This window comes from Bacillus sp. SD088 (genome assembly GCF_017355205.1).
GTDB lineage: Bacteria > Bacillota > Bacilli > Bacillales > Bacillaceae_C > Lederbergia.
Map to the genome: position 1 here is coordinate 57,672 of NZ_JADIJK010000020.1, position 43,680 is coordinate 101,351.

The following is a 43,680-nucleotide window of genomic DNA, read 5'->3' on the forward strand; positions in this document are numbered from 1 at the left end:
TTCCAAAGTAAGTACGCTAATTGAATTGGGTAGCAAAGGGAATCAATCTCATATTTTCGCTCCCAAATCCACGGCGTCATTTCTGTTTTATCTGTTTGATGTCCTTTCCCATTCGCGGAATCATTAAAAGCATTCGCATAAGGATCATGTAAAACAAATTGGATTTGTCGATTAACGACACCAACAAGCATCTCTTTAATTGCATCATCTTCATTTGCCGCCATTAAATAAGGGCGGACTTGAGCTGCAGAATCGCGCAGCCACATTGCTGGAATATCTCCAGTAATAACGAAGGTTGTCCAATCATCTAGTTGTTTTAAAGTCGTTGAATACGTGTTAACAAAACATTGAGCAAACATCTCGTGTAGCTTTTCCTCCCCTGGAAAAGCTGTTTTGACTTGCTCGATTATCGCTTGCAATGAAGCTGGTATATTAGTCATGATTAGTTAACTCCTTCCATACCCACAGTCATAATTTTGTAAGCACCGACTGGTCGCTCTTGGCAGTTTTCCCCAATCGTTTCGATTTTCTCTTCAATTAGATTACTCTCGTAGTAGTTTACATGATCAGGATGATGAATGGTTAGTACTTTGTCTTGATAAGAAGGATTATATACCCTTAAGAAAAGATCCTCACTTGTTTCTCCTCTTTTTACACTCGTTAAGACAAGTCCATTGCTTTCCCATTGCATGAATTGGCCATTCGGTGTTAGCTCTCCGTCATGTGAGTCTGTTTGCACACATACAATCGGAATTTGGAAGTCATAAGCTGCCTCATAAGCTTTTGCGGAAATCGCATCTCCAGCATGAGGAATCACATACCATTCCGCTGTTTGCTCTCCTAAGCATTGTGCCTCAGGCGTTGGGAAGTATCCCCAGTCACCAAGTTCAGAGACAGCACGTAATACCGTAATGGCTAGTGTAGTATTGTCTTCCACCACTTCATATTCTTGCAAACCTTTTGTCGCAACAGTCAATCCATTTTTCCCATCTGATAAAGAGGCGAAAGAATGTTGATGATGATCGAAACTTGGATTACTCCATTCTAGCTCTGGCTTATTTGGTCTTTCTACGATTTCAAAAGCACTTTCCGCTAAATGGTGATTGGTCGAAAAATCAGTTGGATAGACAACCCGAAGCCGATGGTCTTTCGCTGTATTATTGAATGCTAATTTTACGGCAACCCCTTTTGCTTGTCGATCTAGTGTCAAAATGGTTTTCAATTCAAGTGTAGTCATTTCGTCTGATCGTCTAGCTTCCCGATCTTTATGCCATACAACCCGATCCTTCAAGTCCTCTAATTCTTCATGAACTGCTGCAGGTATGTTAAATTGATGAGTGATCTCAATTCTTCCTCGTGAAGCATTGTTTTCGACAATTTTTACGTTTGCCTGCAAGCCTTTTGTAGTATAAGCTTTTTCTCCAGTTGCTTTTTTAAACATATACTCATTGCCGATATCACTTGTGTCTTCATAACTTCCTACATTTTGTAATTCATGACCTGTTACTTTATCCAGAACATTATACGTTCCATCCTCGTGAACATCTACACGCAGATAGTCATTTTCAAGTACGTTACCGTCTTTAGCGATTTGTTGTAGTGAAATAGTTGATTCTTTTTCTACAAGGAAGTAAGTAGCATAACCAAGTTCTGCAAGTTCCTCTGTCGCAAACGTTACTTTTACTTTTTTCGCATAATGTGGCTGCCTAAATTTATCGTCAGGTAAATCATATCCAAATGTAGAGCCTAGGTCTTCAATGGTTGCAGGAATTTCTTCCCCTTTTTCATTCACAATGGCCAATTTTGGTAGAGCCTTATTTTTCAAATGCCCATGAATTTCTTGTAAAGGCATTTCTCCAAAATAAACTTTTTCAAAATCAATCACTTTTTCAACAGTAGTATGACGCTTATAGCCAGCTGTATTCATGACAATCAACGGAATGGCTTTATCAAATCCAGCAGGTGCGGTTGTATTGATTTTCGCCGCTAATTTTTCTGATTGTTCCTCAATAAGCTTATCAGCCATTTGACCTACTTTTTTAAATCGGGTTACCATTTCTTCATGAACTTCATCAATTGAACAACCACAAATACTATCATGTGGATGATTTTGCATCAATTGCTTCCAAGCAAAACGCAGATAATCTTCTGGATATTCTTCCCCGTTCATATAAGCGAATGTAGCTAACGGTTCTAATAATCGTTCTAGCTTCGTTTGGGCAGATTGATTCATTTGTTTTAAATAAATACGAGCAGAAGCAGTATTCACTAAAGTAGACCAACCGTCTGTACGTTGGTTACGCAATTCTCCTTTTACAGTTTGAAGCTTTTCCGGAAGATTGTTTTTGACGGCTTCCATATATTCTTCAAAACTCGAATGTTTAAATTCAATATCTTGATACATTTCATTAGCTAATTTAATCGCTTCTGGAAGATCCTTTTGTAATGGCTGGTGATCACAGCCGTTCATGTAAAGTAGATGCGGTGTTGATGCATATTTTTTCGAATCTGCTAGTTTTTGCTCCCAGAATTTCTTTGCTTCTTCCTCTGAAGCCGGAATTTCATTTCCGTTTGAATACCAATTGGCAAACAATACACCTAAAACACTTGAACCATCAGGAGATTGCCATTCTAATTCAGAATAAGGAGATTCAAAGTTTTCCGAATCACTGACCATGTTATTAAAGCCAGTTGGTTTAACTCCACGGCCAAATGCAGCTGTATCAATACCAGCTTGTTTGAGCATTTGTGGAGCTTGTCCATAGATGCCGAATGTATCTGGGAAATAACCAAGCTTTGAATAAGGACCATATTTCTTCGCTTCATTAATCCCAATCACTAAATTACGTACATTGGCTTCTGCACTTGTTAGAAAAGCATCCTGTAAAATATACCAAGGTCCAATGATGATTCTTTTTTCTTGAATATATTTTTTTACGAGTTCAAATTTTTCCGGACGGACTTCCAAATAATCGTCCAAAGCAATGGTTTGTCCATCTAAATGAAAGCTTTTATAATCAGGATCATTTTCTAATTTCTCCAATAAAGCATCCATTAATTTCACTAAATAAAAACGATGTTTCTCAAAAGGCAGATACCACTCACGATCCCAATGTGAATGAGAAATAATATGTGCTGTTGTGTTTGCCATGTTGTTCACAATCCTTTCTAGTCATCACGACATCCTAATTTATCCCGCTTTAACGGGCAGTAAGACCCCCACAAGAATTCAAGGTGAAAACAAGAATTGTAAGTGGGGGATGAAAAAACCCCACTGAATGAAGTTTCACTTTATGGGTACTTACAGAAACCGCTGTCAAACACCCCCGAAATTACCCTATCTTTCATACTTGTTAATCATACAACTATACATTAGTAATCTAGAAAAAAAAAGTCAATCCCCTCGAACTCTTCCATATCATTTTTTCAGCTTTTCTAAACATAATCAACACACTAAATTTCGACAGCAAAAGTACAAGCTATTTAGCGATGTACAACTTGTCGATAGGGATGAACGGCCAAAGACATGCCGTCCTGGCGGCAAACTCAAACCGCAACGACAATTGCACTAGTATATCCTGTCCGGCGCTACGCCGATGGAGCCTGGGACGACAAAAGTCAAAACTACAACTTAGCCATAAGCGACAATTTTATAATTTCCTTAACCACAAAGAAAAGTCAGCACTAGGCTGACTTCTAATCTTTATTAATCGTATGAATAAATGTCTGAAAGGCTGCTTTTCCTTCTTGGGTTCTTTTGAATACTCCTGCATGTTCTAATACAGTTGAGAAAACATGGCCCACTTCTTCTTGGAGGATAGACTGTACATTGTCTTGACTTAGTTCTGAATAATTTGCTTTAATCTGACAAGCCCAGTCAGCATGTTTCTCTGTCATCTCATCTGTCTTTAATTTCTCTTCATAGTTTGGTAGAAGAAGATATTCTCCCACTCGTTGAAGCTCATCCTTTAAGCGGCCTGGAAGAACAGCAAGGCCCATTACTTCAATTAAGCCAATGTTTTCCTTCTTGATATGGTGAACTTCTGCATGCGGATGAAAAATGCCTAATGGATGCCGTTCACTTGTTCGATTATTACGTAACACAAGATCAAATTCATATTTTTCCCCAGAGCGACAAACAATCGGTGTAATCGTATTATGAGGAACTCCGTCGGTTGATGCCATGATATCCACGGTGGGATCACTGTAATCTTGCCAGCGTTTCAAAATATAATGCGCTAATTCTGCTAGTTGCTGACGATCTTTGCCTCTTAAACGAATAACAGACATGGGCCAGCGTACAATCCCCGCTTCTACTTCTTCATAGCCTTCAAAAGAAAATGTGTATTCCATTTCCGCCTTCGCCATCGGGAAAATATGGTTTCCACCCTGAAAGTGATCATGACTTAAAATCGAGCCACCGACAATTGGCAAATCAGCATTGGACCCAACAAAATAGTGTGGGAACTGTTCAACAAAAGCTAATAAACGATGAAAGCCTTTTTTAGATATTTTCATAGGAACATGTTCTCCAGAGAAAACGATCGCATGCTCGTTATAATAAACATAAGGAGAAAATTGCAAATACCATTGTTCTCCTTCTAATTCTACAGGGATAATGCGATGATTTTGCCGTGCAGGATGATCCACTCGCCCCGAGTATCCGGTGTTTTCTTTACATAACAAGCATTTTGGATAACTGAATGTCTTTTTTGTTTTTTCTGCTGAAATCGCAATCGGGTCTTTTTCTGGCTTCGATAAATTAATCGTGATTTCTAAATCTCCATAAGGGGTTGGTGAAAACCAATGTTCATTTTTGGCAATTCGATCTGTTCGAATATAGTGAGAATCCTTCGCCAATTGATAAAAGTATTCAGTTGCTCTTTGCGGTCCTTCTTCTTTATAAATCGAATAGAAGTTATCAATAATGCTTGAAGGTCTGGCGATTAAAGTGCCCATTAAATTAGTATCCAACAAATCTCGAAATGTGACTGTGTTATGCTCTAAGCGGCCATTTTCAGCCGCCCAATCTAAAATAGTTGCCAATATATGGACAGGAGATGCCTCGCTCGAATCTGTCCCTGTTGTTGTGATAGACAAGTCCCAATCCTCTAAATCAAGGGCTTGCAGTAACTGATTACGCACAAAGTCGACATCCCATTTTTCAATTAGCTGTTTCTGTAAGCCATACTGGACTAGCTGTTCTAACGCAGAATAAATATTCATATGCTGCCTCCTCTTTATTACCACACTACTTATTTAACAATAAAAGGCTGGGACATAAGTATTTTCCTCCGCTAAGGGCATACAATTGTTCGTCCTTGAGGTTAACGTTTTTAATTATGTCCAGCCTTGTTCCATTCGTACGAACGCCTATTTCTCGTAGCCATTAGGATGTTCAACAAACCAATCCCATGCACTTTGGATCATCGATTCTAATGAAGCATGCTGTGGCTTCCATCCAAGCTCCTTTTGGGCTTTTGCAGAAGTGGCAACGAGTTTTGCCGGGTCACCAGCACGTCTTGGAGCAACAACAGCCGGAATTTCTTTTTCCGTCACTTTTCGAGCCGCTTCAATCACTTCTTTTACACTGAAGCCATTGCCATTTCCTAAATTATAAGTACCGCTTTCCCCTGTTTTACGTAATTTCTCAATGGCTAAGAGATGGGCATCAACAAGGTCCATAACATGGATATAGTCACGAATACAGGTGCCATCCGCGGTATCATAGTCCTCACCGAAAATAGAAATTTCCTTTCGTTTGCCAAGTGCTACTTGTAAAATAATCGGGATGAGGTGAGTCTCAGGATCATGATCTTCTCCAATAATGCCATTTGGATGAGCGCCCGCAACGTTAAAGTAGCGTAAAACAACATAGTGAATACCATGAGCCGCTTCTGTCCATTTCAACATTTTCTCTATCGACAATTTTGTTTCTCCATAAGGATTTGTTGGATCCGTGACTGCCGTTTCAGGAATCGGAATTTCCGTAGGTTCCCCAAAGACCGCTGCTGTTGAAGAGAAAACAATTTTGTCAACTTGATGCTTTTTCATGGTTTGTAATAAGGCCATTGCTCCGCCAACATTATTATCATAATAGTCAAGCGGGATTTGCACACTTTCCCCTACAAGTGAATTGGCTGCAAAATGCATCACAGCATCAATTTTATTTTCCGAAAAAACTTTATCTAAAAAGGGCAAATCTCTTATATCCCCTTCATAAAACTTTGCCCCTTCTAGCAAAGCTTCCTTATGCCCCTTCTGCAAATTATCGACTACAACTACATCTTCACCCTGTGCCAGTACCTGTGCCACCGCATGGCTTCCAATATAGCCTGCTCCACCACACACTAAAATCGCCATCTATTTTCCCCTCCCATTAATATCATTCGACATTATTCGAGTCGATTCGGTTCGTGCCTGTCACCGTAGTTCTTTCGCACCATCACCAATTGCGACGGTGTAGAAGTCTGCCTTGATTCCTGTTGCTTCTTCATAGCTTGCACCGACGTTTTGGATGAAGGAATCAAGATGCGTTTTTTTGACGAGATTGATGGTGCAGCCACCGAACCCCGCTCCAGTCATCCTTGCTCCTAAAGCATCTTCATTCCAAGCTGCTTCTACAAGCGTATCTAATTCTTTTCCCGTTACTTCATAGTCATCGCGTAGTGATAGATGCGAGGCACTCATTAATTTTCCAAAAGCCGCAAGATCTCCATCTTTTAATTTATCGACGGCCACTAGGGTACGAGCATTTTCGGAAACAGCATGTTTCGCGCGTTTACGGTCTGTTTCATTATCGATTAAGTATTTATTAGCTTCAAATTCATCTACGGTTAAATCTCCTAGAGATTGAATATCCAATTCCTTTTGCAATTGCTTCAAAGCCCGTTCACATTCCGCGCGACGTTCATTATATTTGGAGTCTGCTAAACCACGGCTTTTATTTGTATTGGCAATAACCAAAGCATAATCCTCCAAGTGGATTGGCGTATAGTGATATTCGAGTGTCTGACAATCTAAGAGAACCGCATGATCCTTCTTCCCCATCCCACTTGCAAATTGATCCATAATCCCACAATTCACACCAACAAATTCATTTTCTGCTTTTTGCGAGTACTTCACCATATCAAGCATCTCTACTTGAAAATCGAATAACTCATTGATCATAACCGACGTAACAAGTTCAAGCGATGCAGAAGAAGAAAGACCGGCACTATTCGGAATATCGCCATAATACAAGATATCCAAGCCATGAGGAAGCTTATGACCTGCCTTCTGGAATATATCGATCACACCTTTTGGATAATTAACCCAATCATCGCTTTTCTTATAGACGAGATCATCTACATTCACTTCTACGACGCCCTTTTCCGCAAAATTCATCGAGTAAAATCTTAGCGTCTGATCCTCTCTTTTTTTCACTAAAATAGTTGTACCCACATCTAACGCACAAGGAAAAACATGGCCGCCGTTATAGTCAGTATGCTCACCAATTAAATTGACACGCCCTGGCGCAAAGAAAAAGCGTGCATTTTTGCTGTCACCGTATACCTTTTCAAATTTCTTTGTTAACTTCTCTAGATTTTCCAATTTGGTCACCTCTTTGTTTTGTAAGATTTAATCTCCGAAAACTTAATTAATTAATTTAACTTACTTTATATGTTATTATAAAAATAACATTTTTGCAATGACTAATTATCATAAGAAAAGCGCAAGCGCCCGTTTAGCGACGTACAAACTTTTTAGGGGCCTGACGAGATAAAGGAAACACAGTGAGCCTGATAAGGCGAGCTGATGTTGACTTATCGTAGGAAGGCACCGAAAGTTTGCTAGTCGCTGGGCGCTGGAGCTGGATCAAGCATTAGCCAAAATTTATACTTTCTTACCTCATAAGAAAAGCGCAAGCGCCCGTTTAGCGACGTACAAACTTTTCATAATAAGGATGAACAGCTAAATTCGCGCCGTCTTGGCGGCAGACTCAAACCGCGCCGTCCTAGCGCTTTGTCTGCACTAGTACATCCTTGTACGTCGCAACGCTGTTCTGACCAACATCTTACGTGATTAAAAAGAGTTTTCCTTCTTGTGGATAACAACTATTATCTCCTAAATAGAAGAAAGGATTTGTCATAATGAAAAAAGGCAGTTTTAAATGGATGAAATCATTAAATCGAACGATTATTTTAAATAAAATTCGTACTGATGGCCCTATTTCCCGCGCCACCATTGCCAAACAAACAAATTTAACGCCACCAACCGTAAGTAGTCTTGTGAATGAACTTATTACCTCAGGCCTTGTCATCGAAAGTGAACAGGGACAATCTGTTGGCGGCAGAAAGCCAACCCTATTGATAATTGATCAGGCTCATTACCATATTATTGGCCTTGATGTTGGGACAACGGTGATTCGAGCTGTGCTTATAGATTTATCGGGAGTGATGATCGAACAGATAGAAGTCCCTATCCCTTTATCAAATTCCAAGGATGCCTTGCTAAAATTGATTGAGAATACGATCATGAAACTCATTCTTCAACATAAGGAAAAAGAGCTAATCGGAATCGGAATTGGTATGCACGGGGTTGTGGATGTGAAAACTGGTGTCAGTATCTATGCACCTGGATTAAATTTGCATGAGATCCCTTTGAAGGATGAATTGGAAAAGAGATTCGGTCTACATGTCAAAGTAGATAATGATGTACGCGCAATGGCTTTTGGTGAATATTGGTTCGCTAACGAAAAGAATCATGATAATATGGCAGTCCTCAATATAGGACATGGAGTCGGTGCCGGGGTTATTCTGAATGGGAAGTTGTTTCATGGCGAGCATGATCTTGCTGGGGAAATTGGTCATATGACGATTGATATTCATGGAAAACTATGCTCCTGTGGAAATCATGGATGTTGGGAAACCCTTATTTCCGGTCCAGCAATTGGAAGAGAAGCCCAACACCAGATTCAACAAGGACGGGATACAATTATAAAAAATTTAGCAAAAAATAATGGCGAGAAAATAGATGGAAAGTTAGTGTATGAAGCAGCTTTGGCAGAAGATCTATTAGCTTTGGAGATTTTAGAAAAAACAGGGGTCTATATTGGAGTTGGCTTGACTAATCTTATCCACATTTTGAACCCGACTAAAATAATTATTGGAGGTGGTGTTGCTCAGGCTGAATCGTTTATCATGCCAAAAATTAAAGAAACGATTGCAAATAAAGCACTAACTAAACAAGCTAGAGATACGGAAATTTTCTGTTCAAAACAAGGGGTTTTTGCAACAGCTAACGGAGCGGCTGCTTTAGTTTTAGAAGATATATTTGCAGGGGACTTTCCGTTAGTGCGTGAGTAAGAGGAAAACAGAAGCCAAGCGGCTATTTCAATTATCAGCATGTTTTAAGGGAGATGCCGCTTTGCTTGGAACGATATTCATTTAAATTGGGCGGCAATAGGTTCCATATCTTTCTGTCATGTTTTATAATTTGTTTCATACACCTAATATGATGAATGTATGTGGAGGGAAGACTTATGAAAATACAAGTTCGTTCAGGAGATACACTCGAATATTATGGACAATTGTTCTCGATTCCCCTTGTCCTTATCGCCGATTCCAATGCAAATAGAAGTACCGAACAGCTCCAAATTGGGGAAACCGTACATATTCCCGGCTATACAACAAGCACATATATCATTCGCCACGGTGATACGATATCAAAACTTGCAAATGTACATCAACTTAAAGAGGATGCTTTACTCCTTGTCAACCAGCCAATAGATCTCCATCATCTTTCACCAGGTGAAAAAGTACATATTCCTTTGCGTACCAGCCAAAATATAGTTGATCCAAAAGCTCATTATGATTTTACCCAACTCCAGATGGATATTAAGTCTCTATTGGATCATTATCCATTTATACGAAACCTTCAGGTAGGGAACAGTGTTCTAAAAAAATCTTTATATGGACTACAGATCGGAAAAGGAGAAAGAAAAGTACAGATTAATGCCTCTTTCCATGCAAATGAATGGATCACAACCTGTATATTCATGCAATTTTTAAACGATTATTTACGGGCTCTCGTAGATGGCCAAAAGATCAATGGGGTTAAAGCCCTTACTCTTTATGAACAATCACAGCTTTTCGCTATTCCGATGGTCAATCCAGATGGAGTAGATTTGGTTTTGAATGGCCCCCCTATAGATTTGCAAGATAATTTAGTTGACCTGAATAATGGTAATATCGACTTCTCTGGTTGGAAAGCAAATATTCGAGGGGTAGATTTGAATAAACAATTCCCAGCAAACTGGGATGTTGAGAAGAAAAGAAAGCCAACAAAGCCTGGTCCCCGTGATTTTCAAGGGGATACACCGATCAGTGAACCAGAAACGAAAGCCATGGCTCAGCTAGCTCTACAAGAAGGATTTGATCGCCTTCTCTCCTTACACACACAAGGCAAAGAAATTTATTGGGGATATGAGGCATTAGAACCTACTGAATCCGCTATACTTGCACAAGATTTTGCCGTAGCAAGTGGCTATGAGGCAGTTCAATATGTTGATAGTTTCGTGGGCTACAAAGATTGGTTTATCCAAGAATTCCGCAAACCAGGCTTTACGATCGAGTTGGGGATTGGGCAAAATCCTCTCCCTATTTCCCAGTTTGATGAAATTTATACGGATACGAAACCTCTTTTAGTGAGAGCGCTAAGCTAGACTTACGGGACTACTATTTTCCACTCAATTTAATTTTTTGTGATATTCAGAAGGGGCTATCCCCAAAATAGAAAATCGCCAAAAAGCCTCCCTTGCCTCAGGGGTAGCTTCAGCTGATGCTATTCCCACAGGCGTGTCGCCGTTTTTGGCGATTTTATTAAAATGTATTCATCAACAAAAACGAAGAGAGAGTCATTCGTTTCCCCTTCGTTTCGTTGCTGAAAACTTATTGGTCAGCCTCTTCCGCAATATTTTCTATTAAACATGCGAAACAATTAGTTTTGCTTCTCCATCCATTTCAATATCACCTACTTCATCAGGTAAAATAAAGTGGTCACCTTTTTGAATCGGATAGAATTGGCCATCCACCAGCATGTCTGCTTCGCCGTCAATGACACTAACAAGCATGAATGGCTTGTCTTGTTCAAAGGTAGCTTTTCCATCAACTTCCCATTTATAAACTGTAAAATACTCTGCTTCAACAAAAGTCGTAATTTCTGCTCCAGGTACTTTGCTAATCGCTTCTTGAACATCTGCATTTTTATGTGGAATCGTAGCTACAGCGATCGACTGATCAATATGTAGTTCACGTGTCTTCCCATCTTGGCCAATTCTGCCATAATCGTATAAGCGATATGTCGTATCAGAACTTTGCTGTGTTTCAAGTACGAGCGTTCCTTCTCCTAAGGCATGGATCGTTCCACTTGGAACGTAGAAGAAATCTCCTGGCTTAATTTTCACGCGTCGAAGCAACTGATCCCATTCATCCTTCTCAATCATACTTGCGAAATCCTCTTTTGTTTTTGCAGTATGCCCGTATATTAGTTCTGCTCCCTCTTTACAATCAATAATATACCAGCATTCTGTCTTTCCAAGTTCACCATTTTCATGCTCATTTGCATATTCATCATCTGGATGGACTTGAACAGATAAATCCGTATTCGCATCTAAAATCTTAGTTAGGAGCGGAAATACCTTTGTTGGATGGTTTCCAAATAGTTCAGGTTGCTCTTCCCAAAGTTCTATCAATGTCTTACCGGCAAATGGACCATTTTTAATAATAGAAGGACCATTTGGATGGGCAGAAATAGCCCAGCATTCTCCTGTATGGTCAGATGGGATCTCATAGCCAAATTGGGTTTTAAGGGCAGTACCTCCCCAGATTCTTTCTTGAAAAACAGGTTGTAAAAATAAAGGTTCCATCATGCTGTCATCCTTTCTTCCGTCTCACTACATATTTTTTCAGAACTTTCAGGGTCAATAAAGCGAGTAATGCACCTAGTGAATCCAAGCCTACATCCCATACTGAACCTGTTCTCTCAGGAATGAAGGCTTGGTGAATTTCATCTGTTGCCGCATAACCAGTGGTGATTATCCATGCCCATAAAAATCTATTTTTCTCAAAACTATTGTAGAATAAAATAGCTAGAAAGCCAAATGCCGTCAAATGGACTAATTTTCGGAATAAAAAATTTACATTAGCTGCTACTTCCTCTGATATCGGCAAAAACTGCAAAATTAGAAGCTTCGTCTGCCCACCTGTTGACACGGGTAATGCCGTTGTCACGAAAATGGCGATACAAACTAGAATTGCAAATCCAAGCCATACATACTTTTTTTTCATATACCGATTCCTTCAGTTAATTTTCTAAAAAAACGGATAAAAATAAGTTCAACCACTTTGTAGTATAATGTGCTCTAGCAAATGTGTCAAAAAACCTCAAGGAACCAACCCTATTTGAGTTGGCTCCTTGCTTTTCACACTGCCCTATTCCCATAGAGATTTACAAGCTTTCATCCAAGATTTTGCCATTAACATATCGCCTGCTGACTTCATATGAACTCCGTCAGTCGTTAACTTATGGCTATTTCCTGAAAGGAGATAGTTTTGAAAAGCTTGATGGGTTGGCACAAGAATGGCATTGTATTTCTTTGCAAGTCTCCTCACAATTTGAACATAGTCTACTAGCTTTTGATTCCCTTCAGATTCCAAATTCTCTTCAATAATCGTTGGCTCCATTAAAATGAGCCGAGCATTCGTCTGCTTACATAATTCATGATAAATTTTTTCATATTGCTCAGGATATACCTGCTCCATTTGCTGTTGATCTAACTGGCGCCAAACATCATTAATACCGATGGAGATTGATACATAGTCAGGTTGTTCACGCAAGACATCTTCTTGCCATCTTGCCTGCAAATTAGTAATACGGTCGCCACCAATTCCTTTATTTAATATTTCTATTTGCTTGTCAGGATTCGTGACCAAAAGCTCGTCATGGATAAGACGTACATAACCAAAACCGAGCTTGTCTGGGTCTTCCCTTCTCCCTGAATCCGTAATACTATCCCCAATGAATAGAATCCGAGCTGGATATTCCATGTTTCATTCCTCCGTTTTTTGCCACAGTAAATGGCCAATATTGATCTCTAGTAACCTAACTCACTTTATATACTTATAAATCGTTTGCAAGGTTTGTACCTTTACATCTTGCTCTCCATATCTTACTTGTTCATAAGCTTCTCTTACTAAATCCAAGTTCTGCTCATGACTGAGTCTACTAAGCACTTCACGCGGCGTCATCGAAGCCACGAGATCCTTATCCTTTGCCTGTTGTTCGACAAGCTTTCGATAAATGAATCTTGCTTTTTCTTTGTTGGTAAGCGACTCATAGCGTACCTCCCGGTTGAATAAACGCGATACTATATTCTTCGCTTTTGCCTGCTGTTCCCTTCGCCATTCTTGCCAATCAAATAGACTCTCTTTTTCATCAATATATTGCTCCGTCTCCCAATCCTCTGACGAACGACTTAGAAGATTTTTGATCATGCTAAGGAATTTGCGAAAAAGCATGAGCAAACGTTGACGTACTTTTTTGAACAGTAATAATAAGGCGAGAAGCAGGATAACAGCCACCACAACATACGCGATATAGGTCATTACCATGTCTAGGAATTCGAGAAAGGCGGATTTTTCTTCAGCTGGAAAATCGGGCAACAACGGTGAGGAGGGAGCGCTCCCTTCTGGCATCGGTTCAATTTCTTTTTCCGTCGATTCTCTAAAGATCAATCCCATGATTGCCCTAAAACCATCCCATAGCCATTCACGAATCTTGCCGAGATTAGAAATCGCCACAATCACAAGCAGAGTCCCGATCAAGAAAAAGCGATTTTGACTCTGGATCGTACGACTAATAAAAGGTTTTTGCTCCTGAGATAAGGTTGAAGCTTTTAACGTTTCATCATTGGAAACGAATAAGATAATACCAACTAAGACAACACCACAAATGGAGAACACGGTTAAGTATGGTTGGAAAAGAGATTGATAGCGAAACAGAAAATAACTAACAAAATAAATAAGCAAACCGCCGTACCACATAAAAAGAAGTGGGATCACGGATGAATTCCCTAAATAAGTCAATCCTCTAAAGACCAACACAACCTGAATAATCCCTAACAATACTTGGATATACCATAGATCTGAAAAAAGCCATGTAGGCAGAAGCCCAAGGGCAATAGCGATAAATATATAGAACCACCATTGCTTCTGCGGCCATACAGCACGCAGGACAATCCCGAGAAAAAATAAGCCCCATAAACTAAAGAGCCATCCCCATAGTTTCTCTGTTCCAACGAGGAGCACACCTGCCATTAAGACTAGTGGAAAGGTAAGTAATAGTTCAATGATACCATAGTAAAAGGAGGTCCTTAGCTGCTTCATCATGCTCAACTCCTCTCCCTGTTAGTTTGCTTGCTTCAGTGGCTCTGCTGGTTCTAATTCAAGGATTTCTACAGAATTCCCACGAGCTTCTAATTGCTTGATATATTCTCTCATTTTGTCTGTCACGAGGGCGGTAATGATTAAAATATCTGTCCCCTCAACCTCACGCTCTACTTCATCTTTTAGAAAAAAATCAAAATAAGTACTAGAACCAATCTTTAACTTCGCCATCGTTTCTAGTAAATACATTAAGTGTTGCTCACCATTTGCTGGATCAATATGGATCGACTGCTTATCCATTTCATTAAAATAACTATTACAGCCAAAACCTGTATCAATCCCATTATCCAATGCATATTGAGCAATTGAGGCCGCATAGGATATTGCCTTTTCCATCAAAAGCTCATCCACAATCGGTCTCCATATATCCTCCGTCTGAGTGAAATTCACATAAATCATTAAATGATGATCTGCTGAAAAATCCTTTTGACTAACCTGCAATACCTGCGACTTGGCCGTTGCCTTCCAATTAATTGTATTCAATGGATCTCCCGGACTATATTCTCGAACCCCCGCAATCAAAAATGGATCCTCCATGATCCAGCGACGTACCACTACATCTCCTAACCAACTATGGGTTGGCAAAGGAATATCGTCCATAGAAATCAAACTGGGATATACGATAATTTCCGCTTTGGAGGGAACGCTTTTAAAAACTTGGCCAAATCCAAAAATATCACCGGTTGTCAAAGAGACTGTTTCAAAACGATAATACCCTCTCTTCTGACACGTTAACATTTGTCTTCTTCTTACTTTTTGATAAGGCATTAGACTAAAAAGTGTTCGATGAAAATCGCCACCTGCATGAACTTCATTATCTAAATTAGAACGTTTCTGAAATTGAAGATTGGCATCAATTTTTGACTCTAATCGAAGCCATGGTACAGGTAATAATTTTTTATTGGATATTTCATCTACCATTTCAATGCTCTCACCCGTGAAAACCGCCTGCTTACTAAAGGAACGGCGATAACGGATCTTTGCAAGGCCCCAGCGGTGAAATACAAATACTTGTCCAATAATAATGATAATCGTCATGACAATAAACCAAGCAATATTCATTTTGACACAAAGCCTTTTCCTATATTTTCCTCTGCCGGAACGGGGATTTCTCGTAAAATATCATCCAAAATTTGGTAGGCTTGATTTTCTCCTACTCGTTTCATTTGAGTTAAAATAATACGATGCCCTAAAACAGGCTTAACTACCGCCTTTATATCATCCGGTATCACGTATTCTCTTCCCTTAATCGCTGCATAGGCCTGTACTGCTTTAAGTAAGGCCTGACTTCCACGGGGGCTCACCCCTAAAGCAATATGTTCATGTGATCTTGTTTTCTCAATAATATCAACTATATATTGAAAGAGATCTTCACTCACATGGACTTGATGATAAAGGCGCTGAGCCTCCAAAATAATATCTCGGTCTGCTACAGCTTCAATCTCTTCGGCCGGATTCTTCTCTTTAAATCGTTTTAGAATGGCAAGTCCCTCTTCTTTCGTTGGATAACCTAAATGGATTTTCAATAGAAAACGATCCAATTGTGCTTCAGGTAAGGGGAACGTGCCTTGGCTTTCAAGTGGATTTTGTGTAGCAATTACCATAAAAGGTCGATCTAACTGATGGGTTTCTCCATCAATCGTTGTTTGCCTTTCCTCCATACACTCTAGTAAACTAGATTGCGTCCTTGGAGTAGCTCGATTGATTTCATCCGCCAACACAATATTTGTAAAAATAGGACCAGATCGAAACTCAAACTCTCCTATTTTCTGATTGTAAAAATGAATCCCTGTTACGTCAGAAGGTAATAAATCGGGGGTAAATTGGATCCTTTTAAAAGAACAGGCCAAGGACTTAGCCAATGTTTTAGCCGTTAATGTCTTCCCGGTTCCCGGTACATCCTCAAGTAAAACATGACCTGATGAAATAAGTGCTACAAGCAGTAATTCAATTGTTTCATCTTTCCCAACAATGACTTTTTGGACATTTTCCTTTAATTGATTCGCTAATTCTTTTATAGTGAGCAGTTCCATCTGTTCTCCTCCTCAGTAATCGCATTTATGTCACGAACAGTCTTCGGATTTTGCCATGATAGCTGATTCAGGTTAGCTCTTGTAAAAAATATGTATGGTTAAACGTTTTCCCTTGTAAGCGGAACCATTCGTTTATGAAAGGGAAACCACTCATTGGCGGTTTCAATCAAAATCTATTAGAGGATATTTAAAAAGTCCGGTAAAAATGACACTTCGAATTTCTTCGTTGGCTTGTTTCTGGACTACTCATGTATTTAAAAGCATACATTTCGCTGCTCGAACTGCGCCGCCTCGAACTTTCGACGTACAGGATGTACTAGTGTCGGCGTTGCTGACAGGAAGTCAGTGCCTTTAGCCGACTTGGTCCTTTTTATCCTCCTTTTTGAACACACACTCTTATTTATTTTCCAAGTTGACCAAAATAATATTTAGTCACAGATGAAAATGGTTTATTTTTCTCTAAAACCCAGGATGGGAATTCAGGTTGATTCACTGCATCTGGCAGGCCTTGAGTTTCCAAGCAAATCCCCAAATGTTTGCGGGCTGGAACCCCCAAAATTTCTCCTTCTGCTTTCAATTGATTGGCTGTATAAACGACAACCCCTACTTCATCTGTCTCTACCGTAAGCGTGCGTCCACTTTCAGGATCTGCAAGGACAATTTCATCGCAATGATGATTTTTCAATATAAATGGATGATCATACCCACCACCTACAAGTTGATTCTGTGGATGAGTCGACACTACGCCATTTTTAATAGGTTGTCCTTCACGAAAATCAAAAGCAGTCCCTTCAACGTCCATAATTGTACCAGTTGGGATTAATCCTTCATCTAATTCCAAAAATTGGTCACTTTCCATCTTTAGAGTATGATCAAGAATATCTCTCTTTAGATCTCCACTTAAATTAAAATATGAGTGGTTTGTCACATTGAGAACTGTTTTCTCATCAGACTTACCAGAATAATGGATCATAAATTCATTGTCATTGGTCAGAGTATAGGTTACCTTCATTGCCAGATTTCCTGGATAGCCTTCATCTCCATCATGGCTAAAATAAGCAAAATGCACTTTAGCTTGATTAATATCTTCTTCATAGGATGAATTCCAGAGGACTTCCCCGAAACCCTTTTCACCGCCATGGAGGTGATTGCCATTGTTATTTTTGGCAAGATGGTACGTCTTCTCGTCTAGAGAAAAAGTAGCATCTTTTATCCTTCCTGCTACCCGTCCTACTACACAACCAAAGTTACCAGTCCCATGGACATATTCATCAAGCTGATTATACCCGAGAACAATATTCTCTAAGCGCCCTTCACGATCCGGCGTTACCATTTTGGTAATGATACAACCATAATCAATGCAAGTGATTTCCACGCCATGCGCATTTTTCATGGTGTAGGAATATACGGGTGTATCTCCTAAATAACCGTATATACTTCTTGTTACCTCCATATCCATCCGCCTTTCCTGAGTTATACATACTAAATGATAGACCTCCTTAAGCAAACAGTCAATTTGAAATGCAAGAATCGTCACATCTTTTTGAAAGTATTTGCCAAAAAAAGGGAAAAAGGGAAATATTTCGTCTCTTTTTGCGACAAAGAAGGTCATTGAGACATTATAGCACTATTAAATAAAAATAGCTCCCAGCCGTACACAAGAGGTTAGACTATGTCAGTGTAAATTTGCACTGGAAAGGAGCTATAAAGTGGGCTACCATTAGTTTGCTTCATCCCCCACTGATGGTTAGCATCGTGCCTATAAATCCATCATTTATATTGATCGGCTAAATCGCCAATAACTGGAAGTTTAAAGGTTTGTTTCTGGTAAGCTTTCACCATACAAACGATCCATATCGCCAAAGTAATACCATTCACTAAAAGAACGAGTAGCCAACCAATAAATGGAATAATGTCCAACACATTTTTAATAATCAACCATGCTACCGTTAAAATCGTAGATTGCAAGGCATGAAAACGGATAAATTTATTGTCCTTTTCCAAAAAGAAAAAGATAATGCCTGTCACAAATCCACCAATGTACGAAATCAATGCTGCAATATTTTCATCCAAACCGGTTGATGTTTTTGCATTGCTTTCAGATTGTTGAGAGGACTCTTTCGCGGAAAGATTCGCCTCTGGAAAACTTTGACTGTCTTCTGCTTTGTTTGTTTCTTCAGCATTTTCAATGTTTTCTTGTGATTCATTACTTCCATCTTCATTCTGGTTTACTTCATTCCCATCGATTGACCCCTGACTTTCTGGATTCTCGTCTCCCTCATTCAGGTTTTCCGGATCCTGACTCATACTAATCCCTCCTTCTCCTAAAATAAAGAAAATTCACCTTTTTATTAAAGTGCAATACTCTTATTTTAGTAAAAAAACACACAACTTTCCCGTACTGAAAGTCCTATGTATCTTTCTCCCTCTATTTTACTAGTCATTTGATTTTTACTGTTTCATTTATCAAACTTTTGTATTTATAAAATTCATCTTTTTTTAACTCATGTATCATGTATCCAACGCCATCCTTAAATTTCACATAAAATCTGGGTCCCTTACGGTTGCCATTTCCGCAAAAGTTTTACTTTCAATAGTTTCTTTAGTATCCCGGTTTATCAGTTAAGTAGATCTCGTCTTTATAAATCCCTTCTGTTTCAAATAAAATGATTTCGTTCGTTCCTTTTTTTAATAACGGCCCCGGAATGTAAAGCTTTTTCTGCGGGCCAATCTTCCAAAAGCGGCCAATGTTAAAACCATTCACAAATGCAACACCCTTACCCCAGCCTTGAAAATCTAAAAATGTATCGCAGGTCTCTTCAACCTCAAACTGAAATTGATGAAAGGCCGCGCTCCCTTCTTTAAATTCTTTGTTAAAATCAATAAGATCAAGATTGTCTAAAGATAGTGGATAGTGTTGCCATTCACTTTGGTATGCTCCGTTGATAACGACACCGTTTTTAATCCCTTTTCGCTGTTCTTCCATTTTAATTGAGTAATTGACTCTTCCCATATTTTCAACAAGAATATCTAATGTATTTTCCTCAGCAGTTAGTTTAAAAGACTCCTTTTCAGGTAGCTCCAGATCATATTTTGTACATTTCAATTCTTGATTAATGTAGATATGGGCACGGTCGTTGGCATTGACTAGGCGGAAATCCTCAATTTCCCTCCGCTTCCCAATAATCGTTCTATATAAAATATAACCGTCATTTTGATCCAGTTTTTCCATCGGCAATGTGTAATCTGAGTAGATTGATTCAGAGATGGAATCAAGTGTCTCAAACAGCGACACCCGGTTCTTACATAAGATCGCTCCATACTCTTTTTTTACAATTCTCGTAGAATATTCAACCTCTGGAATCTTAGTTGTTTTCGAAATCACCTGTTTAAATGCCTCATATTTTGGAGTTGTATCACCCCATTCAGTTAAAGGCGCATCATAATCATAAGATGTTGTGTCAGGTAATAATTTTTCATAATAATTCGCACCGCTTGTAAAGCCAAAATTGGTGCCACCGTGGAACATGTAAAAATTCACATGTCCTACCTCTAAAACATCCGCTAACTCTTGTGCAGCACTCTTTTCATCTCTTACGTGGTGTTCAGCATCTCCCCATGCATCAAACCAACCGATCCAGAATTCCATCACCATTAAGGGGCCTGTCCCCTTATTAAATTCTTTTAGTCTTTTAAAATGAGCTTTTAAATTAGATCCGCAATTCACGGTAGGAAAAGCGAGTTCTGGAATCGAACCATTTTCTAACATATCATGCCAAGGGCCATCTGAAGTCACTAAAGGAACAACACAGCCCTTTTCTAGCATTATATTCGCAAGGGCGCGCATATACTTCTTATCACTGCCATATCCACCGTACTCATTTTCAACCTGCATCATAATAACTGGGCCGCCATAATTAACTTGTAATGGCACTAACTCTTTAAATAATACTTCGAAATATTCGTCTACATGCTGTAAAAACGGCTCATAATAACAGCGTATGCGCATATTTTCATCTTTTAATAGCCAAGCAGGCAATCCACCAAATTCCCATTCCGCACAAATATATGGCGAAGGACGAACAATCACCCATAGGTCCAATTCTTGAGCAATGGAGATAAATTCAGCAATATTATACATTCCGTTAAAATTAAACTTTCCTTTTATAGGCTCATGAACATTCCATGGTACATACGTCTCAACTGTATTGCACCCCATTGCTTTTAGCTTCTCAAGCCGATCCCGCCAGTATTCAGGAACAACTCTAAAATAGTGAAGAGCTCCTGAGATGATTTTAACTTGCTCACCATTTAACAAAAATTCATCCTTAATTACAAATTCATTGGTCTTTTTCATAGTAGTCAGTCATCCTTTGATAAATCTAGTAGTTTGTTTATTGAAAAAATCACTATCTACTTTCCTTGGTTATTCCCAAAACTTGATTCTCTAATAATTAGCTTTGTATCGATTAAAATATCCTTTTGAGGATCCTTTTTTTCAATGATCTTTTTTATTACCTCAATAATTTCCGAAGTTAAAAGGTCATAATTGTGATTGACCGTTGTTAAGCTGGGATAAACGATGTCCGATGGAAAAATATCATCAAAACCAACGAATGAAAATTCATTAATAGGTACTTTTTGTGCTCGGCATTCCTTTAAAGCCCCATAGATCACCATATCATTAATGCCAATAATAGCAGTGGGCATTAGTGGATTTTCCAGTAATTGCTTCATTGCCGTCCGACCGTCCTCAATCCCAAACCCTGAATAAATTTGCCATTCGTTGTGGAATGGCAAACCATGCTTAGTTAGCTCCTGTCGAAATATTGAAACCTTAATATCTCCTGTTGAAACACCTTCTGCTCCCCCAATTAAACCAATATCTTGATGACCATGGGAAATAAGATGATCAACAATCGACCGCATCCCTTCTTCCTCGTCCGTCCGGATGGTGTGACAATCGACTCCTTCCATCCGGCCATTCACCATGATAAGGGGAACCCGTTTCATCACCTCGTTCATTTCCTTTGTTTCTCTTTCTGGTGGATTAGATTTATTGATACGGCCTCCCATGAAAACAATACATTCTACTCGCCTTTCTACAAACTCTCGTAAATGGGCAGATTCCATTTCACTACTATTCATAGAATTCCTAAGCAAAATCGTATAACCTTTTTCAAACGCCTTCCTTTCAATCTCAATATAGGTTTGGGAGAAAAATGGATTCGTAATATCTGGAAGAATAAACCCAATCATATTTGTTTGCTTTTTCGTTAAGCTTCTTGCCGCTTCATTAGGAGTAAACTCCAGCTCTTCCATTTTTTCAAGCACTCGTCTTCTGGTGGTTTCTTTTACTAACGGATTACCTGTGAGTACCCGAGAAACCGTTGTTGGTGAAACATTTGCTACCTTGGCAATATCGTATATCGTAATATTTTTCTTTTTCATGTTTGTATTCGACCTCGTCTTTATTGGAAACGCATTCCATATTTATATATAGAATAGCATAAGTGACCCTTTTATTTTCATAATTTTAGCTTTTATATTGGTACCGATTTCATACACATAAAAATAGTTACTGTATTTCTACATTAGATAGAACAATCGTTGTCACTGACTTGCTTTCTACTAAAATTTTAAAACCATTACGATATACCGGAATTTGAGAATGTGCTAGATCTTTTAGTAAGCTGGTTTCATATACATCTGCTGATTCAGTATCAAATTGAAACGCGCTTAAGTCATACTCAAGCTCTTCTTTCAAACGTTCATTTCTTACTACAATTGTAAGATGTTTTTTCCTCTGATCATAAGCCGCAATAGAACGCCCATGATCTGTCCTGATAATCTCACTTCCTGGTCGAATAAAGCGGCTGAAATTAGCCATTGCATAGTATTGCTTTGTCAGCTCATAATTTTCTTTGCCTCGAAAATCAGAGTGGATAAAGCCCCAGTTATTTTTTGCACTTTCATCTTCAACAGTCTGCCAATAGATCCAAGCAGAAGGTTGTAATAATCTTAGATCAAGGATAATTCGTTCTGCCAGTTCCATTACACTGCTCATATCTTCATGATTATGTGATTCTGTCCCACCCGTACCATATTCAGACATCCATAGCCTTTTCTTCTTCTCGGCCGCTAATTCACGTAGTTCTTCTAATTGGCTGCCGTTATAGGAATGTGTATTTATTTGTGCTAGTTTATGGAGAGTTTCATTATCATAGCCTTGTAACATATCCATTGTCTCATCAATACTATTTTCATCTGGTGCACTGATGACAGTGTCCCTTAGGCCTTTTACCTCTAAGGAGTCAGCGACGCTTTTGATGATCTCCATTTGTTTATCGAGACTAAAGTGAGCCCCTTCTTGAATATTTCCCTTTATCCACCAATTAGAAGCTGGTTCATTTAAAGGGTTTAATGTACGGAAGGTAACACCACATTTTTCTTTGTAGAACTTTACAACCTCGGTTAAATAATCTGCAAAGGCAGCATAATATTCTTCTTTTAAATTATTTCCACCATCTTCTGCTCCTGTCACTGAACCGCTTATCGTCATCCAGTATGGAGGAGAGTTAGAAAATGCTTCAGCAATCGTTGCGCCGCGTTCAAAAGCGGCCAATAACACTGTCCTTTGACCTTTGTCAGCCTCCCAATTCCATACTCCTTCATCAGGTTGAAAACCAGGAACATCCCCACCAGGCCGCAAAGTGTTTGGGACAATACTGGGATCCTCTCCGCCCCCGATATTGTATCGTACAATATTAAGACCAAGACCTTTCTTCTCATCAAATACTAAATCCAGCAATTCGCTCATTTTCTCTTTGTCTTTCCACTGCCCTATAATATGGGCCCACCACGCAAGTGAAGTTCCCCAACCTTCGAAATTGCTATACCCATCATCTGGTTGAATTTGAATCGGTAATTTCTCAAACACCAATTGATCTTTTTGCTGCTCAAATGGTCTCATTACCTTCCCTCCCGTTAATAAGGATTATGATTACTAGTATGAAAACAAAAACTTCCCCCCTCGTATGTACTTAATCATTCATAGCTCCATTCTTTCTTTGTATATTCCGTTTCGTCAAATTTTCCTCACTAATATGCAACCGGTGTCAAACATCAGTATTTTAAGTATAATATATACTTCTATTTTTCTCATCTCCAATATTTTGTAAAGCATAAGGGGACCGGAAACTATATTATCGGAATATCATGTGAGAATGAGCATTCCCTACAAACACGATGTTTAATATTTTTCCAACTAACTTTTTATTTATCATTCTCCAGCCAACGCATGGTTACTGTCTAGCTTTTTGAAAATACTCCATGCAAAATGTGTAATGACTAAACTAATCACACTTCCAGAAAAGAATAGAAGTAGTCCAGGGAAAATAAGAAATATAAATACAATCGGCACAATAATTATTGTTAACAATAGAAGTTGGAGTGGATGACTAATAACAATTAAAAAGGAGTATCTTAAATACTGTGCATTTTTAATATTGTAATGAGCAAACATCGGATACGTAAATAACGCGGTGAATAGATAGATAATCATGATACTTGCTAATCCAGCAGTTAATACTGTATATATCCATCCCTCAAAATGTATCAAAAATCTAAAATCAAAAAATAGTACATAGCCAATAACAAATAATATTGAAAATAACATATTTGATTTTATAAAATCGGTTCGATATGAGCTCCAAAAAGTAGAGAAAATCGGAATCTCTTTCCCTTCTATCACCCATTTTCTGGTAACAGCGAACATAGCCTGGGTTGAAGGGCCAATACCAAGAATGATTAAACCGATAAGGGTAAAGAGAATCCATAACAAATTTACATAAGCTAAACGCATGCACCAGTCACATATATAATGAATTTTTTCCATTATTGGGTTCATTTATTTACTCCTCTTAAAACATATCGTTGACATAAAAGGGACAATTGTCTTGACCTTATACTTATTTTGCAATTATTTAATCAAAGGTTACGATATCTAACGAGTGTCGAATTTCATTTTCGATCAATCTATTTTCTTCCCTTAAAAGGTAGTATAAGGTCAAGATCGATAGACGTTCCCTTAAATTTTATTAATTATCATAACAATCGGCCAAGAGTCACGAATAGCTTCTTGATGCCATCAACCTTTCATTGAACCGCCTAGTCTTATTCCACTTAAAATATGTTTCTGTAATGATAGAAATAGGAGTAATGGCGGAACTAAAGCTGTCAGGGAAGCAGCGAATAATAGACTAAAATCAGTCTGTCCTTCGCGTTCACTTTCTAATGAATACAGTCCAAGCTGTAATGGGAACTTTTCTGGGTCTCTTAAGTAAATTAACGGGCCTAAGAAATCATTCCAATGAAAATTAAAGGTCATAATCGCTATTGTAATCAAAATTGGGATACAAAGCGGTGCAATAATTTTAGTTAATACTTTAAATGAATTGGCTCCATCCATGTATGCTGACTCATCCAGCTCCCTAGGAAGACCCTTAATAAATTGCCTCATAAGAAAAATGTTATAAGGCGAACCGAATGCACCTACAATAATTAAAGGTAAATAAGTGTTGACCCAACCTAATTCAGTGAATAGTAAAAACTGCGGAACCAATGTCACATGTTCTGGGATCATCATTGTTGCAAGAACAATTAAAAACAAAGGCCCATTAAAACGACTCTTGAACCTTGCAAAACCGTAAGCTACAAAAAATGATGAAGCTGTTGTTAAGATGATGTTAAAACCAGTGATAATAGAACTATTTAAAGCATAGCGAAGCATTGGTACCGCATCAAACATTCGAACGTAATTTTCCCATCTAAACTCACTCGGTATCCATGTAATAGGAACACTGAAGATCTCTCCGTTCGGTTTTAATGAACCTGAAATCGTCCATGCCAACGGTAGCATAAATAAAATGGTTGCTCCAATTAACAATAAATATTTTAAAAAAGTCAAAAATGCTTTATTCATTTTTTTTCTAGTATTTTTCCGTACAACTTTACTATAATAATTAGTCGAATTCTCTACTTTATTCTGAGTCATAGTACACCCACTTTTTCGACAACTGAAGATTTATTAATGTTACGATTAATATAACGACAAACATAATCCATGCAAGTGCTGATGCATAGCCCATTTTAAAATTCTCAAATGCATTTTGATACAAATACACCATTACAGAGTCTGTCCATCTTTGATTCGTTCCTGGAAGAATCATCGGTTCTATAAACATCTTTAATGTACCGATAAGCTCCATCGTTGCAACAAAAAGAACTGCTGGACTAATTGTAGGGAGTACAATAGAGAAGAATTTTCTCCAAACAGAACCACCATCCATATCACACGCCTCTAACAGTTCTTTTGGTACACTTGCTAAGGCCGGCAAAAATATCAAGATTGTCCCACCAACACCCCAAATTTTCGTAAGAATAACAGCAGGTTTTGCCCAAGTTTCTGAACTCGACCATCCAGGTCCATCTATTCCAATCATATTGAGCATTGCATTTACTAAACCAACATTTTGTCCTTGATATCCGGGAGCTAACATATAATTCCATAATAATAGAATAGCTACACCGCCAAATATTGATGGTAGATAAAAGGCCGTCCTAAACAACTTAATTCCGGGAATATTTTTTAATAAAAGTAGGGAAACAAGCAAGCCTAGTATGACATGTAATGGTACTCCGACAATGGTGTAATAAAAGGTATTCCCTAGTGCATTCCAAAATCTATCATTTGTAAATATTTTTATATAATTATCAAACCCTATCCATTTGGAAGGTGTTAGAATATCATATTTTGTAAAGCTTAAATATAAAGAAGCCAACATGGGGCCGAGAGTAAAAGCAAGAAACCCAAATATCCATGGGGATATATACATCCAAAATCTTCTGCTGTCTTTCTTCATCAAGTACACTCCCTTCAAATGGGGAGCATCAAAAGTTATAAAATACCCCCCGAAACAATTATCTTGTACCTCTCAGAATGATCAAAAATCCATCATTCTTGTGATTCTTTCAATTCCTCTGCTTCTTCTAAGAGTTCCTCAATTTCCGCTTTCATACTAGGCATGACATCTTCAATCGATTCATTTAAGTCAACTATTCTCGCCATTCCTTCATCCACTACTCGATTGACCTCTGTCCATACTAATGAAACCTCTGGGGCAAAAGCGGTCTCTAAACCATCTAGCATTATGGCAAAATTCTCAGGCGCTTTGCCGTCTAGATCTAAAAATAAATCTGATTCCGCTACTTCTTTCATAGTGGGAATGTCTCCATGGTCTTTGGCCAATATTTCCTGCGCTGTTTTTCCTGTCCAAAAACTAATAACCTCCCATGCAGCATCTTTATTTTTAGAGTCTTTTGCCATATGGAATGCATTCGAGAAAATAGGCGCCGACTCTTGGGTTCCAGCAGGAGCGGTAGTAATATCCCAATCAAAATCCGCATTTTTTTGACTACTAATAATCCACCATGGGCCATCAATTTGCATGCCTATCTTACCGCTAATCCACAAGTCTACCCCTTCCGGTACCTGGGTGGAGGTAGGAGCAACATCTAGATCCCATGATAATTCTTGCATCTTCTCAATAGCGGTTAGAGACTCTGGTGAATCTAGATTAAATTCAGTTTTATCTTCACTTAATACACTTCCACCATAGGAATGAAGAGATTGAGCAGTTCCTGCCCACCAACCGCCTTGCCCACTAACCCCAAACACGCCTTCTTCAGGATCTGTAATGATTTTTGCTGCCTCTGTCACATCATCCCAAGTCCAGTCTTCGTTTGGATATTCTAAGTCATGCTTATCAAATAAATCTTTGTTATATAACATAATCGTTGAGCTAACACGCAACGGCATGCCATAAACTTTATCATTATGCGTATATGCATCAATGGCAACATCATAGTACTGACTTAAATCTACATCATCATCCTTTTCAATATAAGGTGTTAGATCTTCTAGCACCCCGCGGGAAGCATAAGCTAATGATTGCTCTGCAAATTGTATGACATCATATGGAGTGCCAGCTGAAAACATTACTGTTTGTTTCTGGTCGTACTCCTCACCCTCAGGTAAAAGAACAAGTTTCACCTCAATGTCAGAATGTTCCTTTTCGAATTCCGCTTTAATAGCTTCCATTCTTTCCGTATCTTCGTCCCCACCCCAATAACTGAAACTAACAGTGGTTTTTCCATTTTTCTTACCATCACTACCATTTGCTTTTTCATCATTACTAGAACAAGCAGCCATTCCAAATACAAGCAAACAAACCGTTAACAAAAATAAAAGTTTTTTCACTTCATAAACCCCCTTGTATATAATTTGCCTCTCATATATCTAAGTAAATTTTTCATCTGAAATATGACAACTAGAAAGGTAAACTTATATTCTTAAATTTCATTCTTTTCACACTCATTAATTTCTCACCCCCAAATAATGGTACCGGTTGCAATTAATTTAAATAAATAACTCACTTATCCAACTAAGTGAATTATTTATTGGCAGTAAGACCTTCACTTCAGGAATTCGGTGAGAAACAAGAAGTGTAGTATAGGATAAAGAAAACTCAACTGAAGGAAGTCCTTGTTTATGTAGTATCAATATATTGAAATGGGTTTCAATATATTTAAAATCAATAGTCTTTTGGATTTGTTTCAAAAGACTATTGATGTTTGTCCCTTATCCCAATAAAAGGCTTACCTTTTCACAAAAATGAAACCGGTGTCAATCCGGAGAAAAAATAAAGGTTATTCCTTTTCAATGCATTTATGAATGTTCTAAAAAGAATTGAAACCGGTTTCCTTATTTTTAAATATACATCTCAATATTTGACTTGTCAATCACCTTATGTAAAAAAACTACATTTTTTTACATTTTTCAACAATACCAAACGTAAACGTGCTCCTAGAACATTTATGTTCTCCCCCTGTATGAAACAGGGGAGATCGCTTATTGCCAGTGAGCAATCACTATCTTGGCATCTCGTTTAAGCATTTTAAACATATCATCAGAAACAAGCCCTTTTTCTTTCTGATGTTCCAATAGTTCTATAAAACTATTCATATGTTTCACGGTTTTTTCAGCCTCTTCTTGACGTTCATAATGTTGAAGTGCAGTAAGGTGCACTTGTAGAGAATGGTAAACAGAATCTTGTAAATCCGATTTATATTCCATCAATGTTTCTAACATCTTTGAGACATTCACATCTTGTTTCTGTTCATCTCCAACAATCATAATCCAACTAATTTGTGGATCAGGGGTATTTGTTTTACGAATGGTCACATCCAAGAGGTTATCCGTAATTTCCACATCTCCTCCAACCACATCATAAGCTTCAGTGAACACATAATCCTTCGTATGGACTTCTCCGTTGAATAAAATATCCGCTTTTCGACTCCCACGAGTTGAACTATACCAAGGATCATACAATCCGAGATAAACAGTATACTCGCCATTATCCAGATTAAATTTATATGTCAGATCTGTGCCGGAATTAGGAGTCAGATATCGCAGTGCCGAGAATAGGTCACCGCCTTCACTTCCCGAGGGACTTGTACGATCGCCAACATATCCCCAATTTTGGCCATTTTCCGGATCATATTGTTGATCAATCCTATTTTTATTCAAGAGCGTTTCTTGCATATAAGAGGCCCAAAGCTTGTAATCTTGGGTTTCGGCACCACCAGCATGAATAAAATATTCCACATTATTAGGGAGCACTAGGATCTCGATTCTAACTACCTTACCTGCCAGCTCTGGTAGTTTTCCTTCAACTATCATCATTCCAGGCTGGGAAAAGTCTTCAACGTTCATTTCCCATATAACCGTTGTGTCCATTTGCTTCCCTTCAGTATTTGTCACATTGATAACATCAGGTAAATCTGGTGTTTTATCTAATGTTACTTTTTCAGGTAACTTGCTGTTAATTGTCACCCGACCCATTTTATCTAGAATAGACAAATCCCATTCATCATACCACCTTAAGGTCATCTCATCTTCTTGCCCAAATTCAATGGGGAGCCATACATAAGATGAATTTGCTAAGTCTTCTTTTTTCCACCGATCCCCCATATAAATAAATTTACCATTTTCAGGATCAACAGGGATGACATGGGTACTCTGCGAATCAAAAGTTGTTGAAGACTTTTCACCAACTGCTGGATTCCGCATTGGCTTCCACTCACCAAAGATATCATCTGCTACTGTGTATCTGGCCGGATTTGGATCCCATCCGGTTGCACCTGATGTTATCATATAATATTTTCCTTGATACTTAAAAAGAGCTGGAGCTTCTCTTTGAGCACCTGGGAATACCCTTATATAGTCTTCTCCATGCACTGCTTTATAGGTCGAATCCCGTTCTTCCTTGCCTTCTTTATGCCATCCAACCACATCTGAGTATCTATCATTTAATTTTGAAATATAGATGGTCATATTTTCTTCGCTTGAATAGATTAAATAAGCGGTTCCATCATCATCCTTAAACAATGTCATATCCCGCGCCATTCCTGGCTGATCTGGCTGTCCATTATAATCAGCATCTTCTGGTGCCCTATCCATTCGATTACTTTCTTGGTACACAAAAGGACCTATAGGAGAATCACTAAGTGCATAGCCAGCATGTGCCTTCGCGTACATTGCATCAGAAGTTTCAGATGGACCATCAATATGCATCCACATCACATATTTCTTCGTTTTTTCATTGTAAATTACTTTCGGCCTTTCAATGACCCGATCTGTCCCAATATCATTCAAAATAGCTGCCTTGTCGTCTCTTCCCTTATAAAGTTTGGAAATAAGTGGATCATCTGCAAATTGATCCATCGACTCAATCGCTGTTAAGGCTAAACCCTCGTCTTTCCAATTATATAGATCTTTAGAGGAATAGACTCTAACTCCCCTTGCAGGTAAATAACCATGCGTCTTATCTTCTCCATACCAATAATAGGTTTCCGTTTGTTCGTCATACATAATCCCGCTGCCATGAGCTTGGATAGGTTTTCCATCCGTATCCTTCCATGTTTGCCCCGGTTTAAAAGATTCATTTTCTTTATACAACTCTAGCCCCCCTATAGCAGTGTCTACATCATGAATAGTCGTATAAATATCTTTTTGGACAGCTCTTGATTCTACATCCAGCCCTTCATTCGTGATACTATCCAGCAATTTAGCTCCCTGATCAATGGCAGCCTGAAGTTGTTGAACACTATAATTCGTGTATGGATTGGGCTCCTCCACTTTTTCCCTAGCTTCTGCTATTTTGGCTTCTAGGTCAGAAAGGGGAATGAGTACGCTCTCCTTAATAAAAATATAGTTTACTAATGGATCATTATAATTGGTTAATTCAGCGCTTTCAGGGCCTTGAATTTTCAGAGTCAATTCTCCTTCTTTCACTAATAGCTGGCGATAATTGAATTCTTTCTCTGCACCATATTCGCCAATATCATAATCTCCATTGGACAAATTTTCCCCTTCAGCGATAATATTAACATTTCGTCCACTCCATTTATTTTTAAATCCAAGTGTAAGATCATAATTCCCTTCCGGAAGTTCAAATTTGTATTCAATCGCTTTATCGCGCGATTGTGGACCGTTATAATATCTTAAGGAAGAATACTTGTCTGACTTCCCCTCGTCAAAGTTACTTGTAGCGGTCGTTTCAGTGACTAATCCCCACTTTTTCCCTGTTCCTTCATCGGTCCCATACATCTGTTCCGTTTGGCTTTGATATATACCTAATTGATCATCCTCCCCCACCCTTTCTGGTGTTGGATCACCTGCATTGACAAAATATAGAACATCCTCGACCTTTCTTAAATCATTATCTGCTGCCTTTGTTGTTAAAGGCGTATTCATGATCAAACCGGAAAACAACACCATGACCGTTACTAATAAACACATTTTTTTATTCGTCACCAAAATATACACCTCCAAGTAATAATCATCGAAACAATCGAATTTTCCATACTTATCTTCATAAAGTTCCAACATTTAATTTGCTGAATTCATTAGCCATGCAATTCAGTTCTCGGTCTAACTACTTTAAAGCTATCTTCTGTTTCTTCCATCTCGTAAATCATTGCACGTGATTCAGGTGTACTAAATGGATGATGAAGAATCAGCATCCATTTACCCGCAAAGGTTTTAAATAGCATTCCATGTCCACTGTCAGCGCCTACTAATGGTTCAAGCTGTTCCCAAGGTCCCTTTAACTGACCTGATTTCGACCTGGCAATCGTTTGTACATATCCTTCTTTGTTATAAGTTGACCAAAGTATAATAAGGTGACCACTCTTGGTACGATACAATTGGCATCCATCCGATACATAAATCGAAGGCTGCACTCCGGGCTGTTGTTCCGTATTGATCCACGGGGCATCAGAAGCTTTGAAAAGATGCTGTGGTGGGCCAGTTGCTGCGGACAAATCATCCTTTAAAGGAATTGCCTCAAATGTACCATCCATCACCTGAATCCATTCATGGCAATAGACCATCCACGGCTTTTGCTCCTCATCCACATACAAAGTTCCATCTAATGTCATAAAGTTTTTTGGAGGAACCGGTCCATCTGTTTTAAGTAATATAAAGGGACCTTCTGGTGAATCAGCTACAGCAATACTTGTCCCCCGTAGATGATTGGTTTTCCAGACCTTTGGTGGTTCTGCTAATATACGCTCTCTATTATGTAAGGTTACAAATAGATAATATTTATGATTATAGTAGTGAACCTCTGGTGCCCATGTACCATGCTGTGGATGGGCCCACGCTCCATCAGGAATTTTAAAAACGACAAAGGGCCCCTCCCAATTAAGTAAATCTTTACTTTTATAAACTAGTACTCCATATCTTTCTAAATCTGTTAATTCTGGAATTGCCGTTGTATATAGATAGTAAGTATTTGTTTCTTTATGCGCCAATACATACGGATCATGCGCAGGAATATCCCGAAGTCGGAGCCCCTTTGTTGGATGAAAAGGGTCAGACGCATTGTTATAAGGCATGTAAGCACCTCCTAGCAATTATTTTTGCCCATGCAAACTTCTTATTTTCAATTTTTTAAAAATTGAAATATCATATCTCACAGTGTCATTTTTATCAGACCTTTTGCATTTTTATAAGAATTCATCAGAATGCTCATTATTCCTTTGCTTTCTCTTCTTCAATCCGAACCAATTCCTCTTCGTACTTTTCTCTCATAAGAGTATTTAAATCCATTTGATCATCGTCAATATATTCATATAAGGCATCATAAACTATATCATCATTTTGATATTTAGATTTTTCCTCAAGCGGTTCCGCTACTGGAAGAGAGAAAAGTGCTTCCATATTCCGTCCCTCCCATAGATCTGGAAATAATTCTAAGGCTCTTTCTACTGCTGAACCATCGTCATAAAGATGGGCATACGGTACAGAGAGGGGACCACCTGTAAAAGTATTATTCATTAGCTGCTCATCTGAATACCAAAAATCAAAGACCTTCATTACTTCTTCTTTATATTCACTTGTAGAACTAATCCCCATTGCCCATCCACCTGCAGGAACACCATTTTCTGGCTCAGGATAGGTTGCGACATCCCAGCTTACATTTGATTCTTCCCCTGGGTGCATAAACCAATGTGCCGCCATGGCTAATTTCCCTTGTGCAAATAATTCTGGCCAGCCCTCTTCTTCCCAATGCTCAGGAATATACGGGTTTCCTGGGATGGAGTAAACTTCCTTATACAATTCGAAGAAATTTCTAACTGTATCATTATTTGTCCATAACGGTTCATCCGTTTCTGGATCAACTAGATTACCTGCTGTCCAGGCAATAGGGGCTCCAGACTTCGGCATATATAAACCTTGATATTCCATTCCATTTCGTTCACCAGTTAGCTTTCTTGCTAAGTCCACAACCTCTTCCCAGGTCATCCCATCTGCTGGATACTCAACACCAAACAAGTCAAAAATATCCTTATTATACATTAATGCAAAGCGATCGGAACTCATGGGCAGAACCCATAATTCTTCCCCAGAAAACTCCTGCCATTCAGCTAACTGATTAGGATTGAAACGCGAAATGTCAAAGCCTGTCTCTTCAATTAGCTCCCGCATATCATAGGTCATTTCAAGCTCACTCGCATGTTCAAGCCATCCTTGATCCCAGAACCACAAAATATCTGGTGCCTTCCTTGCGGCAATCAATTCTTCTAAATCTCCCTCTACATGTTCAAATGTAATATAAGGAAACTTTTCTTCCGCTGGCTTGATAAATGCATCGATAAACGCTTCATCTTCAGCAAAATGGATCTTTAATGTGATTGGGTCAGGCTCACCATTGTTTGCTGATTCTGTCTTTGTTTTTGATGTGCATCCTGACAACACAGCGATGCCGAAAAGTAATATTCCAATAATTAGTAAAACGCGAAGCCTTAAGGTTAATTTCATTAAGGGTCAACCTCCATAAATAGTGAATGATATTGTTTTATATCGTCCCTCCCCTTAAATGACACCGGTTTCAATAAAAGTGAAAGAAAAAGGACCTTTTGATTAAACTATCAGCTAACAGTCAGAAACAAGCGGTTCACCTTCATCTATGCCTTCTTCATGTAACTCCCACAAAATTTTGTTTTATCATCCCCTCCTAGAAATTGGTTTCAAAAATCCAAAAATTATGTTTCTATTGAAACCGGTATCAATTTAAAGTATGCTAAATATTGGTACTTATAAAAATCTTACAACCCATTGCTATCATTTGTCAACGATAATTATTTGAAAATTTAAATATACTAAGATTATAAAAAACAGTTATAGATCATTATGTAATGATTATGACGATGAGTAAATAGATTCAGAGGGGGGATTTCACATGACCCGTTATACAATAGCCACCAAATTAACGAATGAAATAGTAGAAGAGGCAACCGAATATCGTGTTAAAAACAGAGTTGAACCAATTGATTTATTAGGGTACAAAGAATATCTCGAAACAGGTGAGCGTTTGACTTTTGAACAGCAATATTTCGATCGAAGAAAACAATTAAATGTATTAGCTTTAGATGTTTTCCTTAGAAAAAGCGAGGAAAGTCTTCCACTATTAGAAGAGGTTATTTTTCAAATTTGTAATGAATATTCATGGGCACTCCCTGCACATATTCCGATTGTGGATGATAGTTTTAGTTGTGAAGGTAAAATTGTAATAGATCTATTTGCTGCAGAAACAGCGCAAACTCTTGCGGAAATTATTGAAATTATCGGTGAACAACTCTCCAATTTTATGAAACAATTAGTTTCTGAAGAAATTGAGCGTCGAGTCTTTACTCCATTTGAAGAGCGAGACTGGCATTGGGAGCGTTTAGAAAATAACTGGAGTTCCGTCATTGCCGGTTGTATCGGCCTAACAGCTTTGTCTGCTTTGCTCCTGCACTCTACAAGACAAAAACAGATTCTGCAGCGTCTTGAAACATCCTTTGCTTATTATTTAAAAAGTTTTGCTGAAGATGGAGTATGTACAGAAGGTGTAGGGTATTGGGCCTATGGATTTGGCTATTACTGTTATTTTGCAGAAAAATACACCCACTTATATCAGGATGATCGATATATAAATGATCCAAAAGTAAAGAGTATTGCTACGTTCCCCTTTTATGCCATAGTTTCCAAAGATCAATATATTCCTTATTCAGATTCCAATCATCATTTGGTTTTGCCAAGTGGCTTGCTTTGTTTCTGCGAAAAAACATTTGATGTGGCCATCCCTCCTGTCACAGAAGCCAGCTCACTGTATGATGATCATTGTTATCGCTGGGCACCGATGTACCGGAATCTGATCTGGACAAAAGAAGCAAACCATACCAATATCATATCCTGTAAACACTATCTTAAAGATGCTCAATGGGCGATCATTCGGAATTCAGAGAAACAATTTATTTTTTCTGCTAAAGGGGGAAGCAATCAGGAAAGCCATAATCATAATGATATTGGACACTTTATCATTGGGAATGATTGTGATTTATTTTTAACAGATTTAGGCGCTGGAGAATATACAAGAGATTACTTTGGAGAAAAACGCTATACATTTTTACCAAATCGAGCTCTCGGACATTCTTTACCAATTATCCAGGGGAAAGAACAAAAAGAGGGGAACTTTCAGGCGAGAGATAGTCATTTTCAGATGATTGATGGACACACCAGTACGTTCTCATTTGAGTTGGCTGAAACATATCCTGATGTGGACGGATTGCAATTTTTCAAACGCAAATGGATTATAGATGAGCAACAAAAGTATGTGCTGTTAGAAGATACACTGCAATTTGGTACAGATGAACAGGCAATCATTACGGAGAATTTTGTCAGTCTCTTTAAACCATCGATACTGAACAATCAGATTGTTTGGCAAGGAAAGGACAATATATTCATTTTGCAATTCGATCAAAGTATTGATACACCTAAGATCATAGAAGAGATTTTTTCCAACCATCATGGCATACAAACGAAAGTTTATTTGATACAGCTTGAAAGTAAGCAAAAAAACAAGCATTATATCCGACGCTATTCATTTAGGCTACAAAAATTAGTGTGAGTCTTCAAGCGGGAATTTTTACCAAGACAATAGAAACTTCATTAGATATACTTGTTATAATGTTTGAATACAACTAACTGGAGGTACGCTGTGATAAAATATAAAAGTATTTTTTACTCATCCATATTTTTATTGATAAGTGCATTAATCATGAATGCTGCATTAACGAATTATAATTATTTCCAAGGATACACTGGTACAATTTTGAGCATCCCTATCTGGAATACAGGAGGGTACTATGCAATCGGCTTTTCCTTATTGTTTATAGGTGTAATGGGGTTGGTTTTATTGCCAATATCATTAAAAGAAAAGAAAGTTAGATTTACACTGATTGCAATACTCATATTTATTATCATTCCTCCAGTATTAAAATAAATGGTTAAAAAAGTAACTCATCCTTGCTCTCCATATCACTGGTGAGGGTGAGTTACTTTTTTTCTTGTAATTTGGAATAAGATGAGGGAATACAGGACATATCTGCCATCACCTGTATTCTCTCCTCCGCTAATGGCCAAATATTTGATTTACTGCCGATTGATTTTGCTTCGACAATGTCAGTTTATTCTATTATTTTTTCCCTTTTTCATCCTTGATACGGTTAATTTCTTCGTCGTATTTTTGCCTTAAAAGAGTATTTAAATCAGTTTGGTCTTCAGTGACTAATTCGTATAACGCTCCATCGATCGTCCCGATTGCGCCTTCGTCATAATCAGAGATCTCTTCTGGCGAATCCGCAACAGGAAGAGAGTATAAGGCATCCATATTGCGATCTTCCCAAATCTCCCCATCCCTCTCTAGAGCTTTTTCTAAGGCAGATCCATCCTCATATAGATGAAGAAACGGGACATAAAGTGGTCCTCTTATAAAAGTGTTGTTGAGTAACTGTTCATCGGAATACCAAAGATCAAATACCTTCATTATTTCTTCCTTATGTTCACTTGTTGCACTGATCCCCATTGCCCATCCTCTGGAAGGAACGCCATTCTCCGGCTCTGGATAAGTTGCAATATCCCAATTTATATTTGCATCTGGATTTGGCGCTCCGAAAAACTGGGCCACCATCGCTAATTTTCCTTGTTCAAATAACTCTACCCATCCTCCCTCTTCCCAATGCTCGGGGATATACGGATTACCGGGAATGGAATAAGCTCGCTGATACGAGTTAAAGTATTCCCTAATCGTCCCGTTCTCCGTCCAAATCGGCTCGTCCGTCTCTGGATCAACAAGATTTCCAGCAGTCCAAAAAATGGGCGCTTCATGTTTTGGCATATATAACCCTTGATACTCTGTACCATTTCTTTCACCAGTTACTTTTTCCGCCAAATCAATCACTTCTTCCCAATTCATTCCATCTTTAGGATATTCGACACCAAATAAGTCAAAAATATCCTTATTATACATAAGCGCAAAACGACTTGTCATAATTGGAAGAGCCCAAGTCTCCCCATTTGCGGCCGCTTGCCATTCTGCTATATGATTGGGATCAAATCGAGAAATATCAAATCCGGATTGTGCAATCAGATCTGTCATATCATAAGCTAGTCCATACTCCTCTGCTTCAGCATATCCCCCTTTATTCCAATGAAATAATATGTCTGGCGTGCTGCCAGCCGCATTTAATTCTTCATAGCTTCCTTCCACATGTTCAAATGTAATATACGGAAATTTTTCTTCTGCAGGTTTAATAAATGAATTAATAAAATTCTCATCTTCTCCAAAATGGATCTTTAAGGTAATTGGTTCTGGTTCACCATCAGCTGATACCTTTTCCTTCTCCTTTGCTGTACATCCAGAAAAAATTAACACACAACATAGCAACAAACTAAACATTAGAAAAATACGACTGCTAAATATTGATTTCATAAAAACTACCTCCCTTTGAAATTTTGATAAACCATTGTTCGTCTTGCTTTTTTATCCCTTTCAACTCAAAATCGGTTCCGAAATTCGTCAATAAAATAAGTCCAAAAAAGAAATCGGTTTCATTTCACTAGTAAAATGTCTCCTTTCATCTGCGCTTATCGTTCTATCCACTCATGACTCCTAATCTTCCATCTTAATCATTAGGATTGTTCCCCATTTAAATCCATATGGAAAATTGAATACAAACTTCCCTGCCAGACTGTTAGCAAGAATTGTCGTAAGCATCCCACTTGGAATACATTTACCTCGATATTTAAAACTTCCATCTTATTATTTTTTCCCTTTTTCATCCTTGATACGGTTGATTTCTTCGTCATATTTTTGTCTTAAAAGGGTATTTAAATCAGTTTGATCTTCAGTGACTAATTCGTATAACGCTCCATCAATCGTCCCGATTGCGCCCTCGTCATAATCAGAAATCTTCTCTGGCGAATCCGCAGTAGGAAGAGAAAATAGTGCTTCCATATTACGATTTTCCCAAATCTCACCCTCCCTCTCGTTCGCTTTGTCTAAAGCAGCTCCATTTTCATATAGGTGTGGAAATGGAACATAAAGAGGACCAGATATGAAGGTATTGTTAAGTAACTGTTCATCAGAAAACCAAAAATCAAACACCTTCATCACTTCTTCCTTGTGTTCACTTGTTGCACTAATTCCCATGGCCCATCCTCTAGACGCAACACCATTCTCAGGTTCTGGATAGGTTGCAATATCCCAATTTATGTTTGCTTCTGGATTCGGGGGAGAAAAAAACTGGGCCACCATCGCTAATTTCCCTTGTTCAAATAGCTCTACCCAACCTCCTTCTTCCCAATGTTCAGGAATATATGGGTTGCCAGGAATAGAATAAGCTCGCTGATACGAGTTAAAGTAATCCCTAATTGTTCCGTCCTCTGTCCAAAGCGGCTCATCTGACTCTGGATCAACAAAATTTCCTGTAGTCCAAAAAATGGGTGCCTCATGTTTTGGCATATATAGCCCTTGATATTCCATACCATTTCTTTCACCAGTCACTTTTTCCGCTAAATCAATTACTTCTTCCCAATTCATCCCATCTTCAGGATATTCAACACCAAACGCGTCAAAAACGTCCTTATTATACATAAGCGCCCAACGACTCGTCATGATCGGAAGAACCCAAGTTTCTCCATGTGAAGCCGTTTGCCATTCTGCTAACTGATTAGGATCAAACCGTGAAATATCAAATCCAGATTGTTCAATTAGCTCCGTCATATCGTAGGCTAATCCGTACTCTTCTTGATCTGCTAATCCGCCTTTATTCCAATGAAACACTATGTCTGGAGTACTTCCCGCTGCATTTAATTCTTCATAGCTTCCTTCCACATGTTCAAAGGTAATATACGGAAATTCCTCTTCCGCAGGCTTAATATAGGAATTAATAAAATTCTCATCTTCTCCAAAATGGATCTTTAAGGTAATTGGTTCTGGTTCACCATCAGCTGATACCTTTTGCTCCTTCTTTGCTGTACATCCAGAGAAAATTAACACACAACACAGTAGCGAACTAAATATTAGAGTAATACGATTGCCAAATATTAATTTCATATGAATTCCCCCTTTAAATTTTTAATAAAGCTTTGTGTTGATTAAGCATCTTGCCCTTTTTCACCTCCTTCAATCAGAAACCGCTTCCAAATATACATGTAAGGAAACCGGTTTCAATTCATCCGTAGAATTGCTCCTTTCCTCTAGCTTTATTGTTCTTTCCATTTATGCCTCTTAATTCTTTCATAATCTTCCATTGTAATCGTTAGAATCGTTCCATGTTTAAATCCATATGGAAAATTGAATGCCTGGTCAGAGCGTACAAACTTCCCTTCTGCTAGACTATCAGCAATGAAAGGAACATAGCCTTGCCCTGCTCCAGGTACACCATAATAATCAAGAAATAGACACCATTTTCCATCTTCCAGACGAACTGCAGTTGGTGCTTCATAAAGTCCAGACTCTAATACTTCCATGCTTCGGACAAATTCTTCAACTCGACTATATGGTCCATGCACATGATCTGCCTTCAAAAGTACAATCCTTGCTGGCTTATCCTCGCTTTTTAAAAACATATAATACTTGCCATCTTCCTCATAAATTGCAGAATCAATCACACCGCTATCTTCTTTCCTGTACAGAAGCTGAGGGTCAGAAAAATCTTCAAAATTCTGCGTACGGCTGCAGTATATACCTTTCCAGCCAAAATTATTTTCTTTATGGGATGAAGACCAGTGGAGGACATAGTCACCATGTTCCCGATCGTAGATAATGTCTGGCGCCCACATACAACCAAAATCTTCATTTCCTATCTTTACAAGACGTTGCTCTGTCCAATTCACTAAATCCTCTGATTCCCATACAGAGAAACATTTGCTTCCTTTTTTTGAGATTTCGTCCCAAGACTGGTGATACTGATTGCGCATCCCATAGGCAAGGCTTAAGTCTGTTGCAAAGATATAATATTTTCCGCTCCTCTTACAGCGAGTGATTGTAAAATCCCGTACACCTTTATCTCCATAGTATGCCCATAAGAGCGGTCGACCTTTATTCACTTCTTCCCATTGGAAGCCATCTTTACTAATTCCAAAATACACCTGCTCCCCATCTGGACTAGTCTTCTCCCGAAAATGCACAAATAAATAAGCTTGCATTTATTTCTTCCTTTCTCTTATTTTTATAGAGTTGATTTGAAATTGAATATTCAGAATTTATTTTGAAAAGGCATCTGTTTTTCACCCCCACTTCCATTTATGTCTCTCTTTGAAGTGGAGGCATGCTATCCGTTGATTCGAAAATAAATACACCAACGAAATAATAAGCTATTCTCACTGAATATTATAGCTTTTCAACATCGTAAAACGATCCCTTAATAAGTAGGCTTCTTTTAAACTTCTATCCACAAGGTTTTCCTCAATCTCTAATTGTTCAGGAGTGGTTGGTCCTCCCAATTGTTCCATTAGCTTCGTTAGATATGTGGCATCAGGAAGGGATTCAATGATTTCTTCCACTTCAATCTTTTGTTCAAAGTCGTTAGGGAACAACTTTCCCTCTTGGTACCATTTTGGATAAAGAGAAGACATTAAAATGGTACTGACACCAACCTTTGCTCCATGCAAAACCTGTTGTCTTTTCTTCTGAAGGAATTCCATTTCCCAGTAATGAGATAGATGGTGTTCTCCACCAGAGGCAGGGTGAGACTGCCCAAACATTAACATCGCTAATCCAGATTGAATAAGAGCGTTCATTAAAATTTTCAGTCCTTCTTCTTCCCCTCTAGCAATTGTATCTACTGCCATTAGACAATCGTCCAAAGCCGTTTTGGTTATTTCTGCTGCAAGTGAACAATATGGTTCCCCATGCATTAGATGACCAAATTTCCAATCTGCTAAAGATGTAAATTTTGCCATCATATCGCCAACCCCAGCGGCAGTCATCTTTTTTGGAGCTGCCACTAATATCTCAATATCAGCGAATAAGGCGATGGGCGAGGCAGTTGGAAAAGTCTTCTTCACCCCTTTAATAATGAGGGGAGCGCCAAGTGAAGTAAAGCCATCGACAGAAGCCGCAGTTGGCAGCGAAATAAATGGTTTACCCGTCTTTGCCCCGCAAAATCTCGTAATATCATGGATCGTGCCAGACCCAACAGCTAACAAACAATCAACCTCAGCTTCAATCGCTAGCAAAGCTTGGACAAGTGCTTGTTCATCCGCGACCACATCGCCGATTTCATTTGGTTCGATCAAACAGATTCTATAGGTAAGCTCTAATTTTTCCAAGTATGTGACTACTTTCTCCCCTGCTGCTGTAAAAGTATTTTCATCCGCAATCATCAATACATTTTTAAATCCTTTATCGGTTACAAACATAGAAAACTGATCATAAGCATCTGAATCCACAGTCATTTTCTCGATTGTAATAGGGGAGTGTGCGTGGGTGCAGGAACAATTTTCATCCGCATGATTAACGAGTTCAATTACCTTTTCTGTCTTCATTGCAGTCATCCTTACATAAAAATTAGATTTTCTATTTCATGGAAACAACATCTTATAAGAATTAGGGGGCGGGCCCTATCCCTTATTGTTACTATTTTTTCAAACGTATAACGTTCCAAGACAATTTTGGCAATGTCGCTGAAATATGACCATTATCCAGAATTGCATCTCCGTTAGTATGTGGGACAACTGCTTGTTTTATCGCAGTATTAACTTGTTTCAAATCATCATTTTCAAGCACAATATGCTCAACAATCTTATAGCCTGTAAAGTTACGAATATCGCAATCAAGCTGTAGACGTTCTTCAAGATCACGGTTCATAGCAAAGATCGTTAATTCCTCTTCTTCCTCGTTATAAACAGCAGTTGTATCTAGTACCGGAACATCTGTAAAATCCTTACTATCATATTTTGGACTTGAAACGATTGGATTTAAAACTGTTCCTCTTCCGTATTTAGATGCATGCATATAAGGATAAAAGATCGTTTGTTTCCAAGCTGATCCGCCATTTTCTGTCATAATGGGTGCGATAACATTGACTAGCTGGGCCATGCAGGCAATCTTCACACGGTCAGCATGTTTTAATAGTGTAATCAGCATGGAACCAACTAATAAAGCATCTTCAAAATTATAAATATCCTCCAATTGAGGTGGTGCAATCGACCATGGTTCAATTTTTTGATCAGCTGCATTGGAATGATACCAAACATTCCATTCATCAAAAGATAAATTGATGGTCTTTTTACTACGTTTTTTCGCTTTTATATAATCGGCAATTGAAATGACGGACTGGATAAAATCTTCCATTTCTAACGTTTTCGCTAAATAGTTGGCAACATCATTATCGTGATTTCCATAGTATTGGTGAAGGGAGATGAAATCGACTTGATCATAAGATAAATCAAGTACAGTCGCTTCCCAATCTGCAAAGGTTGGCATTGTTCGACTGGAACTTCCACAAGCCACAAGTTCAATGGAAGGATCCACGAGCTTCATCACTTTTCCAGCTTCGTTAGCAATACGGCCATATTCTACTGCTGTTTTCTGGCCCATTTGCCATGGACCATCCATCTCATTTCCCAAACACCATGTTTTAATATCATGGGGATCCTGATAACCATGAGAGCGGCGCAAATCACTATAATATGTACCTGATGGGTGATTACAATACTCAACAAGATTCCTTGCTACATCAGGGTCTCTAGTACCAAGGTTTACCGCCATGTTGACATCAGCATTGACAAGCTTAGCCCAGTCCATGAATTCATTTGTACCAAGTTCATTTGTTTCGATTGTTCTCCAGGCTAGTTCTAGTCGACGGGGACGATCCTTTTTCGGACCTACACCGTCTTCCCAATTGTATCCTGAAACAAAATTCCCTCCAGGGTAACGAACAAGTGGTACATCTAATTCCTTAACCAGCTCAATGACATCCTGCCGAAAGCCTTGCTCATTGGCTGCTGGATGGCCCGGCTCGTAAATACCGCCATAAACTGCACGTCCCAAATGCTCAACAAAAGATCCGTAAATACGCTTATCCACTTCTGATACTTTAAAATCCTTCTCCACAATCATCTTTGCTTTCTTGCTACTCATCGCTTCTCTCCCTCTCTTTACTCTCGGATAGAGTTGATTTACTCTCGGATAGAGTTGATT

General features: G+C 38.5%; 32 protein-coding genes (1 of these 32 cut by a window edge). 4 read left to right on the forward strand and 28 right to left on the reverse strand.

Translation table 11 applies throughout. The features are described 5' to 3' along the window. The 5 genes from IPU53_RS17065 to IPU53_RS17085 all read right to left on the reverse strand — a co-directional run. On the reverse strand, positions 1 to 440 hold the 5' portion of the coding sequence (locus IPU53_RS17065; protein WP_207452216.1) for a glycoside hydrolase family 125 protein. It extends 868 nt beyond the left edge of the window; 440 of the gene's 1,308 nt are visible here — the first part of the coding sequence; it begins with the start codon at positions 438 to 440; its stop codon lies off the left edge, out of view. 2 nt (positions 441 to 442) lie between these two features. Further along, positions 443 to 3,151, reverse strand: coding sequence for an alpha-mannosidase (locus IPU53_RS17070; protein ID WP_207452217.1), 2,709 nt, complete (start codon positions 3,149 to 3,151; stop codon positions 443 to 445). 545 nt (positions 3,152 to 3,696) lie between these two features. Beyond that, entirely contained in the window at positions 3,697 to 5,226 is a 1,530-nt protein-coding gene (gene galT, locus IPU53_RS17075; RefSeq protein WP_207452218.1) for a UDP-glucose--hexose-1-phosphate uridylyltransferase, read from the reverse strand. 147 nt (positions 5,227 to 5,373) lie between these two features. Continuing rightward, a complete protein-coding gene (galE, locus tag IPU53_RS17080; protein ID WP_207452219.1) occupies positions 5,374 to 6,363 on the reverse strand; it encodes a UDP-glucose 4-epimerase GalE in 990 nt (329 codons plus the stop codon). Positions 6,364 to 6,423: 60 nt separating this feature from the next. Then, positions 6,424 to 7,593: a galactokinase gene (locus IPU53_RS17085; RefSeq protein ID WP_207452220.1), complete on the reverse strand. Its 1,170-nt coding sequence runs from the start codon at positions 7,591 to 7,593 to the stop codon at positions 6,424 to 6,426. Between the two features lie 539 nt (positions 7,594 to 8,132). Here IPU53_RS17085 and IPU53_RS17090 point away from each other — a divergent pair. Next, positions 8,133 to 9,347, forward strand: a complete 1,215-nt coding sequence (locus tag IPU53_RS17090) for an ROK family transcriptional regulator (RefSeq protein ID WP_207452221.1) — start codon at positions 8,133 to 8,135, stop codon at positions 9,345 to 9,347. 176 nt (positions 9,348 to 9,523) lie between these two features. After that, the gene (locus tag IPU53_RS17095) at positions 9,524 to 10,705 is read left to right on the forward strand and encodes a M14 family metallopeptidase (protein WP_207452222.1); all 1,182 of its coding nucleotides are present in this window, start codon (positions 9,524 to 9,526) and stop codon (positions 10,703 to 10,705) included. A gap of 258 nt (positions 10,706 to 10,963) precedes the next feature. Here the strand turns inward: IPU53_RS17095 and manA are convergent, their stop codons facing one another. The 18 genes from manA to IPU53_RS17185 all read right to left on the reverse strand — a co-directional run bounded on the left by manA (position 10,964) and on the right by IPU53_RS17185 (position 33,968). Continuing rightward, positions 10,964 to 11,911: a mannose-6-phosphate isomerase, class I gene (gene manA, locus IPU53_RS17100; protein ID WP_207452223.1), complete on the reverse strand. Its 948-nt coding sequence runs from the start codon at positions 11,909 to 11,911 to the stop codon at positions 10,964 to 10,966. A gap of 4 nt (positions 11,912 to 11,915) precedes the next feature. Continuing rightward, positions 11,916 to 12,329, reverse strand: a complete 414-nt coding sequence (locus IPU53_RS17105; protein ID WP_207452224.1) for a VanZ family protein — start codon at positions 12,327 to 12,329, stop codon at positions 11,916 to 11,918. A 144-nt stretch (positions 12,330 to 12,473) separates the two neighbouring features. Further along, positions 12,474 to 13,088 carry an SGNH/GDSL hydrolase family protein gene (locus IPU53_RS17110; protein WP_207452225.1) on the reverse strand — a complete coding sequence of 205 codons (615 nt, stop codon included), beginning with the start codon at positions 13,086 to 13,088 and terminating at the stop codon, positions 12,474 to 12,476. A gap of 60 nt (positions 13,089 to 13,148) precedes the next feature. Next, positions 13,149 to 14,429, reverse strand: a complete 1,281-nt coding sequence (locus tag IPU53_RS17115) for a DUF4129 domain-containing protein (RefSeq protein WP_207452226.1) — start codon at positions 14,427 to 14,429, stop codon at positions 13,149 to 13,151. 18 nt (positions 14,430 to 14,447) lie between these two features. After that, positions 14,448 to 15,548, reverse strand: a complete 1,101-nt coding sequence (locus IPU53_RS17120) for a DUF58 domain-containing protein (RefSeq protein ID WP_207452227.1) — start codon at positions 15,546 to 15,548, stop codon at positions 14,448 to 14,450. Then, a complete protein-coding gene (locus tag IPU53_RS17125; RefSeq protein ID WP_207452228.1) occupies positions 15,545 to 16,519 on the reverse strand; it encodes an AAA family ATPase in 975 nt (324 codons plus the stop codon). The genes IPU53_RS17120 and IPU53_RS17125 overlap by 4 nt, the downstream gene beginning before the upstream one ends. 400 nt (positions 16,520 to 16,919) lie before the next feature. Further along, positions 16,920 to 17,972, reverse strand: a complete 1,053-nt coding sequence (locus tag IPU53_RS17130) for an aldose epimerase family protein (protein ID WP_207452229.1) — start codon at positions 17,970 to 17,972, stop codon at positions 16,920 to 16,922. A 317-nt stretch (positions 17,973 to 18,289) separates the two neighbouring features. Continuing rightward, positions 18,290 to 18,826 (reverse strand): DUF4870 domain-containing protein, encoded by a 537-nt coding sequence (locus tag IPU53_RS17135; RefSeq protein ID WP_207452230.1) that lies wholly within the window; start codon positions 18,824 to 18,826, stop codon positions 18,290 to 18,292. Positions 18,827 to 19,121: 295 nt separating this feature from the next. Continuing rightward, positions 19,122 to 20,876 (reverse strand): glycoside hydrolase family 35 protein, encoded by a 1,755-nt coding sequence (locus IPU53_RS17140; RefSeq protein ID WP_207452231.1) that lies wholly within the window; start codon positions 20,874 to 20,876, stop codon positions 19,122 to 19,124. 56 nt (positions 20,877 to 20,932) lie between these two features. Next, complete coding sequence (locus IPU53_RS17145; protein ID WP_207452232.1) at positions 20,933 to 21,970, reverse strand: LacI family DNA-binding transcriptional regulator; 1,038 nt, start codon at positions 21,968 to 21,970, stop codon at positions 20,933 to 20,935. Between the two features lie 127 nt (positions 21,971 to 22,097). Further along, a complete protein-coding gene (locus IPU53_RS17150; RefSeq protein ID WP_207452233.1) occupies positions 22,098 to 23,492 on the reverse strand; it encodes a glycoside hydrolase family 30 protein in 1,395 nt (464 codons plus the stop codon). A 309-nt stretch (positions 23,493 to 23,801) separates the two neighbouring features. After that, the gene (locus IPU53_RS17155; RefSeq protein WP_207452234.1) at positions 23,802 to 24,428 is read right to left on the reverse strand and encodes a YesL family protein; all 627 of its coding nucleotides are present in this window, start codon (positions 24,426 to 24,428) and stop codon (positions 23,802 to 23,804) included. A gap of 240 nt (positions 24,429 to 24,668) precedes the next feature. Further along, complete coding sequence (locus IPU53_RS17160) at positions 24,669 to 25,574, reverse strand: carbohydrate ABC transporter permease (protein WP_207452235.1); 906 nt, start codon at positions 25,572 to 25,574, stop codon at positions 24,669 to 24,671. Next, positions 25,561 to 26,442, reverse strand: coding sequence for a carbohydrate ABC transporter permease (locus IPU53_RS17165; RefSeq protein ID WP_207452236.1), 882 nt, complete (start codon positions 26,440 to 26,442; stop codon positions 25,561 to 25,563). Before IPU53_RS17165 ends, IPU53_RS17160 begins: the two co-directional genes overlap by 14 nt. A gap of 92 nt (positions 26,443 to 26,534) precedes the next feature. Beyond that, entirely contained in the window at positions 26,535 to 27,839 is a 1,305-nt protein-coding gene (locus IPU53_RS17170) for an ABC transporter substrate-binding protein (RefSeq protein ID WP_207452237.1), read from the reverse strand. A gap of 651 nt (positions 27,840 to 28,490) precedes the next feature. Then, complete coding sequence (locus tag IPU53_RS17175; RefSeq protein ID WP_313886514.1) at positions 28,491 to 31,457, reverse strand: glycoside hydrolase family 43 protein; 2,967 nt, start codon at positions 31,455 to 31,457, stop codon at positions 28,491 to 28,493. 92 nt (positions 31,458 to 31,549) lie between these two features. After that, positions 31,550 to 32,542: a glycoside hydrolase family 43 protein gene (locus IPU53_RS17180; protein ID WP_207452239.1), complete on the reverse strand. Its 993-nt coding sequence runs from the start codon at positions 32,540 to 32,542 to the stop codon at positions 31,550 to 31,552. A 136-nt stretch (positions 32,543 to 32,678) separates the two neighbouring features. Beyond that, positions 32,679 to 33,968 (reverse strand): ABC transporter substrate-binding protein, encoded by a 1,290-nt coding sequence (locus IPU53_RS17185; protein WP_207452240.1) that lies wholly within the window; start codon positions 33,966 to 33,968, stop codon positions 32,679 to 32,681. A gap of 421 nt (positions 33,969 to 34,389) precedes the next feature. Between IPU53_RS17185 and IPU53_RS17190 the strand changes: the two genes are divergently transcribed. Continuing rightward, positions 34,390 to 36,099 (forward strand): heparinase II/III family protein, encoded by a 1,710-nt coding sequence (locus tag IPU53_RS17190; RefSeq protein WP_207452241.1) that lies wholly within the window; start codon positions 34,390 to 34,392, stop codon positions 36,097 to 36,099. Between the two features lie 90 nt (positions 36,100 to 36,189). Further along, a complete protein-coding gene (locus IPU53_RS17195; RefSeq protein ID WP_207452242.1) occupies positions 36,190 to 36,474 on the forward strand; it encodes a hypothetical protein in 285 nt (94 codons plus the stop codon). A 192-nt stretch (positions 36,475 to 36,666) separates the two neighbouring features. Here the strand turns inward: IPU53_RS17195 and IPU53_RS17200 are convergent, their stop codons facing one another. The 5 genes from IPU53_RS17200 to arfA form a co-directional block, all read right to left on the reverse strand. Then, positions 36,667 to 37,962: an ABC transporter substrate-binding protein gene (locus tag IPU53_RS17200; RefSeq protein WP_207452243.1), complete on the reverse strand. Its 1,296-nt coding sequence runs from the start codon at positions 37,960 to 37,962 to the stop codon at positions 36,667 to 36,669. 330 nt (positions 37,963 to 38,292) lie between these two features. After that, complete coding sequence (locus tag IPU53_RS17205; protein ID WP_207452244.1) at positions 38,293 to 39,588, reverse strand: ABC transporter substrate-binding protein; 1,296 nt, start codon at positions 39,586 to 39,588, stop codon at positions 38,293 to 38,295. A 149-nt stretch (positions 39,589 to 39,737) separates the two neighbouring features. Continuing rightward, complete coding sequence (locus IPU53_RS17210) at positions 39,738 to 40,682, reverse strand: glycoside hydrolase family 43 protein (RefSeq protein ID WP_207452245.1); 945 nt, start codon at positions 40,680 to 40,682, stop codon at positions 39,738 to 39,740. 174 nt (positions 40,683 to 40,856) lie between these two features. Continuing rightward, positions 40,857 to 42,023, reverse strand: coding sequence for a sn-glycerol-1-phosphate dehydrogenase (locus tag IPU53_RS17215; RefSeq protein ID WP_242698376.1), 1,167 nt, complete (start codon positions 42,021 to 42,023; stop codon positions 40,857 to 40,859). Between the two features lie 91 nt (positions 42,024 to 42,114). Beyond that, positions 42,115 to 43,620: an arabinosylfuranosidase ArfA gene (arfA, locus tag IPU53_RS17220; RefSeq protein ID WP_207452253.1), complete on the reverse strand. Its 1,506-nt coding sequence runs from the start codon at positions 43,618 to 43,620 to the stop codon at positions 42,115 to 42,117. Positions 43,621 to 43,680 lie beyond the last annotated feature (60 nt).

What these genes read in the sequence shown, in the direction of transcription:
- arfA (WP_207452253.1), bottom strand. Translation starts at nt 43,620, where the DNA reads ATGAGTAGCAAGAAAGCAAAGATGATTGTGGAGAAGGATTTTAAAGTA.
- IPU53_RS17095 (WP_207452222.1), top strand. Translation starts at nt 9,524, where the DNA reads ATGAAAATACAAGTTCGTTCAGGAGATACACTCGAATATTATGGACAA.
- IPU53_RS17215 (WP_242698376.1), bottom strand. Translation starts at nt 42,023, where the DNA reads ATGAAGACAGAAAAGGTAATTGAACTCGTTAATCATGCGGATGAAAAT.
- IPU53_RS17155 (WP_207452234.1), bottom strand. Translation starts at nt 24,428, where the DNA reads ATGAACCCAATAATGGAAAAAATTCATTATATATGTGACTGGTGCATG.
- IPU53_RS17205 (WP_207452244.1), bottom strand. Translation starts at nt 39,588, where the DNA reads ATGAAATTAATATTTGGCAATCGTATTACTCTAATATTTAGTTCGCTA.
- IPU53_RS17190 (WP_207452241.1), top strand. Translation starts at nt 34,390, where the DNA reads ATGACCCGTTATACAATAGCCACCAAATTAACGAATGAAATAGTAGAA.
- IPU53_RS17140 (WP_207452231.1), bottom strand. Translation starts at nt 20,876, where the DNA reads ATGAAAAAGACCAATGAATTTGTAATTAAGGATGAATTTTTGTTAAAT.
- IPU53_RS17145 (WP_207452232.1), bottom strand. Translation starts at nt 21,970, where the DNA reads ATGAAAAAGAAAAATATTACGATATACGATATTGCCAAGGTAGCAAAT.
- IPU53_RS17110 (WP_207452225.1), bottom strand. Translation starts at nt 13,088, where the DNA reads ATGGAATATCCAGCTCGGATTCTATTCATTGGGGATAGTATTACGGAT.
- IPU53_RS17210 (WP_207452245.1), bottom strand. Translation starts at nt 40,682, where the DNA reads ATGCAAGCTTATTTATTTGTGCATTTTCGGGAGAAGACTAGTCCAGAT.
- IPU53_RS17180 (WP_207452239.1), bottom strand. Translation starts at nt 32,542, where the DNA reads ATGCCTTATAACAATGCGTCTGACCCTTTTCATCCAACAAAGGGGCTC.
- galE (WP_207452219.1), bottom strand. Translation starts at nt 6,363, where the DNA reads ATGGCGATTTTAGTGTGTGGTGGAGCAGGCTATATTGGAAGCCATGCG.
- IPU53_RS17160 (WP_207452235.1), bottom strand. Translation starts at nt 25,574, where the DNA reads ATGACTCAGAATAAAGTAGAGAATTCGACTAATTATTATAGTAAAGTT.
- IPU53_RS17200 (WP_207452243.1), bottom strand. Translation starts at nt 37,962, where the DNA reads ATGAAATCAATATTTAGCAGTCGTATTTTTCTAATGTTTAGTTTGTTG.
- IPU53_RS17070 (WP_207452217.1), bottom strand. Translation starts at nt 3,151, where the DNA reads ATGGCAAACACAACAGCACATATTATTTCTCATTCACATTGGGATCGT.
- IPU53_RS17150 (WP_207452233.1), bottom strand. Translation starts at nt 23,492, where the DNA reads ATGAGACCATTTGAGCAGCAAAAAGATCAATTGGTGTTTGAGAAATTA.
- IPU53_RS17185 (WP_207452240.1), bottom strand. Translation starts at nt 33,968, where the DNA reads ATGAAATTAACCTTAAGGCTTCGCGTTTTACTAATTATTGGAATATTA.
- galT (WP_207452218.1), bottom strand. Translation starts at nt 5,226, where the DNA reads ATGAATATTTATTCTGCGTTAGAACAGCTAGTCCAGTATGGCTTACAG.
- manA (WP_207452223.1), bottom strand. Translation starts at nt 11,911, where the DNA reads ATGATGGAACCTTTATTTTTACAACCTGTTTTTCAAGAAAGAATCTGG.
- IPU53_RS17090 (WP_207452221.1), top strand. Translation starts at nt 8,133, where the DNA reads ATGAAAAAAGGCAGTTTTAAATGGATGAAATCATTAAATCGAACGATT.
- IPU53_RS17130 (WP_207452229.1), bottom strand. Translation starts at nt 17,972, where the DNA reads ATGGAGGTAACAAGAAGTATATACGGTTATTTAGGAGATACACCCGTA.
- IPU53_RS17105 (WP_207452224.1), bottom strand. Translation starts at nt 12,329, where the DNA reads ATGAAAAAAAAGTATGTATGGCTTGGATTTGCAATTCTAGTTTGTATC.
- IPU53_RS17115 (WP_207452226.1), bottom strand. Translation starts at nt 14,429, where the DNA reads ATGATGAAGCAGCTAAGGACCTCCTTTTACTATGGTATCATTGAACTA.
- IPU53_RS17135 (WP_207452230.1), bottom strand. Translation starts at nt 18,826, where the DNA reads ATGAGTCAGGATCCGGAAAACCTGAATGAGGGAGACGAGAATCCAGAA.
- IPU53_RS17120 (WP_207452227.1), bottom strand. Translation starts at nt 15,548, where the DNA reads ATGAATATTGCTTGGTTTATTGTCATGACGATTATCATTATTATTGGA.
- IPU53_RS17125 (WP_207452228.1), bottom strand. Translation starts at nt 16,519, where the DNA reads ATGGAACTGCTCACTATAAAAGAATTAGCGAATCAATTAAAGGAAAAT.
- IPU53_RS17165 (WP_207452236.1), bottom strand. Translation starts at nt 26,442, where the DNA reads ATGAAGAAAGACAGCAGAAGATTTTGGATGTATATATCCCCATGGATA.